Origin of the sequence: Lamprobacter sp. (assembly GCF_034860625.1) — a bacterium.
Classification (GTDB): Bacteria; Pseudomonadota; Gammaproteobacteria; order Chromatiales; family Chromatiaceae; genus Lamprobacter.
This window is the reverse complement of record NZ_JAYESN010000002.1, coordinates 55577-112295: the sequence shown is the minus strand read 5'-3', so window position 1 is coordinate 112295 and position 56719 is coordinate 55577. Positions and strand designations below refer to the sequence as shown.

Genomic DNA, 56719 nt, shown 5'->3' with positions numbered 1-56719 from the left:
TGCCGCTGAGCAGCGGCGCACGCAAATTGGAGGTCTTCGAGCTGATCGATCGACGCGATCGGATGCTCCCGCCAGAACGGCTTGAGGCCATTGCGCGCTATGAGGAGGGTCTCGAGGCCCTGCTGGAGGCCGATTGGGCGCGCGCCGAGGCCATCTTCCAGCCACTGGCCGACCGTGATCCGAGTGATATCGCGGTGGCCCTGATGCTCTCGCGCTGCGGCACGCGCGATGCCTGCTTCTGGCCTGGGCTGGCTGGCCCGCGCGATGATATGTTGGAGGGTCCCTTCGTCGCGAGGCCCGTTGCCTCGCCGGGGCTGAGTCTCGAAACCAACGCAGCGCCGAGCGCGCATGCGCCCAAAGGCTGAGCCATGGAGCTAAGAGACGAGCAAGCGCTGGATCAGGCCATGGTCCGTTTTTCGGGCCTGATGCGTCGTATCGATGCGCGTCAGAGCCAGCTCGAAGCCCGTGTGGCACTCCTGTATCAGCTGCTGTTTGGTGCGGTCATCGTGCTGGTCGCTTCCTTATCCTTTCTGACCATCATCCTCTCCCGCCAGATTCCGGATGCGACCGCTGCGGTGACCGGACTGAATGCGCATTTCGCCCAGGTTGCGGATAATATGGATCGTATTGAGCATTCGATGCGGGTCATCGATACCAGCATGCAGAGCTTGCCGAGGGTGATCAGTCACGTCGATACCATGCATGGCGGGGTCGCCTTCATGTCGCAGGATGTCACGCAGATTGCCCAATCGATCACCACTATCGATGACAGCGTTGGCAGGATGTCGACGAATCTGACCGACATGCGCCAATCCTTCCGGCTCATGGAGGATACCGTTGGGCGGATGGGGCAGGATGTGAGCCATCTCTCGCAGCCGATGCGGATGTTTAACTGGATGAACCCCTTTCAATGATGCGTGCAACATGATGCAGCCTGCAAGCGCTCAACCGAACCAGGCGTCATCCTGATGATCGAGCGTGATCGCATCGAGGCCTTGACCGAGCTCATGTCTGAGCTTGAGCTGGATCTGGATCGCAGTGATAGCCTGACCGGGCGCCGCCGCCGTGGCGTCGGGCTTTGGGTGCGGATCGTGATTGGCTTGGTTGCTGCGCTCGCACTCTCTAACCTCTATTTCGTCAATGATCTGACCGATGAGGTGCGGCTGGTGATCCTGCGCATGCAGGAGATGAATCGCCTCTTTACCCGCGTCTCGGATCGCATGGACCAGATTACCCTTGAGGTCGATGCAATCGAGCGCAACGTCCTGCTGCTGCCTGTGGTTGCCGAGCAGATGCGTGAGATGTCCGGCCATGTGGCAGTGATGGAGCAATCGGTCTCGTTCATGGACCGGGCGGCCGCAAGGCTCGGGGACTCAGTTGCCTTGATGGATGGCAACCTGGGCGATATCGCTGTGCGATTCCATGCCCTGAACCGCAGCGTTGGAGCGATGGGGGCCGACGTCAATCAGATGGCGCGGCCGCTGCCATAGCGCCTACTCGAACAGCGGTATGCTCAGCGCAAAGATTGTGGAAATTGGCGCCAACTGGCTTTCGTGCATGACCATCAGCGTGTTCTCGGTCTTATGTTGAAGCCCGGGCGGGATCAGGATGGCGAACTCGCCTTCCTCTAAGTGGAATTCATGGATCTCCCGCAGACCTTCCTCCGTCATGCAGTGGCTTGAGCGATAGGCCTCATCCTCTCCGTAGACAAGACGGTTATACATCTTGAATAGGGTGTAGAGGCTCAGCCCTTTCGGGAAGCTCGGCCAGCGCGCTGGCGTGATACGCGTCTCTTCGTCAATGCCTTGACCCTTGGCCCTGGCTGCGGCAATTGCCTCATCGAGCGGCTGAGCCAAGAGTGAAGCACCACAGCTTGGCAAGGGTTCTTGTTGATCTCGTGCGCGCTGAAAGGTCTCGATGACCTGCTGGTAGTCGTCGAATCTGTGCAGCGGATAATCGATGTACTGAAGCTCATCGGGTGAGAAGCTGCCGTTTTCCCAGCCGTGAATCACGCGCAGGATCAGGTGGCGGCGTCTCATGGGCCGCACCACGAGCAGATGCAGCATGATGTGAATGTGCAGGAGACGCTCTACCGCTTCATTGGAGAAGGCGTCATAGGGAGCTGCGAAGATTTCATGCAGCCGTCCCTGGACGTGCTCCCTGGCTTCTTGGTAGGTCATGGTGTTTTCCATTGAAGATGACTCGCCGACCTCGTTGTCGTTAGATTGCCTAGCATCGCATGCGATGCAGAGTCTGGCTGGGAGAGACCTGAGTGAGATCAATTGTCTGGCAATTGCTGCTGGAAAACCGGCTTGCTCTCGAGTCGCTTTGACCTCTCTGTGCTACTCATCGCCCTTTTCTCGTCGGTGTCAACCTTGGGCGGGCTCGCGCGCGGCCAGCGTCGGCGCAGGCGTTGAACATGGTTGCCGAGACTGTCGCCAAGCACCAGTAAACAGGGCGTCAAGACCAAGGTTAGCAGAGTCGTGAAGCTGAGTCCGCCGACGATTGCGCTGGCGAGCTGCGTCCACCATTGCGTCGAGGGGGCACCGAAACGGATGCTGCGGCCAACCAGGTCGATATTCATCGACAGCACCATGGGCATCAGACCCAGGACTGTGGTGAAGGCCGTTAGAAAAACTGGTCGTAGCCGCCGGCGACCGGTCTCTAGGGTTGCGGCGATCGCGTCTTGGCCCTCGCTGCGAATCCGGTTGTAGGTATCGATCAAGACGATGTTGTTATTCACCACGATGCCGGCGAGCGCAATGATGCCGAGTCCCACCATCACGATGCCAAAGGGCTGACCGGTGATCAGTAGCCCCATCAACACGCCAGCGGTTGAAAAGACGATGGCCGAGAGGACCAGGAACGCCTGATACAGGCTGTTGAACTGGCTGACGAGGACCAAGGCCATCAGGAAAATGGCGCTGATGAAGGCTTGGGTCAGAAAGACTGTCGCCTCGCGCTGATCTGCGTCCTCGCCCTTGAAGCGGATGCTGACGGCTGGGTTGCCTGGGGTCTGGTCGAGCGCTTCGCGCAGGCGCTGAAGCTGGCTGTCGACCAGCGTGCCTTCGGCGACGTCGGCCTGAATCCGGATGGCACGGCGCCCGTCGACGCGATGCAGCGTGCCGACCTTAGGGGCCGGGATGACTTGGATGAAGTTGCTGATCGGCACCATGCCGGCTGCGGTTGGCACGCTGAGGCGATCGAGCTGACCGAGGTTGCGCTCGCTCTCGGGGAAGCGCACCCGGATATCGACCTCATCATCGCTGTCCTCGGGTCGATACTCAGAGACCTGAATACCTTGGGTGACCAGTTGAACCGCGTGACCGAGCAGAGCGACATTGGCGCCATAACTGGCCGCGCGCTCGCGGTTCACCTCGAGCCGCCATTCGATACCTGGCAATGGGCGATTGTCGTCGACATCGACGAACCCTCCAAGTCGCTCGATGAGCGCGCGCAGGCGTTCGACCTCGGCTGCGATCTGGCGGGTATCGCGTGCGCTGAGCTCAATCTGGATCGGCTTTCCCTCTGAAGGCCCACCTTCGGCCTTGCGCGTCTCAATGCGAATTCCAGGGATCTCAGCGGTGCGCTCGCGGATCTCATTGAGGATCAGCTCCGCCCGGCGGCGTTGATCCCAATCGATCAATTCGAGCTGAATGGTGCCGACCATATCCTCGGATGTACTGGCTTGTCCGGAGGCGCTGTTGTAAGAGCGGGCGTAGACCGCTGCTAGCTCTTGCATGCCAAGGATGCGCGCCTCGACCTGGCGCACGATGCGATCTTTTTCGCGGATCGAGAGATCGCCCCGGGCATGGATGTGCACCAGCGCCATCTCTGGCTCGACCTCAGGGAAAAACTCGACCCCTTTGCCGAATTGGAGATAGGCGGCGTAAGAGCCGATCAGCGCGAGCAAGGCGAAGCCCAGGGTCTTGACTGGGTGCCGCAACAGCGGCGCGAGCAGCTTGAGATAGGCGTTTGTGATTGCGCCATCCTTGGCGTGCTGCTCGATAGGCTGAAGAGGGCGGCGACGGATGCTTGAGCCCAGCACCGGGACGAAGATCAATGCCATTGCCAGCGAGGCAGACAGGGCGATGATGACCGTGATGGGTAGGTACTTCATGAACTCGCCGACCAGCCCGGGCCAGAACAACAGCGGAAAAAAGACCGCGAGCGTGGTGAGGGTAGAGGCGGCAACAGGCCAGGCCATGCGTTTCGCAGCAGCGGCGTAGGCGGCGCTCGGCGCTTGCCCGGTGGCGAGATGCCGATCGGCGAGCTCGGTGACGACGATGGCGCCGTCCACCAGCATGCCGACGACCAGGATGAGGCTGAACAGGACAACGATGTTGATGGTGAAGCCAAGACTGTTCAGCACTAGGATGCTGGTCAAGAAGGAGCCAGGGATAGCGACCCCGACCAAGAACGCGGAGCCTGGACCAAGCGCGGCCAAGATCACGATCATCACCAGCAGGATGGCGGAGAGCACGTTGTTCTGCAGGTCGCCGAGCAGCTCGCGAATCTCGTCCGATTTGTCCTGCATGTAGGCCACCTGCAGGCTGGCAGGCCAGTGTTCGCGCTCATGCTCGACGATCTCGCGCACGGCAGCGATGGTCTCGATGATGTTGGCACCGACACGCTTCTTGATCTCGAGTGTGACAGCCGGTTGCCCGGCGACGCGCGCGAAGCCCTCAGGGTCCTTGAAGCCGCGGCGCAGGCTGGCGACATCGCCGAAGGTGACGACGGTGTCGCCGGCGGTCTTCACCGGCATTGAGAGCATATCGTCGATAGTCTCGATCACGCCTGGCACCTTCAGCACCAGTCGGCCGGCTCCCGTATCCATTGCGCCTGCAGCCACCAGGCGGTTGTTGCTACTGATTAGGTCGAACAGCTCAGCATAATCAACGCTGTAGGTCTGCATGATGGCCGGGTCGACGATCACCTCCATTAAGGCCTCGCGGTCACCGCCGATGTCGACCTCGAGCACGCCGCTCAGGGTTTCGATGCGGTCCTTGAGATCTCGGGCGATGCGGATCAGCCCACGCTCCGGCATCGGGCCTGAGAGGGCGATGGTGAGCACCGGAAAAAGCGCGACGTTGATCTCGTGCACACTGGGCTCGTCGGTGGCGCTGGGCAGCTCGCTTTGCGCGATATCGACTCGCTCGCGCACATCGGCGAGGGCGCGCTTGCTGTCGAATCCGGCCATGAACTCAAGCTGCACAGAGGCGCGTCCTTCGGTGGCGGTGCTGGTCATTTCCTTGACGCCCTCGATGGTCTGTAGCTCCTTCTCCATGGGGCGGACCAAGAGCCGTTCAGCGTCTTCAGGTGAGATGCCATCATGGGTCATCGCGACATAGATGATGGGCACGGTGACATCGGGCTCGGCCTCTTTGGGAATCGACTGATAGGCAGCGAGCCCGGCCGCGAGCAGGAAGGCGAGCGTGAGGAGCACCGTGCGGCTGCGTGAGAACGCCAGATCGATGAGCGCGTTCATGAGCGCTCCGAGGCTGCTGAGTCCGCTATGACCGGCTTGACGCGCTCACCTTCACTGACGAAGCCCTGACCCTGAGTGATGATGCGAGCCTGGAGTGGGAGGCCGGAGACCCAAACGCCGTCCGCTTGCGAGTGAATCAGCGTAACCGGGTAGAACGCGACCCGGTCGCTGGCATCAACCGTGCGGACGCCCATGCGTCCGGCATCGTCGAGCGTGAGCACGGCTGGAGAAATGAGATGACCGCGTTCTTCGCCGATCTTGATATGCAGCTCGGCGCTGACGCCGCTGGCAAGGGCGAGCTCAGGATTGGAGATGTCGGCTTCGATCCGGAAACTCCGTGTCTGCGGATTGGCTACCTGAGCGATATAGCTAAGCTGACCCCTGGCCTGGGTACCGTCTAAGAGTGTGATCGCGACTGACTGGCCGAGCTGCAAGGCGCTCGCGCTTTGCTGAGGAACTTGCCCGACTGCCTTCAGGCGGCGGTTGTCGACAAGCTCCAAGATCTCGTCTCCCCGTTGCACTAGACTGCCAAGCTCGACCTCGCGAGTTTCGACCACGCCGGCGAAAGGCGCGCGAATCTGCAGCCGGTCGATATCAAGCCGGAGCCGGGCCAGCTCGGCCTGAGCGCTTGCCAACGCGGCTTGGGTCTGTTTGATCTGGGTGCGGGCCTGCATGCCCTGGCTGCCGAGTTTCTCGGAAGCGGCGAGCTCGAGCTGGCGCGCGGCAAGTTCAGCTTCGGCTCGAGCCAACTGCGCTGGTCGGTCGTCTTCTGCCAGCTCGACCAGAACGGAACCTGTGTCGACTTGGGCGCCTCGAGCCACCGGCAGTCGTGCAATCTTACCCTCGGTCTCGGCGCGCAGTCTGACCCTGCGCCATGGCTCGAGGTGTCCTAAAATCCGGATCTCGCGATCGATGCTTGAGGCAGCGCTCTCTGAGACCAGTACCCGCATGGGCTGTGCCGCTGCTGCTGACGCAAGGGCGGAGTCGTCCGGTTGCTCAGTCCGCGAGGCGTCCACCAAAGCGCCGCTGAGCATCCAGAGCGTGACGGCAGTTGCAAGTCCGATCGCCAAGATGACTGAGCGCTTCATGCCTAAAGGGGTCTCTGGTAGGAATAAGGGGCCGAGTAATCAGGGACCTAGCAACAAGGGTACCCCGATGCGCCAGGGATGCCGGAGCGGGCTAGGCGATTGGGGCTGATCGCTTCGGTCCGAGCAGACCGAGGAGGGTCGCCGATACGCTGGCGAATAGATTAGAGGGGTATTTGAGCGGCAGGTTCGCGTTGCTGAGGTTGATCGCTCGAGGAAGGCCGTGCTTGTACTAGCCGCTTAGCGGCTAGGCCGCAACACTCTCGACGATCGCGTCGACATCGGAGAATGAAAACGGCTTTTCCAAGACGGCGGCAACATCAAGCAACGCGAGGCGTTCGATCTCTTTTTCGCGTAGCTCCGAGAAGCCGGTGATGACGATGACGCGGCAGCGGTGATGTTTTTGGCGCAGTCGCTCGAGTAGATCAACCCCATCGATCTCGGGCAGCACCATATCCAACACGAGTAGATCATAGCCATCGCGATCACAGAAGATCTCTGCCAGATGGCCGTCGAAAGCGGCAACGGCCTCATGGCCCCGGGCATTGAGATGGTCTGCAAGAATGGTTGCAAGCAATCGATTGTCGTCGACAACGAGGATTCTCATCACGCAGACTCCAATGAGTGTAGGCGTTTGCTACAGTCAGGGCAGATGCCGTGACTGATGCGCGGCATGGTCTCTGCGGCGAAGAGGCGAAGCTGCATCACGGCCTCCTCCACCTCAACCCAGGCGTGCTCGGCAAGCACCGTCTTGCACCAGCTACACATCGACAATACGCGCCGTGAGGCTGGTTGGTGTCGGTGAAACTCGATCAGCGGCATATAGGGTCTTGGCTCAGTTCGCAATAACCGGCTGGCGAATTCGATCTCGTCGCTGTCGGCGAGATAACGCATCTGCATCTGCATCCAACGGCGGCGCTCCGGCGAGTCGCAGCGGTAGCCGAATTGCAGCGCCTCTCGCGAGGCACGCGCGCGCTCGATGAGGAGCTGATAGACATGGCGCGTCTCCTCGTCCGCGATGACCGAGAACAGGGGCCGCCCCAACTCTGCCCCGGCGGTTGTTGCGTAGCCGTTGTCCGAGGCGAACGCAAGCCATGCCTCGCTGACGAAGCTGATGCGTAGCTCAGCATCGACGCGATGAACATAGCTTGGGTGTGCTGGTTCGATTGCCATAAAGCGGTCAGCCATGAGCTTAAAGCCTAGCAGACTCCCTGGAAAACGAACGGTATTTCCCCGCATTTTTTATCGACTCGCCGTCCGCCTTGGTTGCGCCCCTGCGCCGACCTCGCTAGTTTGTGCGGAGGACACAAACAATCCAAACCACCAGAGGGGACATCGACCATGCAGAAGAAATCGTCTACGCTGATGCTTGGCGCCGCGTTGATCCTGGGCGCTGGAGGGCCGGCTAGGCTGTACGCTCAGGGTGCCGAGCCGGCCATGGAGGGGATGATGAGCGCGCAGTTGAGCGGGAAGGTCATGGTGGTCAATGCAGAGACACGCCTGATGACCTTGAAGGACGCCGATGGGGTCTACCATGTGTTGCATGTGCCACCGGAGGTCTCGCGCATCGATCAGATCAAGATCGGCGATGAGGTGAGGATCACGCAGATATCGACCGCATTGATCGAACTGGTTCCGGCCGATGAGGCTGGTCTAGTCGCGAGCGAGCGAAGCACCGACGTCGATCGTCAGGCCGGCAAGAAGCCTAGCGGCAGCATGACCGACACCCTGACCATTTATGGCAAGGTAGTCGCGATGGATAGCGCCAAGGGTACCCTGACCATCGAAGGGCCGAACCAGACGCGTAGGCTCGATGTCGATGATCCGAGCCTACTCGAGGGGGTATCGGTCGGCGATGGCGTGATTGCGCGTTTTCAGAACCTGATCATTGGCGAGGTCAGGTAATCGCTGAGTCATCAAGATCAGTGATTGTAGAATCAAGTCAGTGATTGTAGAGGGAGGCGTCTCCGGCCCCATGCAGACTGGCTGCTGAGGGCTGGAGCGATTTAAGTTGTGAAGCTATCCTCAACCAATGCACTGAGTCTGGTTCCCGGACGCAACTGCTGGCGCGTCGAGCAGGCTCGGCGTGTCGGCATCTGTGTCGATGGCGAGTGCTATTTCGGCATGCTGCGTCAGAGCTTGATCAAGGCGCAGCGGTTCATTGCGATTGCGGCCTGGGACATCCACAGCCAGCTTGAGCTGGTCCGCCCAGCCCCTGGTGATGGCTGGCCAACCAGGCTTGGAGCACTCTTGCTCCGCCTGCTTGAGCTGCGCCCAGAACTCGAGATCTTCATTCTGCTTTGGGATTACGCGCCCATCTATGCGCTCGAGCGTGAGCCGCTATTCTTTGGCGATGCGCCTTGGCAGAGGGATGCGGAACAGCGTCATCCACGGCTGCACTTCATCCTCGATGACGCGCATCCGCTGCTCGCCAGCCAGCATCAAAAGCTGGCGATCATCGACGGTGCCTTGGCCTGGTGTGGCGGTTTCGACATCAGTCAATGGCGTTGGGATACCGAAGCGCATCTCGCCGACGAGCCGCGCCGGTGCGATCCTGACGGTGATCCCTACCCGCCGTTCCACGATCTGCAGATGCTCGTCGATGGTGATGCGGCGATGGCACTTCTGGAGCTCTTTGCCGAGCGCTGGGAGCGGGCAGGGGGCGGCGCTCCACCAGTGCTTCACTCAGTGGCAGGGGCGCCTGCCGAGATGACATCGCAACCAGCTGTTGAACGTCGGACAGGCAGTGAAGGCAGCGATGAAGCCCCCAACAACGAGACGATCGACGCTTGGCCGGCACAGTTGAAGCCGCTGCTGCGAGACCAGCCGATCGGGATTGCACGCACATTGCCGGCGTTTAATGGGCGGCCCGAGGTTCGTGAATCCGAGCAGCTCTACTTAGACATGATCGCGTCCGCCCGCGAGCTGATCTACATCGAGAATCAGTACCTGACCTCACGCTCGGTCGTTGCGGCGTTGCAGCAGCGTCTGCAGCAGCCCGAAGGTCCGCTGATCTTGATCATCCTGCCACGCGAGACCGGCCATTGGCTTGAGCAGCATACGATGGACCTGATTCGGGCTCGGCTGCTCAAGACGCTGCGTGACCAAGATCAGTATGGCCGCTTGCAGGTCTACTATCCGGACTTGCCGGCACTGGGGGATGAGTGTCTCATGGTGCACGCGAAGCTGATGATCGTCGACGACCGCGTGCTAAGGCTCGGCTCCTCCAATCTCAGTAATCGCTCGATGGGGCTGGATAGCGAATGCGACCTCTGTCTGATCGGCGACACCGAGGCAGCACGGGCCGAAATCCAGCGTTTGCGACGGCGCCTGCTGGCGATGTTCCTGTCGACCGATGCAGACAGCCTGGCTGCTATAGAAGCCGATTGGCTATCCCAACACAAGACTGGAAACGATGCCCGAGAAGGTCTGCGGTTGCGACCACTCGCGCCCAGCCTCGATCCTGAGTGGGATCGGCAGATCCCGGATGAACGTCTGATCGATCCGGATCGGCCACTGTCGCCGGACTGGGTCGGTGATGTCGTTGTTGGCGACGAGCATCAGCCCCATGCGCGCTGGCGTGCGCTTCTCGGGGTGGGCCTAGTGTGCTTGTTTCTGGTGTTCGCGGCGCTCTGGCGATGGACGTCGGTGGGCGACTGGATAGAACCGCGGCAGTTGGCTGAGGCCGCTCGGGCGCTGACGCACTCGGTATGGGGGCTGCCGGTGACACTAGCCGTCTTCGTGCTTGCGAGCCTGGCTGCGATTCCCGTGACCTTGCTGATCTTGGTGGCGACCTTGATGTTTGCTCCATTGCCCGGCGCCTTGATTGCGCTTTTAGGGTCCTGTCTGGCGGCTGCCGCCGGCTACCAGATTGGCCACTTTACGGGGGCTGCAGCGGCAGAGAAGTATCTCGGCGGTCGTCTTGGCGACCTGCGTCAACGGCTATCGAAGCGCGGTATCTCGACGATCGTGGTACTGCGCATCGTGCCAGTGGCCCCTTTTGCTATCTTGAATCTGCTCGCTGGGGCGATACAGGTTCGCTTTCGCGACTATCTGATCGGCACCCTGATCGGCATGGCGCCCGCTGTGATGGCGATGGCGTTGTTCTCGCAAGGTCTCGTTGAGCTGCTGGGTCGCGCCGATATGCGCTCGCTCGCGCTCTTGCTTGGCGGAATACTGATTGGGGCTGGCCTGTTCTGGCTCGGTCGGCATCTGTTGCGAAAATAGCGTTCATGGGCCTGCGAGAGACCATCAGGGTAGCCAGTTACAATATCCATCGCGCGGTTGGCGGCGATCGCCGCAAGGACCCGTTGCGCATCGCCGAGACCATCGCTGCCCTCGATGCGGATTTGATTGCTCTGCAGGAGGTGGAGACACCTGTTCGGGAGGCGCCCCTGATCTTTTTACAGCGGCTAGCGGCGCTCGGCTACGAAGCGCGCCTTGGTCATACCATGCAACGCGGGGCCCATCACTACGGCAATCTGCTGCTGAGCCGCTTGCCGGTGCTCAGCCATCACCGATTGGACATCAGTCAGCCAGGACGCGAGCCGCGTGGGCTGATCGATGTCCGCATCACACTGGGGTCACTGAGTCCGCCGGCGGGCGCAGAGGCGTCGGCGACTGCGGCGCCGTTGGTCTTGCGTTGTCTGGCGACTCATCTTGGCCTCAACGCCTCTGAGCGTCGGCGACAGATTGCGGCGATCCTGTCGCACCTGCGCACGACGAGCCCTGGCGGCTGTGCACTCACGGTGCTGATGGGGGATTTCAACGAGTGGCGGCGCAATAGCCCCAGGCTTGCGCCGATTGATCGCTTGCTGCGACCGGCAGCAATGCCGGCCAGCTTTCCGTCAGGATGGCCGTTGTTGGCACTCGACCGGCTTTGGCACGGGCATGGACTCGAGTTGGTCGAGGGCTCGGTGGTGCGCACCTCGGCGACGCGCGCAGCCTCCGACCATCTGCCGCTTTGGGCTGAGCTCCGTTTGCGCAGCGCAGGCGAGGCAGGAGCCCCGGATTGCGCCTGTAGTCGGTTGGTCGCTGATCTCGGTGGCTGATGCCCTGGAGCGCGAGGACATCAGCTTGGTGTTGGGCGGCTTGTCGATTTTGTCGCTCATGCCGCGCGATCTGGTCCAGAGAATGCATGTGCTGTTGTGAATAGGACGACATGCCCTGAGCGTCTGCGCGCAGATAGTCTCGGTTTGCCGGTTTGCCGGTTTGCCGTGCAGCTTGGCTGGGGTGAGTCATGCCATGCTTGGAGGCATTCATCAAAGCATCAAAGAGGTATCCGCAGCTCGTCGCGGAATCCGGCCCCCATTGAAGAGGACGAAGCCCATGATCTCGACGCCTAGTTCAAGCAGCATCGATGGCGAGCTTGGCCGTTGCCGGCTTGACCCGATGCGCGAGCGGTTGAACGCGCTTGAGCGTCGTTCGCTGTTGGCCGAGCAGGCACGGCAGCAGGCGCATCGCTTGCGCTCGCCATTGAGTGTGATTGGGCTGGTCTCCGAGACGCTCCAGATCGATCTCGGCGATGACCGTTCTTACTCGGAGCGGTTGCAGCGGGTGCTGGATGCGGCCTCTACGCTCTCCTCCAGCTTGCGTCGAAGCCTGGAATCGAATCGCTTTGCCGATGGCCCGAAACGTGCGGTAGATGTGGCTCGGGTGGCGGCAGACGTCGTGCGGGCCTTTGGTGGACGCGTCGTCAGTCCAACCGGCGACGACAGCGCAGAGGCTGAGTCCGAGGGGCTTGACCAGGCGGTGGGAGCTGAAGTCTTGATCGATGAGCAGGGCTTAGAAGCTGCGCTCGTCCATCTTTTACGGTTGATCGGCGTCGGCTACGCAGGCAATGCCAGGGTAGTGCCGGAGCCTCTGTTGCGCGTCGAGCAGGATCAGCACGCGGGGCGGGTGCGGTTGCGGCTGACCTTGACCCATGCGCCTCAGCCTCTGGAGCCGGTCCCGACTGAACGTGCTGATTACGGGTTAATGCTTAAAGTGGTGGAGCGGGTGACGCGTGATCAGGGTGGCCTGCTCGTGCTCAGCGATCACCAAGTGAGCTTCGAGCTTCCGACAGTCTCAGCGGTTGCTTAACCCCAGCTTCAGCGCGGTTCGCTGCAGATTAGCCGAACAGTTGGGATGAGGTTGCTCCAGATCGCATGCAGTCGAGGTCTGCGAAGACTTAGCACGACGCACAGCAATCTGTGAACCTCCACTGGCGAGGGATCAGCATCGCCAGTGGATGGGCGGGCAGCATCGAAGAAGCGCTTAGCGAAGTTTGCGCTTCCTCTCCAGGGGTGATGGCGCGCTCTGAGCCTCAGCCCAGCAGGCTATTGCCAAGTAGCGGCGCGATCACCAGACTGACGATGGCCATCACGTTGATGAGGATGTTCATCGAGGGGCCTGAGGTGTCCTTGAAGGGGTCGCCGACGGTGTCGCCGACCACGGTCGCCTTGTGGGTGTCAGAGCCCTTGCCGCCGTGGTTGCCCTTTTCGACGAATTTCTTGGCGTTATCCCAAGCGCCGCCAGCGTTGGCCATGGTCAGCGCAAGGAGCACACAGCCGAGTAAGGCGCCGCCGAGCATGCCGCCTAGGGCGGCTGGACCAAGGATGAAGCCGACCGCCCAGGGTGCGGAGATGGCGACAACGCCGGGCATGACCATCTTCTTCAGTGCCGCGGTGGTGGCAATGTCCACGCAGCGAGCGGTGTCGGGCTCGGCAGTGCCTTCCAGCAGCCCCGTGATCTCGCGGAACTGGCGGCGGATCTCGTTGATCATCGCGAAGGCGGCTTCACCGACCGCGGTCATGGTCATCGCGGCAATCGAGAAGGGTAGGATGCCGCCGATGAACAGACCGATGATGACCATCGGGTCGCTCAGCAAGAGCTCGAAGTCGGGCACGTGCAGCGAGACGCTCTCGATATAGGCCGTGATGATGGCGAGTGCGGCCAAGGCTGCCGCGCCAATCGCGAAGCCCTTGCCGATGGCCGCGGTGGTGTTGCCGAGCTCGTCGAGCGAGTCGGTGATGCGCCGGGTCTCGACCCCCAGGCCAGCCATCTCAGCGATACCGCCGGCATTGTCGGCGACCGGACCATAGGCGTCGATGGCCATGGTGATGCCAACCGTGGCGAGCATGCCAACGGCGGCAATGCCGACGCCGTAGAGACCTGCGAGCTGGTTTGAGACGAAGATGATGACGCTGATGGTGAGGAGCGGCACGATGACCGAGCGCATCCCCACAGCAAAGCCAGTGATGATCACCGTTGCTGGGCCGGTCTCGCCGGCGAGCGCAATGCTCGCGACCGGTTTCGACGAGGTGTAATACTCGGTGACCAGCCCGATCACGATGCCACCCAATGCACCTACCAGTACGGCGCCCCAGACAGAGGCGTTGACGCCAGTGCCGATGATGACCAAGAAGGCCACCAACATGAACAGCAGGCTCGCCCCAATGGTGCCGATGCGTAGTGCGCGCTCCGGGGCTTGGTTGGAGAAGCGCTGCACTAGCCAGATGCCGGCGATAGAACAGAGCAGGCCCGCTGAGGACAAAGCCAACGGCAGGAACATCAACGCCTGACGCTCACCAATGGGGTCGATGATGTCTGCAGCCAGGGTGGATGCGATGGCGATGGTGGCGATCATGGCGCCGCAGTAGGACTCGAAGATATCCGAGCCCATGCCGGCGACATCACCGACATTGTCACCGACATTATCGGCGATAACACCCGGATTACGCGGGTCATCCTCTGGGATGCCAGCCTCGACCTTACCGACCAGGTCGGCGCCCACATCGGCGCTCTTCGTGAAGATGCCGCCGCCAACGCGGGAGAACAGCGCCACACTAGAGGCGCCCATGCCGAAGCCATGAATGGCGTGGGCGGTTTCAGGATCACCGCCGAACAGCAGATATAGGGTGCCAAGGCCGAGCAGTCCAAGCGAGGCGACCGCGAGCCCCATGATCGAGCCGCCGAAAAAGGCCACTGTGAGCGCTTCTGCCGGGCCCTTGGTGTGGGCCGCGACGGTGGTGCGCACGTTGGCCTGGGTGGCGGTGTTCATGCCGATGAAGCCGGCGAGCGCCGAGGTGAGCGCGCCAATCACGAAGGCGAGCGCGGTCTTCCAGCCGAGGAAGAAGAAGAGCACGACCACGAGTACGCTGGCAAAGAGGCCAAGCATCGTGTATTCCCGGCGCATGAAGACCATGGCGCCAAGATGGATGGCGTCGCCGATGGCGGCGACCTTCGATTCGCCCTTCGGATAGGCCTTGACGGTGCGGAAAATGATGTTCGCTGCCACCAGGCCAAGGATCCCAAAAAGAATGGGTATTAGAGCATTGAGGCTCATGGTGTGATTACTCTCCCTCTCGCTCGAATCATTGTCGTTATGATGGGAAACGCCGAGCTGCTAATGCGTGCTCGGCGGGTCGATCTTGCGGTTGGCTGCCGCCCTGAGGTGCTGGCCAGGCCGCGTGCCATGTCGCTACATGGCGCGCCAGAAGCGATAGTTCGTCGCCTCAATCTCGGCCCGAGCGGGCATCGGGAAGAAGCGTGTCGCGTCTTGTGACGCAAACATGAAACCGTGGCGGATGACCTTATACGGGATGGTCTCGAAGGCGCTGTCGAGTCGCAGCCCTTTGCTCTGCTTATCCGGGTCAGCGCGAAGCTCCATGATCGCTGCTCGCAGGTTCGATGGATGCAAGCCAGGGATCGGCGCATGCATGGTGGGCCGATCCTCGAATTCTTCGAGGAAGTGTTCGATGTCCAGCTCGATCTGGGTATAGAACTGTTTCGGGGCCCCCTTGGGGAAGTTTGGATCAGTGATGTATTTGCCGAACGCGGGGAAGTCGAGACGTGACATCACCAGCATGCGCAAGGGTGCGATCTCGGCGTAGATTCGTAGGAAGCCTTCTTCGTGGGTCTTGTCATAGGCTGCGGCGTCGAGTGGAAGGGTATAGCCCTCCGGCGTGCTCAGAAAGACTCGCTTGATCGCATTCAGATCAATATGCTCGAGGACACGGTAGGTAGAGATGAATTTGGTCGCTTTCGGGCGACCATCCGGATGCGGCTTCAAGGAAGCGATCGCATCATCGATCTTGAAATACGGATGGCGGTACTGAAGGTCGATCTCGGCAAAGACCACCTTGCCCGCATAATAGCGGACGGAGCCTGCGGTGTAATGCTTGGCAAAGGCCTCTGGGTCCAATTGTGAGGCGACCAGAGCCGGGTTGGGTGCCAGGATCTGATACAGATGACTGTCGAATTGCATGCTCTATTCCCCTGGTTGGGCGTCGGCGACGAGACCTGTTCGATGGGTCCAATGTGTTAGAACTCGTCGGTCTGTGGGCGCGATTGCAACAAACGCGGTGCGCTTGCGGCCTGACCCTGATCTCTCGACATTGAATCGCTGTTGTCATTACGGACGCCGTCGACCAAGAAGCGCAGGTCGTCGACGATTCTCTTGAGCTGTGCAGCCTGATTGGCGAGCTCCTCACTAGCTGCGGCAGACTCTTCGGCGTTCGAGGCGCTGATCTGAGTGACCTTGTCCATCTGCGAGACCGCGAGGTTGATCTGCTCAACACCGCGTGCCTGTTCATCGCTGGCCGTTGCCACCTCGCTCATCAGCTGGGTGACCTGGGTACTGGCGGTCACGGTCTCTTCGAAGAGCGAGACCATCTCCACGGCGACGGCCTTGCCTAAGTATTTCTCCAGCTCTGAAGATACTTCCTTGATGCGGGATGCATTCTCCTGTGCAGACTTCATCAGCTCATTGGTGTTCTTGACCTCTTCAGCACTGCGTTGAGCAAGCTTGCGGACCTCGTCAGCGACGACGGCGAAGCCTTTGCCTTGTTCGCCGGCGCGCGCGGCCTCAACTGCTGCATTCAGGGCGAGCAGATTGGTCTGGAACGCGATGCCATCGATGGTGTTGACCACCTTGGCGGTGCTGTTGGTACTTTCCTCGATGGCCTTGATGGCGATGTCGAGCTTTTGCAGGCGTTGCTTGACTTCGTCAGCGGTTGCCCGCGCCGCTTTGACGCCCTGATCGGCCTTCTCGTTGGCTGTGCGACTCAGTGCATCGGCCTCGCGTGCATGCTCGGCGTTTTGCCTTGTGCCGGCGGCCATCTCTTCGACGCTGGAGCTGGTCTCCTCAAGGCTGCTGGCTTGCTCGCCGGCGCCTTCGGCCATTTGCTGGCTGCTGATATTAACGTGGCCGCTGACGGTCGCAACCTGTTCGCTGCCTTCTTGCAAGCCTTTCACGACGCGGTTAATCGGGCCGACGATCGAGCGGGTGATCAGCCACGCGAGAACGATGCCAATGATCAGTGCGATGACCTGGCCGATCATGACCACTAGACTGCTGAGGGTCAGGCTCTGCATGGACTCATCGGCAATGCGTTGCGTGGCGCGGAGACCTGCGTCGGCCGTGGCGACTGTCGCGGCGATCAGTTCATTGCCGGCTCGCGTGCGGGCGGTCGACAGTTCGTCGTTAATTTTCCAGTTGGCCACTAGGGCTTCCAGGGCCTTGCGGTAGCCTGCCGCCGCCGTACCCGTCTGTTCGATTTGAGCCACGAGCGCCGTATCGGTCGTTGTCGTGAGGAGTTGATCCAACAGTGCTTGGATCCTCGGTAGATGACTGGTGATGGCTTGGTCGATCAAGGTCAGGTCATCGAGTGCTTGGCCCCTGAATGCGGCGATGCGGCTCTCGTTGCCTAAACCGACAATCTCGTTCGCGAGGGTGATGTCACGATGGCGGGCGAGCATGTCCGTCGTGAGCGCTTCGACCTGGTCATTGAGAAAGGCATCGGACTGATTGATGAATGTGGCTGCAGTCTGGTCCATCGTATTACGCAGGCTTGCCAGCTGCTGCTCGCTGGCCGAGAAGCCTTTATCGGATTCCCTGGCGAATGCTTCAATGGCGCTGAGATAGTCAGCAGCGCTCTTGGCAATGGCGTCAATCTGATCAATATTGATTTGGCTACGCGTCGTTGGCCTAATTGTATCTAGCTCCGGAGCGATCTTTTGAAGACTCTCGATCGCCTCGCGGCGCGCCGCCGTTTGGCCGGTCGCTTGCGCTCTAAAGTTTGCAACACGTGCGTCGGAGCCAAGATCGACCACGCGAGTGACCGCCAAAACCTTTGCTGTACGTTCTTCGAGCGTCTGCTCGAACATGCGATTTTGAAGGTCTAAGAATTGGCTGGAGGCCTGCAAAAAAGCAGCGGCATTGTCATCTAGCTGTCGGCGGTTCGCGGCAAAGGCCTGTTGGGCCTCTTGTGTTTTCTCCATCAGCTCGAAGTAGGTGTTGCGAGCCTGTTCCGCAGCTTGAATCTGTCCGCCAAGCGCGGTCAGGTGCGTTGCCTTCTTCTCCAGTGCCCGCGCGTCCGCGAGCGCTTCATCGAGGAGCGCCGCCTCGGTCTGAGATTCGAGCCAGAAACGTTCGATGCCGGTGAGTCCGTACCCGCGCATGGCGTACATGAGGCGGTTCGCTGCGCCGCGCAGACGTGTGGCGACTTCGACTTCAGGGACATACTCCTCTGCTAACTGGACTGACTGGCTCTTGACCGTCAGCATGTTGAGGGTCGCGATGCCGCCGAGTAGGGCGGTAATCGCGATCATTGCCGCGAATCCCAAGATGATCTTGCTGCTAAGCTTTAGATTTTGAAACATGTTCGTACTAGCATCTTCAGTCTATGGACGTCTGATCTGTTCCAGGCAGAGCAACGACAACTTGTTTATTTGATAAGGGTTTTTGGCTAGCGAGGGGTCACCCGGCCGGTTTCTGGAATCCATTGGCCAGGTCATCAGTGCCTGCTTGTCCCCGTGCAACTATAGCTTAGAACCTGCATGGTCATCAGGGTGGCGACTCGTTGGCCTCGGGTTTTCCATGCGACAGCGCATGATTGTGTGCTCTGGCGCAATGTCGAAGATTGACTTGGCATGCCGCAAGAACCCTGGGTTTGGAGTCTAAGCCTTTGAGGAGACTGCCTTGACACCCTTCTATCTTCTGCTGCTGATTGCGGTGGTGATTATCATTGCCATGCTGCAAGCCCTCGTGCATGGACGCGGTCTGCGTCTGCAGGGGGAGCCGTTCGAGCGACGAGCCTTGCTGTCGGCGGATGAGCAACGTGGTTACCAGATGATCTCAGCAGCGGTGGGCGATAGCTATCGGGTCTGTCCGCGGGTGGCGGCCTTGGCCTTATTGCGGCCGCTGCCGCGTATCGGCCGGCAACAGCGGCGTCTGGCGCACGGACTCTTAGCCGAGGGCTGGGCGGACCTGCTGATCTGCACGAGGAACGAGCTTTACCCCTTGGTGGCGGTTCGGCTAAAGCTGGCTCAGACCGGGCGTGCTCAACGCCGGATTGACTCGCGCCTGCAAGCGGCCTTTGCCGCAGCCGGACTGCCCGTCATCGAGCTTATGGCGGGCGATCTGCCATCCGCAGAGCGCCTGTGCGAGCTGGTTGCAGAGGCAATTGCGTTGGCTGACGTCCCAGTGGTTGCCCGAGCCGAGCCGATCAGCAACGACGATGACGAGGATGCGCTCTTGTCCGAACTTGCAGCGGCTATGCGCGAGCCTGATGATCAAAGCGAACGTTGATGCCCGACCTGGGCATCAGGCCTGGTTTGGTTGCTGAGTCATCTAAGGCTGACCATCTAAGGTCGATTGGTCGCCGCGCTCGGGTCGAGCCAGAGACGCCCATCGGCGAGCTCGAGTCGATAGGTGCGGATGGGCTCATCGGCTGGCTCGTCCTCGGGTGCGCCGGTCTCGAGGCTGAAGCGGCTGCCGTGCAACGAACATTTGATCCGAGCGCCATCCAGGCAGCCATAGGAGAGTGGGTAGTCTTCGTGGCTGCAGTTGTCTTCGACCGCATAGAAGCGGTCGCCAACTCGAGCGATGATGTAGGACTTTTGCCCTACCTCAACCTGAATGAATTTGCCGGGCTGGATCTCCTCGGCCTTGGCAACGTCGACGAAAGGCGATTGCATGATCAAGGCTCCCCTCTCAACGCAAGCGGCGCGCGACGGCACCTGAGTCGAGCGCGGCGCGGACACGATCAGCACCAGCGGCAATGGTCTGCTCGCGTCCCAGATGCCAGAGGATAAGCGCACCGGAGAAGACCAGGCTGTCGTAGGTAGGACCAGGCTGGCCTTCTAACGCCGCCATGCCGGCTTGCGCGGCGGCCTTGGCCGTGGCAGGAACATCGACCGCGACGGCGATGTCGTCAGTTGGACGGTTGCTGGTCGGCAGATTGTCCGGCAAGGGCACGGCGCGCACATTTTGCTCGATGCCGAGCGCCGCCGGGTCGATATCGAATGACTGCTCCTCGCCGAAGTGCTGGTAGTTGAAACAGACGCCCGTCTGGCGCAGTGAAGGCACGATGCCACCCTCGACACCGCGCACCAGTAGTGCTGATTCGAATCCCGCATGGCGCGCGAGCAGGGCATAGATACGCGGATAGGGTTTATGCACATAGCCGGTGACCAAGTGGGTCTTATGGCGACCATGGATCGGCCGCGCCAAGACCTCAACCGTCGTGATGGCCTGACGTTTGACGATGGTGCTGCGCAGTGGCACCAACTCATGCAGCTTAGGCGCAAAGGCGCGTTGGTCGATGTAGGTCCAGCCGATCTCCGGGTCCGAGACGCGCGCGGCGGACTCGGTCGGACTGAGGTCGACCGGGAATCCTGCCGCCTCCAGCACATGGCGGTGGGTGACGCCGAACTTGGGCCCGACCGCATCGACACCATGCGATACCGCCGGCACGCCGCATTCCGCCAAGATGGGCGCTAGAAATGGTGAAGCCGGTAGGCAGCGGTTGTAGCCATCATAGGGATCAGCGAGGTCAACCACCTCGTCGACCTCGGCGACCACATGGTTAGTGGCATCGCGCACCGCATCCAGGATGCCACGCTGCTCATCATCGGTCTCGCGCTTCATCCGCAGCGCGATCAAGAAGATGCCAGCTTGCACCGGATCGACAGCGGCATCCAGGATGGCGTTCATGCCGAGTCGAGCCTCGTCGAGCGAGATGTCCTTCGACAACTCCGGGCCGGTGGCAATGCGTTGCAGGATGGAGCGCATCGAGCGTTGGGTTTCGTTCATGGGTAGGGACATCTCGTGGAGGCTGGGGCAATAAGACTAGGAGCAATAGGACTGGGATCAAATAAGCATGGCGCAGGCGGATACCCAGCGTGGCAACTCCGCAAAGCTCGGGGTTGCCGGAGCCGGGTTCAAGGTGCTGCGTCTTGGGCCGTCTTCTCAATCGCGCCAGCGTTTCTGCAAGTCACCATAAGCATCGATGCGCCGATCGCGCAGAAAGGGCCAGATGCGACGCACCTGTTCGCAGCGGGCCAGGTCGATCTCGGCGATCAACAGGCTCTCCTTGTCAGCCGGAGCGCGCGCTAGGATCTCACCTTGCGAACCGCAAATGAAGGAGTTTCCCCAGAACTGGATGCCGTGCTGAGTCGTCGGTGCTGACATTGAGGTTTTTGCTCCTGCTCCTGCTCCTGCTCCTGCTCCTGCTCCTGCTCTAGCGGCAGGACTAGGCTCGAACCCAACGCGATTGCAGGCGAGTAAGGGTAGGCCATTCGCGATGGCGTGACCGCGCTGCACCGTCATCCAAGCATCGAGCTGGCGCGCCTGTTCATCCGCACTATCTAGCGGGTCCCAACCGATCGCAGTCGGATACAGCAGCAACTCCGCGCCAGCCAGCGCCATCAGGCGTGCTGCCTCCGGAAACCATTGGTCCCAGCATACGAGTACGCCTAACCTGCCAACCGCGGTGTCGACTGGCGCAAAGCCGAGATCGCCCGGGGTGAAATAGAACTTCTCATAGAAGCCCGGATCATCCGGGATGTGCATCTTCCGATACACCCCCGCTAGACGACCATCGGCGTCCAAGACAACGGCGGTATTGTGATAGACCCCCGGCCCGCGGCGTTCGAAGACCGAGCCGACGATCACCATGCGGTGCTCGGCTGCCAAGGCTCCAAGCCACTCCGTGGTCGGGCCGGGGACAGGCTCGGCGTGATCGAATGCAGCCGTGTCCTCAGTTTGGCAGAAGTAAGGGCCATTGTGCAGTTCCGGAAGCAAGGTGAGCTGGCAACCGCTCGCGACGGCGCGCTCCAGCTGATCCTGGTATCCATCTTGGGTGTTCAGAACGGTGAGCTGGGCGGTTGCTTGGATTAGTGCAGTTTGTAGCATGGATGATGACAGTCGAGCATTCGCGGAGGCCAAAGTTTGGGGGCACCAATGATGACGCGGCTAACGCCGAACATGATTCCCGGGGCCTGCGCAGAAAAAATTTGCGAGCACAGGGGCTTAGGGGCCATGAAAGGCTCGTAATAATGATTGGTCAAGTAAGCTAAGCTAGGGATAGTCATCAAAAGCCGGCTAACCCGCGACAGTAGGCAGCGCGACAAAATAATCGCTAAAAACGAGACATTGTAAACAAAAAATGACCTGCAATCATTACATAATTCATAAAGTAACCTGTTGCCTAACACCGAGACTTATGCTCAAGGTGGCTGGAAGGTCGCCACACAAGGCGATGCTAGGAGTGACACTGGTGGAGGTGATCGTTGCGGTAGCCGTACTTAGTATCATTTTGTCCGTGGCCGCTCCGTCCTTCAGTGACATGATGAACAGAAATCGTCTGAAGGTAGCAGCTGAAGCTATTTACGCTCATCTGCAATTCGTACGCTCTGAGGCGATTAAACAGGGCCGCGATTTATTTGTCAGAATAAAGCTAGGAGATGATTCGGTAAGCGAAAACTGGTGTGTAGGTATTTCAAATAGCAGTGGCTGCGATTGTGATACTTCAGGTTCCTGTCGATATGGACCTGCCGCAAGCCTCATTGAGAACAATTTATCGTCTGCAAATCATGATGCAATCAAGCTACAATCGAATCGGACAGGTATTAAATTCGATAGCCGTCGGGGAACAAGTAATGTTGTGGGTACGGTTTCTGTAATCAATGCTAATTTAGATTCTATATCAATCATTATTTCCTCCAGAGGCCGGGTGCGCTTGTGTTCTAATGACATAGCAGGCTACTCAGGATGCAATTGATAAAAGCACGCTGTAGAGAAAATGATGCTGGCTCATCACTAGTAGAGTTGATGATCGGCATAACAATCGGCATGATGATTATAGCATCGACGCTGACGATCTACGCGACGACGGGATATGGAGCTTCAGCGACCTTGGGCTCAGCGAAACTCAATGTAGAACTTCGTGGAGCAATGGATGTGATGGTCGAAGATATTAGGAGAGCTGGGTTTGGCCGAGATGGCGCAACGCTAACATTTATGTCGTCTAACAGTGATATAGCTGTTTACGATAGCGATGCAGATAATGTTAACGATTGCGTAGTTTATTCGTATCAGCCACCATCTGGCGTTGTTACGACATTCGGGTTTCGTATCGTTGAAAATGTGGTTAGGATGCGGAATAGCAGTGCCAACTTGACGGGTACTGTTGCAGACTGTACTACCGCCAATGCATGGGAAGCCTTGACTGATGCAAATACAGTAATCATTGATGCTATAGAAAGTGGTGCTAATTATTTTGATATCTCATATCAGTGTCTTCTAGCTAATAGGCCAACTGGCGCGACGATTGCCACGACAAGCCCAGCAAGTCAAAGCTGCACTGCTGGCTCATCACTATATGATGAAGCTGCAGTCCAGGCAACTGCGACTAGCACCCCCATTGCGCTAGTTGAGATCAGGTACGTCTCAATTCGACTCGAGGGTCACTTAACGCAAGATGATTCAATGCGAATGGCGCTTGCTCAGTCGGTTATGGTTCGTAATCACCGTATAGAAATGTTGAATCCTTAATATGCTAAGGTTATCCGATTTTGGAATCAGCAAAGCTAATACCAAAAAAATGTCAAATCGGCGCCGCGACGCTGATGATCTCGGTTCTAATCCTCTTGCTGGCGACAGTTATCGTTATTGGTGTATCGAGAACAACTCTGATGGAACAGCGTATGTCGGCGAACGAGAAGCGGGCACGTGAAACCTTTGAAGCTGCCCAGGCTGGATTGGAACATGGGCTTGAATACCTAACAACGCCTCCAGCAAACGAAGATAATGCGTTTGTATGTCGAGGGATTGATCGAAACTGTGATAATACAGCCGATACTCTTAATCCGGTCGCTCAGGCTACAGGTGCCTCCTATCGCGTAAGTTTTTGTGATCCGACAAGTTCAGCGGCAGTATCGTGCCCCGACGCTATTGGCGCGCCTAACTGTGATCTGCTGGATGGTGAATTCAATGATGATGGAGATGGTAATACTTCGAATGATATCAATGAAGCTGTTTTCCTTAATATCCCTTTAATCGTTTCCTGTGCCTGGAGTGATGATCAAATCGGCCGGCAACTGATTCGTCAAGAGACATCAACAGTACCAACATTAGGCGCTAAGCCAACTGCACCATTAATTTCGAAAGGTGCAATTAATGTTCAGGGAAGCGCCACAGTGACAAACTATTATACTAACCTCACGATTTGGTCAGGAGGTGCGCTGATAAATATTGGAAACTCCGGCAAGACTTTTGTCCGTTATCCAACACTGCCACCGCCAGAAATTGTGCCGACACCACCAGGCTCAGCTACTCAGAGTACATGCGGAAGTGGGGGCAGTGAACAATGCTATGTCGAGGTGACGAATAAGGATATAATTGGTCCTGACATCATTATGAGTGACCCAACCCTAGCGAATCTCAGCGATGCAAGGATGTTTGAAAACTATCTTGGTGTCGAAAATGTAGATGCTTATCGATCAACTGTGGCTAGCAAAGTATTAGCGCCTGATGCTACTGCGGGTTTATCAGGAATTAGGGGTCAGGCAGTACTGATTGATGCGAATGGTGGCAACGTGAGCTTGCCTAATGGAAATATTAATACTGTAAGTTCATATCTAGGAACGCGAGATCGGCCCGTTGTGATCGTGATTGATGGAAATTGGACTGAGGGTAATTCAATTGTTTTTGGTGTGGTCTATGTTACCGGCAATATTGATCTCTCAGGTAGTCCTGAAGTCTACGGTGCGGTAATTGTTGAGGGTAGTGTCCAGGGAACAGGTGGCTTGAATGTGTTATATGACCCCTACGCCGTAAGTAATGCAAACAGCTTCTCTGGTAAACCGGGTTTAAGATCTGGAACTTGGCGTGATTGGTAGCCAGTCAAATGAGGCTATGACGATGAATCCAATCTATATCAGGCATAAAAAAGGATTCATGCTAATAGAATCTATGATCGCAATTATCGTCGTCGGTATTGGAGTGCTCGGGTTAACGAAGCTTAATGCAGTTCTGTTGCAAGGGACGGGGACATCTAAGACGCGAGCGGCGGCGACACAAATTGCGCAAGATCGTGCAGAGCAAGCCCGCAGAGAAGCTGCTGCAAGTGCATGTGGTGGATTTATCGATGTTACAGGAGAAAGTGTTGCTGGGGTCAACGCGTCTTATGATATCGCGACTAATTTTACGGCCGCGGATGAAGATGGTGATGGTACCAATGATCGTGTTTCTATTTCTGTAACGGTAAGCTGGACAAATAGTGATGGTAGTTCAGAGAGTACAGTTTTGAGTAGCATTATTAGCTGTCTTCCGGTGAGCACTCAGGCTTTGGTCGATACAAATAGATCGCTTGGTGGCTTTGTAAAAAATCCAACTGGTCGTGGGGTAATAGGAGGAGACAATGACTATGAGGGGGAAGCTATTCCTGGTGTGACTAATACCATTGGAGATACTGATTTGGCCGATGGCACAAAGACTAATATTACAGAATCCGGAATCGTTGAAATAATTGATGATGCTACTGGTAAAGTCTTGCTGAGTTTCAAAAAAAACGGTTGTGAACAACTTTCACAAGATGACACTGGATTCAGCACAGTGTCTGGACGTTTATTCATTGAGACGAAGAACGGGAACCCAATTGTTGGCAAGACCGATTTATTTGTTCTTTCATCAGATACATCCTATTGCACAGTCCTTGATTATACAAATCAGCAGAGTTGGGCTTTATCTGGGATCATAGAGTCTAAAGCCGTCAGTTTTGTTTATACCTATTACCAATGTTATATCGGCCCAGAATGGTGGGGTAATATCGGAGCAGTAAGAGTTGATTCAGCAAATACTAATGATCGTATCTGTGTTGGGAATCCGGGTATAGATAATGCAGCAAATGCTTTGTTTTCAACCATGCCGGTAAAAAGCAGCACTCGCGGTTACCGCGGATATGTTGAGGTTGGGAATGGTCTTTATGAATCAAAAGGCATTGGAATGCTGGAGCAGTCAGACTGTGGTTATGTTGCACAGCATTATAAAGATCATCATCTTGTTTTGACTAATATTACGGGTAGTGAGAGTTGTTTGAGCAAGGAAGAGAGTTTGAACGCAATTGCAGATGGTGTTCTTAATGCCAATGTGTCAGAAAGTTATCCAGGCAATCCTGGTAAATTTTTCTGCATGACTAATTATGATATAAATCCAGTTTGTCCAAATTTGTCTGACCCTTATGTTGCGGCATCTACTTTGGTGCATGGTACGATTAAGATTAGATCTAAGTAATGCAATTATTACTGATATAGATGGTGAGGCTAAAGCCTGTACATCTCGTTTTCTGGAGCTTGCCAAGGATGGTTTAACCTATTCTTATCGTTGTGATATTGGTTTTAATGTGAGACCCTAATGATGCGTTCTTCTTATTTGGCTTTAAACGGATTTACTCTTGTCGAATTGATGATAGTGGTGGCTATCGTCGCCATTTTGGCTGCGATTGCTTATCCGTCATATCAAGACTCGGTACGCAAGGGTCGTCGTGCTGACGCGATCTCTGCTTTGGTTAGAGCGCAGTTGGCTCAGGAAAAATGGCGGGCGAACAATGTGAATTACGGCACGCTGACGAATATCGGTACGGGGGCAAATTCTCCGGCGGGCTTTTATGTGATCAGTGTGCAGCGAACGATCACAAACCCTAAAGAAAATTGTGTGCTAGACAATCATGCGCCTTCTGGCACAGCCTATGCCATCAAGGCGACTGGTCAGAATGGCCAAGAGTATGATCGGGCATGCTCTGCAATTTGCATAGATGAGACCGGTACATTCTATCCGCAAGTCTGTGTCAGCCGGTAGATGTGATTCTCTTAACGCGGGTTATCGAAGAGGTAAGTGGTGACATCATCGGTCTACGACAACGACACTCTACTCTGGGTGGAACAGCAGGCGACGCTTTTGCGCGCAGGGCAATTTGATGAGCTTGATTATGAGCATATTCTGGAGGAGTTGGAGGATATGGGAAGGGAGCAGAAGGTCGCCTTGCAGTCCTTGTTTCGGCAAATCCTGATCCACCTACTCAAGCTCGACTATTCACCGGCGATTGCCCCTCGGGGGAAGTGGGTTGACGAACTCGTGGAGTTTCGGGCGCAGGCGCAGACGCGTCTGGAGCAGACACCGAGCTTGAAGCACTATGCGAATGACCTGTTCGAAAAGGCTTGGCAGCAGGCCTCTCGTGGCGCGTACAAATCGTTTGAGGCTTATGGGGAGGTCGTAGAGATTCCGAGAGTCTGTCCTTATCAACTGGCAGAGTGCCTGGATGTTGACTTCGTTCCTCGCGGTCGCTCTTGATATTGGGCTGACCTTGAGCAGACAAAAAAGCCGCACCCGAGGGTGCGGCTTGCATTGCTTGTGGCAGCCAGCCCTTTTAAGGTGCATAAAAGCAACATTTAAAATCAGCGACTTACGATTCCATGTGAATCTGCCGGTCACCGAACCACGCGATCCGTCGCAAGCACCTTGACGAAGAATCAGGGGCTTGCAGTCAGGTGAATTTCGTCACCTTAAAAGGGCTGCTTGTGGCAGCCTAATGAGACCGCCACGTCCTCGAACTTCTAATTGACGGTAATTAATTGACCGCGATCCTCTGCTCGTATTCAGCGACCATGACCGGGTCTGTCAACTCGGTTGGCAGGTGGCTGAACCTCTTCACCAGGCCTGGCCAGAGTAGGTTGTAGAACACCTCGCCGCGCACCAAGGCAACGCCCTCGGCGGGGATTTCGTAGACCAGTTCGCGCTCTTCATGGGGCCGGAGGCGGGTGTCATCGCCGACCTTGGTGGCCATGGGGGGCGGGGCTGGCATGCCTTCGTCGTCGGTGATGGCATAAGACAGGTAGGCCTGTGGGTCAGACTCGGCGGGATGACCTTCGGCGTTTTGCCAGACAACCTCGCCTTGATCATTGTAAGCCGTGAGCGTGATATAGAGGTTGCGGAAGGGCGCACCGGTGGGCATCGCGTGCGGTAACTGGTTCTTCAGATAGACGGTGGTTTTGAGGTTGTCGCCATTCGGCTCGGCGTTGACATCGAAGATCAGGGCGCGTCTGACCATGGCTGGATCATGACCTCCGCCCATGCTGTGATTAGCGATACCGTTGGCGATCGGCATATGACAGGACAGACAGTTTACATTCGAGAGGCTGTCCCTGTATTCATTGCCGGTTTGGCAGAGCGGCACGCCGTGCGGGTTGTCGCGCTGATCATGGCAGCCCATGCAGACATCGGAACTCTTGACCAGGCGCGGATTCGCTTCCATTGGCAAGGCCGGGATGATCTGGCCATCGAAGACGATGGGCTCGCCGAGATGCGGATTGGGCTTCTGGGAACTGCTTCCGCCGAGTCCGGCGCCGCCGAATGGATCATCACTCGCGGCCGCGAGTTGATTCACGCCGTTGTTGATGCCAATCGGGGCTTGTAGCTTATCCGAGAGCTCATACGCCTGGATGCCAAGTTGCATCTTGCCATCCTCGCCCTTGATGCCTTTGTAATGCTTGAGGGTATGACAGGCGATGCAGTTCACTCCCTCGTTATAGGCGACCTTTGCATCCAATTTTGTGCTCTTGTCAAGCGCGGCGTTAGGGGCGTGACACTGCAGGCAGATGGGGTACTTGCCCGAGGCCTTGTGCAGAACGCCTTCCTCGGTCGGGGAGCCGGCGACCATCTCGTAGAAGGTGCCGTGGATCGGGTCCTTGAGCGCGGTGCTGTTTGCATGCATCGAGCCCTTCCACTGCCGATAGATCTCTTGGTGGCAATTTGAACAGACCTCAGAGGAGATATGGTGGATGGGATCGGCCTCGTCGGCGAGGGTGGGTGCGGTTGCCAGCAACAGGGCACTGGCGGCGATCGCATGGGTGAACAGGGAGCGCAACATCAGGGACATCCTCCTTCGGAAGTCAGCTTTTGGTTTTGCAGTTGACGATGAACATCATCGGCCATTGTCGGATGGCATCATCGGTGGCGAATATGCCCGAGGTCAATACCTTGGATTGCCGCTGCTTTGGGATGCTGTTGTAATCAGGCCGCGATCAATGGTGATGGAGTGGTCTATTTCAGTGATTCAGCAAATAAGTATTCGCTTATTGTATGAATTGACACCCTTGATTCGCTTTGTTTTTGCCTGTCTTGCAGCGTCATGAGGCTTGTTTTGATGATGTGGTCAGTATCATTTCCGCGTTCCTTACCCCTTATTTTTTGGGGTTTATGTCTACTGTTCGTGGCGAGTGCCGCGCAGGCTGCCAAGGTCGAGCTCTCCTCCGAGCATTGGGGGAATCCGGCCGGCGAGCGTTGCGTGAGCTGCCATGAGAAATCATCGGCGGGCCTCACGCGCCAGTGGCATGAGAGCGCACATCGAAAAGCCGGGATCAATTGCCTGGATTGCCATCAAGCCGAGGCCGCGGATGCCGACGCGATGGAACATGAGGGCGAGATCATCGCGACCATCGTCTCGCCCAAGGACTGCGGACGCTGCCATACCAAAGAATACGAGGAGCAGGCTGGCTCGGTACACGCCGAGGCCTACGCAAAGATCAAAACCCGCATCCCGGCGCTGGCGCATCAGTTGACGGGTGGCGCGATGCAGGCGGCGGGCTGCGATCAGTGTCACGGCTCGGAGGTCAAGGTGCTCGGTGATGGCACCCTTGACCCGGCGACCTGGCCCAACTCGGGTATCGGCCGGGTCAACCCGGATGGTTCCAAGGGGTCCTGTTCGTCTTGCCATGGCCGTCATGCCTTCTCGAAGGCTCAGGCGCGCGAGCCGAGCGCCTGTGTGCGCTGCCATTCCGGCCCCGACTCGCCGGATAAAGAGGTGTTCGAGGCGTCCAAACACGGCATGCTCTTTGCCGCGCAACGCGATCAGATGAACCTGGATGGCGAGACCTGGATCGCTGGCAAGGATTACACCGCGGCCCCTACCTGCACGACTTGCCACATGGGCGCGGCGGGCAAGATTCCGGCAACGCATGATGTCGGCTTGCGTAATGCCTGGAACCTCAACCAGCCGGTGTCGCACCGGCAGTATCTGATTCTGTTCGAGGATGGCAGTAAACTCGAACAGTCGGATGCCCAGGCACCACCGCGCCGCGGCAGTGAGCTTGAGAAGCCGGACGGCAGCATCGCCAAGGTGCGGGCGGTGATCGCGCCAGAGCGCCGTCGTGGGGTGATGAGCCTGGTGTGCCTGGAGTGCCATGGCAAGGCCTTCACTGAAAGCTTCATGACCCAATTCGACAAGGTCGTCGAGTTGTACAACAGCAAGTTTGGCGAGCCCGCCGAGGCCATCATGACGGCGCTCTACGAGCGCGGCCTGCTGACACCGCTCCCCTTTGATGAGCCGCTCGAGTTCACCTATTGGGAGCTCTGGCACGACGAAGGCGCGCGGGCCCGCCATGGTGCCTCGATGATGAGCGCCAATCATGCTTGGTGGGAGGGGATGTACCTGGTTGGGCGCAATTTCTACAGTCGCTTCCTTCCGCAAGCGCGAGCGGTAGCTGGTGAGCAGGCTGCGGAGATCATCGATCCGGTGCTCGCGAGCACCGGCCAGCATGAGTGGCTGGGGCAGCCGCAGCAGGCCAATCCGATCCTCGGTTGGATGCCGCCTCCGGCGCCAGAAGTCACGCCAGAAGGACCGCCCGTCGCTCCGCCAGAAGTCCCGGCAGCAGCGATACAGGTGGCTCCGGCAGCGGTTGCCGCTGAGAACGAGGAGGCGGCCCAATGATCAAGCTCCAGGCGCCTCACTTCATCACCCGGCATGTGCTCTTTGCACTGGTGGCTGGCGGCATTGGTGGTGTGGTGTTTATGTTCTTTCTCATCGAGTTCGATCACTACACGAGCTCGAACGAGTTCTGCACCACCTGCCACTCGATGACCTATGCCGATGTCAGCTATCAGTCGACACCGCACTACAACTCGCCGTCTGGTGTGCGTGCAAGCTGTGGCGACTGCCATGTCTCGGAAGGCATCATCATGGCCACCTACGATCATGCGATCGGCACCAAGGATCTGATCAAGCAGCTGTTCGGGCCCGATTACGACGACCCGGTGGTGAACCTGCTGCATCTGCCAGAGGCCGCCTTTGCGGCCCGAGACTGGTTTCGCAAGCGGGATTCGGCGACCTGCAAACGCTGCCATACCCTAGAGGCGATCCAGGGTGTACGGGCCAATACGGCGGCGATCCATCAAGAGGAGACCGAGGGCAAGAGCTGCATCGACTGCCACTACAACCTCGTCCATCGTCATGTGCCGAGTGAGAACACCTTTAAGCGTGAGGCCTGGAATGCGATGGTGGAGGAGGAGTTTGGGCTTGAGCCGGGTACCGCAGCCCGGCTGCTGAGCGGCGAGGGATAGTCGCCTTGCTCATCGAGCTTAGGCGGGTTGGCGTGCGCTGGCGTTGACTGGCGAGGCGATCAGGCGGTGACTCGCCGCGGCAGATCATCTTCGAGGATGTCGACTTCCCCTTCGGACTTGGCGATGATCACGGCGCCGGCCGAATCGCCGGCGACATTGACCGCGGTGCGCGTCATATCGAGGACGCGATCAACCGCCAGAATCAGACCGATGCCCTCGAGCGGCAGACCGACGGCGGAGAGGATGATGGCGATCGCGACCAGGCTGGCAGCGGGGATGCCGGCAACGCCGATCGAGGTCATCAGAGCGAGCAGTACAATGGTGAATTGGGTGGCCAGACCGAGCTCGATGCCGTAGGCCTGGGCGATGAACAGAACGGCGACACACTCATAGAGCGCGGTGCCATCCATGTTGACGGTCGCGCCGAGGGGGAGGACGAAGCTGGTGATCTTGTTCGAGACGCCGGCGTTCTTCTCCACGCACTCCATGGTCAGCGGCAGGGTGGCCGAGGAGGAGGCGGTTGAGAAGGCGGTTAACAGGGCCGGGCTGACGGCGCGATAGTGGCGCAGCGGGCTCACGCCGCCGAGGAAGCGCAGCAAGAGTGGCAGGGTGACGGCGATATGGATCGTGAGGGCCAAAACGACAGTGAAAAAGAACTGCGCGAGGGGCACGAAGGCCTCAAGGCCGGTGCTGGCGACCGTCTTGGCAACCAGGGCAAAGACGCCGATCGGCGCAAAGACCATGACCAGATCGGTGATCTTCATCATGATCTGGAGCATGCCGTTGAAGAAGTTGTATTGGGCCTCGGCGTACTGGTTGGCGATGCGGGTCATGAAGAACCCATAGAGGATGCTGAAAAAGATCAGTCCGAGCATCTGTCCCGAGCTTGCGGCGGCGATCACATTCGTCGGCACCATCCGTAAGAAGATGGCGACAATGTCGTCAGCACCCTTGTCGGCGAATTGCGCTTCAAGCTCGTCGGCATTGGCACTGAGGCCAAACACCTCCTCAGCCGTGCCCTCGACAACGCCAGGCTGGATCAGATTGACGACCGCCAAGCCGACGAGGATCGCCAAGAAGCTGGTGAGCGCATAGTAGCCAATGGTCTTGCCACCCAAGCGACCAAGGTTGTCTGATTCGCCGATGCTGGCGACGCCGACGATGATCGAAGAGACGATCAGTGGCACGATCAGCATTTTCAATGCGTTGAGGAAGAGCTGGCCGATGAAGTCGAAGATGGCGTAAAAGGTGACGCCAAACAGATGGCCGTCCTCGCCAACGATCGAGCCAAGGATGACCGCGAGGGCCAGGGCGATCAGGATCTGCCAGTGCAGCTTGAGTTTCAGGAAGGCCATATCGGTGCTCGGGAATTCTCGATATTCAGCAATCGCGAACTGATGATACTATCAACGGCTTGGGTGTCGATCCATTACTCGCGTCAGACTTGAACGCGGTGACCCTGGATGCGTGCAGCTGCCCCGCATTCCTTGGGCTGTGCGTCGGATATCCCGTCGCGCGTTCCCGATGAAGCCGGCGATCGGCGTCGAGAGAAAACACCAACATGCATTTTCGCGTCTATTATCTGATTAACCGTTCTGGCGAGCGCGTCTCGTCGAAAAGCGCGGTCGAAATGACCCCTAAGGCCATCTGCGAGCAGATGCTCGACCGGCTGCAATCCGAGGATGATTACCTCGGCATCCTGGATGCCGACGACAATGCCTTGCAGGTCCTCCCTGAGCCAGACCAGCACCGCTATTACGTGGAAGTCCCATTAGATGCGGCTAAGGCGTCCTATGGGCGCTATGTGAATCGTGAAGAGCTCGAGACCCTGATCCAAGCGCTACCAAGCCGAATCGATGAGCGCAGCATCCCTGGCCTCAGCTACCGACCCTGGTAGGCCGCGCTGCTCAGCCTCGGCCTTGATGGCCGGACGTGATGCGCGGCATCCGAAATGGCAGCAGCATCTGCACCCAGGGGGAGGCGAAGCGTGTCAATGAGAGGCTCTCGTGAAAGGCTGTAACGCGCTCACCGAGTAGGCTGGTGCGCAGCATCGAGCGGGCGTAGAACGGGGTATCTTCAAGTGTCTCGAGGATCTCAGCGCCTTGCTTGGGGTCGGCCTGGGTTGCGCGCGGAATGCGCCACCATGGGGTTGTCTTGAGTGGCGTTCGCGGCGGTGGCTCGAACGGCGCTGCCGCACCGCGGTCATCGAAGCGCAATGCCAGCGCGCGTTGCGTCCCATCGAGGAAGGTCATGTCGTAGAGCACCGCTGAGCCCTGCCTGAGCTTAGTGCGCGACCAGTCCCATTGGCGGAAGCCATGCTCGAGTGGCTCGTCACCGTCATTGCTATCCAGGTAACCGTTTCCCGACCAGCGCAGCCCTGGATGGCTCAACGCGACCTCGACTCGGGATTCCGGGGCAATCGGCCACCAGCGGTGGCGCCCTTCTGGATCGAGCGGGGTGCGCTGCTTGGTCAGGGCGCGCGGATGCACCCGCACCTGGCCACGGATGCGCTTCGGCAGCGGGGCGCCGCGCTCATCGATATGAACGGTGAGAGTGTTGCCGTCCCAGAGGACGCTGCTCGGGCCGATCATCAGGGTGTCAGCGCTGCGATAGAGCTGTTGGCGCCCGCGCTCGGTCATCGCCCAAGCGCGCCGATCTTTGCCATAGAGGGCGACGTTGATCGCGCAGAAGTGCTCGGGATCAGCAAGTGCGCTGCGTCGCGCCCAGGCGTAATAAGGCGAGAAGACGCTCCCGATCATCGCGATGATGGTGATGCCGTACTCAGCGTCGTCGCTCAGTGCATCGACATACCACCAGTGATAGGCATTGTTGGTTAACGCCTGATCGAAACGCGGTCCGCCGTCAAGCTCGCCGCCGCTAGTCGTCCGGACAGCGCTGCCATCGGCACCCCCGGCCCTGGATGCGTGCTGCCGCCCGCTAGGTAGAGCCCCGGCACCTTGGTGCGCGCTCCCGGTCGAGAGAACGAGGCCATCCAGCCATGGGAAGCGCGGCCATAGAGTGCTCCGCCGGTGGCGGGGAAGAGTCGCTCGAACATGGCGGGCGTCGTCACCTGGGTCTGCGCTGGGTCCAGCTGAATCTTCAGGCCACAGCGTTCCAATAGGGCAAAGGTGCTCTGCGCGCATTGATCAATCTCTGAACGGTGGAAGGGGTGGGTATCGCCGATCGCCGGCGCGTTGACCAAGCAGAGCAGACGCTCGGCGTCATTGGGTGCCGGTCCGTCGTGCGCATCGCGGTCTTGGGCACAGATGTAGACGGTGGGCGCGCGCGGCAGGCGCTTGCGGTTCAAGATATCGTCAAATTCAGCCTGATAATCGTCTGAAAAGAAGACTGTATGCCGACTCAGCGGAAAACCATCGGTCTTGGCGACGAGGTTCCAGGTGATGGCCGAGAGCGAGCGTTCGGCTGCCGGCGTCGGCGGCACCGCGCGCCGAATGCGATGGCCGAATAGACCAGCCGCCACGGCGTTGGTATCGCCGTTGATGATGACTGCGTCAGCGGGGATGCGCTCGTCGTTGGCGAGCCTGACCCCGTTGACACGGCCGCGCTCGAGCTCGATCTCATCGACCTGCGCATGGTAACGGAAGCGCGCGCCGAGCCGCCCTGCAAGACGGGCGAAGGCTTGCGCAAGCTGATGCATGCCGTCTTTGACGAGCCAAACCCCGTCTTGCTCGACATGGGCCACCAGCATCAGGGTGGCAGGCGCGGCATAAGGCGAGGAGCCACAGTAGGTTGCGTAGCGTCCAAATAGTTGGCGCAGGCGTGGGTCGTGGAAGTGCTGGCTGAGCGCAGACCACAGGGTTGCGAAGGGCTTAATGTTGATGAGTCCGCCAAGTCCGCCAGGACCAACCCGCCGCACCAGCCCAACCGGGCTCGGTCGTGTGGCGCTGATAAAGGGCTCCTTGAGCGTGCGATAGATGGCCTTGGCATCTTCACTGAAGGCGAGAAAGCGCTCCCGCTCCGCCGGACCCGCGAAGGCGGCAACAGCATCGGCAGAACGCTCGAGGTCGGCGAACAGATCCAGGCGTTGATCTGCACTCCAAGCGTGCCGCGCCAAGACATCGGCCTTTTCGAGCGCGACCTCGGCCTCGAGCGAGGTGCCCGCTGCCTCGCAGATGGCCTCAAAGACCCAGCGCATGGTGAAGACCGTTGGGCCGGCGTCGATACGCCGATCGCCGACAGCGATCTCTCGCAACTTGCCACCGGGCCCACCGGCGCGCTCGAGTACCGTGACATCGAGTCCGCGCGCAGCCAACTCGATGGCCGCCGTCAACCCGCCGATGCCGGCGCCAACAATTACAACTCGATCCGTTCGCACACTCAACCTCGCGCCATTTTGGCCCGCTGAGCTCGCTTTCGACGCGAGAGTTGATCCCGGTCGTTTGACGCTCTTGGGGCAGCTGTCTATCTTACACGCCTCAACCGGGTGGATAGGCCGCTAAAGTCCAGGCTTTAGTGCCCTGGAGCCAGCGCCCTAAACACCAACCGAATGCGATGGGGACATACTCTGATGGATGTCTTGCAGCGGATTGAGCAGGCCCTTGAGGCTGCCGTCACCAAGGGCATGGGTGACGACTCGCCGCCCATGTTGCAGCGAGCCGTGCGTCATGCGGTGCTGACGCCGGCCTCGCGCGTCCGTCCGCGCCTCTGTCTGGCCGTTGCCATGGCCTGCGGCGATGATGAGCCTGCGGTCAGTGATGCGGCTGCGGTGTCGTTGGAACTGCTGCACTGTGCCTCGTTGGTACACGACGATCTGCCCTGCTTTGATGATGCCGATACGCGCCGCGGTCAACCCACGGTGCACCGCGCCTTTGGTGAACGGCTTGCGGTGCTCGCTGGGGATGGGCTGATCGTCCTGGCCTTTGAGAATCTCGCTTGGCACACGTTGCGCCATCCAGAACGTCTTGCTCCGCTCCTGATGATTGTGGGTCGCGCAGTCGGTCTCAAGGATGGGATTGTCGCTGGCCAGGCCTGGGAGTGCGAAGAGCAGGTCGATCTGAGTGAATACCATCGGCAGAAAACGGCGGCCTTGTTTGCGGCAGCCACTGAGGCCGGCGCCGCAGCGGCTGGGCGAAATCCCGCGCCATGGCGGACCCTTGGGGCCATGCTCGGAGAGGCTTATCAGGTAGCGGATGATTTACGGGACGTTGCCGGTGATGCGGAGGCGTTGGGCAAACCGGTGGGTCAAGATGCGGCCCATGGTCGCCCGAGTGCGGTCGCTGAACTTGGGGTGGACGGGGCGCTAGGGCGCTTGGTTACGCTAGTGGTCGAGGCGGTGGAATCGATTCCATCCTGCCCAGGCGACGAGAAGCTCCAAGCGTTGGTGATTGGCGAGATGCAGCGCCTGCTGCCGCCGCCTATGGCTGACGACTTCATGCGCCAGCTCAGCGCTGCACGCGGTTAGGGCCAGTCCATGGGGCTCGGGCTCGACTGGCGAGATTGGCGCAATCGGCTCATTGCGCGCCCTGGCTTTCAGCGGTGGGCAGCCGATTTTCCGCTCACGCGTCCCATCGCGCAGCGCCGCGCGCAAGCGCTGTTCGATATCACCGCGGGGTTTGTCTACTCCCAGATCCTCTATGCTTGTGTCGAGCTTGACCTCTTCGATCAGCTGGAAGCGGGTCCACAGGCGTTGAGCGCGCTGGCAGCCAAAATGGACATGACCGAGCAACAGGCCGATCGCCTGTTGCGCGCAGCGGTGGCGCTGGATCTCATCGAACGCCGCGGTGTCGATGCCGCTGGCTCGCCGCGTTTCGGTCTCGGTCGTCACGGTGCAGCGATGCTTGGCAATCCCGGTATTGCGGCGATGGTCAAGCATCATCGGATGCTCTATCGCGATCTCGATGACCCGCTCGCACTGCTCCGTGGCGAGAAGGCCGTGACCGAGCTTGGTCGCTATTGGGCCTATGCGAGTTCCGTCGATCCGGCCCAGGAGGGCGATGCCTCGGTTTCGGAGTACAGCGAGCTGATGAGCATCTCCAATGCCTTCGTCGCTGGTGATCTGCTTGATGCCTACTCGCTGAAGACTCACCGCTGCCTGATGGATGTCGGCGGTGGCCAGGGGAATTTCTTGTTGGCGGCGGCGGAGCGATGGCCGCATCTGCGGATTCGTTTATTTGATCTTCCCGCGGTTGCCGCGCGTGCTGAGCAGCGCTTTGACAGGCTTGGTTTTGGCGATCGCGCTGCGACCTTTGGCGGCGATCTCATGAGTACGCCGCTGCCCAAAGGGGCGGATATCTGTTCTCTGGTGCGGGTGGTGCATGATCACGATGATGATCAGGCAATGCAGATCCTGCGCGCGGTGCGCTCGGCATTGGAGCCGGGTGGTACGCTGTTATTGGCCGAGCCAATGGCTGAGACCCCGGGCGCCGAGCCGATTGGTGATGCCTACTTTGGGCTCTATCTATTGGCCATGGGCACTGGCCGGCCAAGGCCGCCCTCTGAGCTGAAGGCGATGCTGCAAGAGGCTGGCTTTGGCCGGGTTCAGTTGCGGCGAACCCGGCGCCCAATGCAGACTCGGTTGCTGGTCGCGAATGCGGCCTAATCCTGCGGTAAGTCAAACGCAAGGGTTGCCGCTAGGCCCTTGATGCCCTCAAAGTGTAAATGTTACTTGACATCAAATCGAGTCAAGCTAGACTGACACTTGCTTTCTGAATGGCCTAAGCACTTGAATTGCGTCATCCATTGACAGAATCTCATCCAACCTGCACTGATTGCAACGCATCTCGTGAACGCTACTGCTGACATGTCCGCCTTCGCCGTCGTCCTCGATCAGCCGCGCCAGCTTGTGGTGAAGCGCTTAGAGCTGACAGCGGCAGGCGATGCCGACTGCGTCGTCGATATCGCTTTCAGTGGTATCAGCACGGGCACCGAGCGGCTCTTGTGGACCGGACGCATGCCGCCGTTCCCGGGTATGGGGTATCCCTTAGTGCCGGGCTATGAGTCGGTTGGACGGGTGACAAAGGCCGGCGTCGACAGCGGTCGCAGCGAGGGCGAACTTGTGTTCGTGCCCGGCGCGCGCTGCTATGGCGACGTCAACGGCCTGTTCGGCGGCGCCGCGTCGCGGGTTGTGGTACCCGGCGCGCGGCTGCTACCGATCCCTGGCGACCTAGGCGAGCAGGGCGTGCTCATGGCACTGGCAGCGACCGCCCATCATGCGATTGCCGGTGATGGCAAGGCCTGCCCGGAGCTCATCGTCGGCCACGGCGTGCTCGGGCGCCTGCTGGCGCGCATTGCCATTGCGCTTGGTGCGTCACCGCCGATGGTGTGGGAGACGAATCCCCAACGGGCCGCTGGCGCGTTCGGCTATGATGTGGTTGATCCCCAGAAGGATAGCCGCGTCGATTATGCCGTCATCTGCGACGTGAGCGGCGATAGCGCGCTACTCAACCCGCTCATTGCGCGTCTGGCACGCGGGGGCGAGATTGTCCTGGCTGGTTTCTACGAGGCGCCGCTCTCGTTTGACTTCCCCCCCGCCTTCATGCGAGAGCTCCGTCTGCGTGTCGCGGCTGAGTTCCGCGAGCCGGATCTGATCGCTGTGCGCGGTTTGATCGAGGCCGGAGCCCTCTCATTAGAGGGACTGATCACGCATCGCTATGCTGCCACCGAGGCGGCGACCGCCTACGAGACGGCCTTCGATGATCCGACCTGTCTGAAGATGGTTCTCGATTGGAGAGGAATGAATGGCTAACGCCTCCGCCATGTCCGCTGCTGTGAACATTGGTTTGCCTGAGCAATCAACCGCCTTGTCGACGGCATCACCGACGATCAAGCAGACCCAGATCATCGCGATCTACGGTAAGGGTGGTATCGGTAAGAGCTTTACGCTAGCCAACCTCTCTTACATGCTCGCGCAACAGGGCAAGAAGGTATTACTGATCGGCTGTGATCCAAAGAGCGACACGACTACGTTGTTGTTTGGTGGCAAGGCCTGCCCGACGATCATCGAGACCTCGTCCAGGAAGAAGGCCGCTGGCGAGCAGGTCGCCATCGGCGATGTCTGCTTCAAGCGCGATGGCGTGTTCGCGATGGAGCTCGGTGGACCGGAGGTCGGTCGTGGCTGTGGTGGCCGCGGGATCATCCATGGCTTCGAGATCCTCGAGGGCCTGGGCTTTCACGAGTGGGATTTCGACTATGTCCTGCTCGACTTCTTGGGCGATGTGGTCTGTGGCGGCTTTGGCCTGCCGATCGCCCGTGATATGTGCCAGAAGGTGATCGTCGTCGGCTCCAATGACCTGCAGTCGCTCTATGTGGCCAACAACGTCTGCTCCGCGGTCGAATACTTTCGTGGGCTAGGCGGTAACGTCGGCGTGGCTGGCATCGTCATCAACAAGGATGATGGCACCGGTGAGGCGCAGGCTTGGGCGAAGAAGGTCGGCATTCCGGTGCTGGCATCGATTCCAGCGGATGACGACATCCGGCGCAAGAGCGCGGCCTATCAAATCGTCGGCATGCCCGGCGGCACCTGGGCTCCCCTGTTCGAAGAGTTGGGGGCGAATGCGGCCGAGGCGCCACCCCTGCGAACCCAACCGCTGAATCAGGACGAACTGCTCAATCTCTTCTCCAGCGATGCGGTCGGGCGTGACGTGGTGCTCCAGCCGGCAACGATCGAGGATATGTGTGCTGCAGGGAGTCTCGATAAGCCGTCACTGGAAGTTGTCTACGACGAGGCTTGACCCAGCCTGCTGTCGGCAGCTTTTGAGTCCTAGCTTTGAGCCCAAGCCTTGAGCCCACCAGCCTTGAGTCCAAGAGAATCGCGTGCAAACAGAGTCTTCGGATCATCCTATGAGCGATGACGCACCGCTCGGTCATGAGGGAAACGGCTGCCATGCAGGCGCCGATGAATTGCGTCGAGCCGCGGAAGCGGCGGGTAAGAGCGATGTGCTACGGCGCTTGGCGACCGACTATCCCACCGGACCACATGATCAGCCCCAAACGATGTGTCCGGCCTTTGGGTCTCTGCGTGTCGGTCTGCGGATGCGCCGCACCGCCTCCGTCCTCTGCGGCTCGGCCTGCTGTGTTTACGGGCTGAGCTTCACCTCGCACTTCTATGGTGCGCGGCGCAGTGTTGGCTATGTCCCTTTCGATTCTGAGACCCTGGTCACGGGCAAGCTGTTCGAGGACGTGCGCGAGGCCGTCCAGCAGCTCTCAGACCCGAGCAAGTACGACGCGGTGGTGGTGATGAACCTCTGCGTGCCGACCGCTTCGGGCGTGCCGCTGCAGTTGCTGCCGAAGTCTCAAAACGGTGTGCGCATCATCGGTATCGACGTGCCAGGCTTCGGGGTGCCGACCCATGCCGAGGCCAAGGATGTACTGGCTAGTGCCATGCTGCGCTATGCGCGTGGAGAGGCCGAGCAAGGGCCGGTGCAAGCACCGCGCGGCGGGCGCAGCGAACAACCCACGGTGACACTGCTCGGCGAGATGTTCCCGGCTGATCCTGTCGGCATCGGTGCCATGCTCGCCCCCTTGGGGCTGGCCACCGGGCCGGTGGTGCCAACGCGTGAGTGGCGCGAGCTCTATGCTGCACTCGATTGCGCCGCGGTCGCGGCGATCCATCCGTATTACACCGCCTCGATCCGTGAGTTTCAGAAGGCGGGGCGGGCTGTGGTCGGCTCCGCACCGGTCGGCTATGATGGCACTGCGGCCTGGCTCGAGGCCATTGGCGCGGCTTGCAATGTTGCGGCGGACAAGATTAGCGCGGCCAAGAACGCCTTCTTGCCGGCGATCAAAGGGGCCATGTCCAAGGCGCCGATTGACGGCACCATGACGGTCTCCGGTTACGAGGGCTCGGAGCTGTTGGTTGCGCGCCTGCTGATCGAGAGTGGGGCGCGGGTTCCCTATGTCGGCACTGCGACGCCGCGCACGCCTTGGTCTGACCCTGATCGGGAATGGCTCGAGTCGAAGGGTGTGGTGATTCAGTTTCGTGCGGCCTTGGAGCAAGACAAGGCGGCGGTCGATGCGGTGAAGCCCGATCTGGCAATCGGTACCACGCCGGTTGTCCAGCATGCGAAGGAGCAGTCGATCCCATCGCTTTATTTTACCAACCTGATCTCAGCGCGACCGCTGATGGGGCCGGCTGGGGCCGGCTCTTTGGCGCAGGTGGTGAATGCCGCGCTCGCGAGTCAGGCCAGGTTTGATCGGATGACCGCGTTCTTCGCCGGCGTTGGCGAAGGGGATACTGCCGGGGTCTGGGATCGACAGCCAAGCCCGCGTCCAGGCTCGGGTAAGCCGCTGCGCAAGGCAGCGCGTTCGGGAGGGCAGGGCTGATGTTGATCCAAGATCTCGACCGCGCAGGCGGCTACTGGGGCTCGGTCTACGTGTTCACGGCGGTCAAGGGGCTGTCGGTGATCATCGATGGCCCGGTTGGCTGCGAGAACCTTCCCGTCACTGCGGTGCTGCACTACACCGATGCCCTGCCACCGCATGAGCTTCCCGTGGTGGTGACGGGTCTCGGCGAGCAAGAGCTTGGTCAGGATGGGACTGAAAACGCAATGCGTCGGGCCTTCTCGACCCTCGATCCCGAACAGCCCGCGGTGGTGGTCACCGGCAGTATCGCGGAGATGATTGGCGGCGGAGTGACGCCCTCCGGGACCCCGATCCAACGTTTCTTGCCGCGCACCATCGACGAGGATCAATGGCAGAGTGCCGACCGCGCCATTGTTTGGCTCTGGAGCCAATACGGCGCGGCGGCTGCTAAGAAGCGGGCGAAGGCCGCTGAGGCACAGCATCGCAAGCAGCCTAGCCAGCAGAATCAGCAGAGCAGTGAGCAGAGTGGCAGACCGCGAGTCAACATCATCGGGCCGATCTACGGGATGTTTAACACCTGGTCGGATCTGGCCGAGGTGCGGCGACTGATCGAGGGGATCGGCGCCGAGGTCAATATGACCTTTCCGCTTGGTACCCATCTCGATGAGATCCCGCGTCTGGCCGATGCCGAGGTCAATGTCTGCCTCTACCGCGAGTTTGGTCGAAAGCTTTGCGAGGCGCTGGAGAAGCCCTATCTGCAGGCGCCGATTGGGCTGCACAGCACCACTCAGTTCTTGCGTGCCCTTGGCCAGCTGCTGGGGCTGGACCCAGAGCCGTTCATCGAACGCGAGAAACACACCACGATTAAGCCGATCTGGGATCTCTGGCGCTCGGTGACCCAAGATTTCTTCGGTACGGCAAGCTTTGGCATCGTGGCGACCGAGACCTATACCCGTGGGGTGCGTCATTTCCTTGAAGAGGAGATGGGGCTGCCCTGCAACTTCGCTGTGCCGCGCCGCCCCGGTAAGAAGCCCGACAACGATGCGGTGCGCGAGGCGGTTCACGGGCGAACCCCGCTGATCCTCTTCGGTGGCTATAACGAAAGGATGTATCTGGCTGAGATTGGCGGACGTGCCGCCTTCATTCCGGCCTCGCTGCCAGGGACCATCATTCGGCGCCACACTGGGACGCCGTTCATGGGTTATTCCGGCGCGACCTATCTGATCCAGGAGGTTTGCAACGCACTCTTTGATGCGTTGTTCAACATCTTGCCGCTCGGTACTGATCTCGATCGGGTCGAGGCGACACCCTCACGCCTGCATCGCGAGCTACCCTGGGATACTGACGCTCAGCGTCTGCTCGACGAGATCCTCGAGGCGACGCCGGTGTTGACCCGAATCTCGGCCGCGAAGCGTCTGCGGGATGCGGCCGAGCGCGCGGCCCGTATCGCCGGAGAAGAGCGGGTCACTGCAGCGACGCTGCGTGAGACCAAAGACCAGCTCGCACGCGGAACGGCGGCCTGATGATCGTCTTCTAGGCCTTCAGAGTCTTCCAGCCCAGGGCCAGAAAACCTGGGTAGCGGCTACCTAGGCGCCTCAGAGGCTACTTCGACGTTGTTTAGATGGCCCCATTGATGAGCTTGCAGGCGATGTCGGCCTCCAAAAGAGGCCTTCTGGGCTCATCCTGCTCTCTGCTCTCTGCTCTCTGCTCTCTGCTCTCTGCTCTCTGCTCCTGCGCCTGTTGCGCCTGCTTTGGTCTCTTATCCGGCGCCTAGCCCTCGGTCTATACGCCTGCGTTTGCTTGTCGTCTTCCAACTTCCAACTCAAGCCTCGCCATATTCCGCCCCTGTCGGGCGATCTCTGTCCCCGTCTCCTGCGATACATCAATCGGAATGCTCACTGCCAACCTGTCCTGACACTCAATGTGTAAATTAGGCTTGACATAAGGCGTGGTCAGGCTAGACTGACACATAACTTCTTGGGCGCCTTCAGCTCCTAATCGCTAGGGCACCTGATCACAACCCAACCGAGTGAGCAGCCATCAGAACGCATATCCTGAGCGCATCGTCTGACATGTCTGCTTTCGTTGTCGAATGCACGCAGTCGTGGCGGCCTCTCTTTGGCTTGGCGCTGAGCTTGGCGGGCAGTGTGGGTGGAAGGGGTCTTGAGCAGGGTGGGGTGATGCAGTTCATGGCCACAATCCTGTTTGATCCAAGAAGTCAGCTTTTGCGTGGGCGGGGTCTCTGATGTGCCGTCCACGACCATTTATTAGGCTTGATCGTCAGTGGGCTATGGCCCCCGAGCGTGAGAGCCAAATGGGTATTCGCATCCTGCGGATGCCTGCAAGCGCTGGGGCGAAAGCAGCCGCGGCGTTTCCTGGTGACGCATACGTCATGCGCCAACGGCCGAATGGCCTAGTCAGCTGAACCGGAGGGTAACCCCATGGCAGATAACAAAAGTTTGACCGGATTGACGGAAGAAGAGGCTCAAGAGTTTCACGGCATCTTTGTGTCGAGCATGACCGCCTTCTTTGGCGTCGTTATTTTCGCGCATGTACTGGCCTGGCTGTGGCGCCCCTGGCTGTAGGCCACTCCCGCCACGCTAATGACTCAATCAGGGCATCGAGTGCGCAATCGCCTCTGATCCCTGCTCCCTAGCTGCTTACTGGAGATTCAAGTAATGAACGAGAAGCTTTACAAAATTTGGCTGTTGGTTCAGCCGACTACCGCATTGACCGCTCTAGGCGTGTTCCTGATCGTGCTTGGTTTGGCGATCCACATGATTCTGCTCAGCACCAATGATTTTAACTGGCTAGAAGACGGTATCCCGGCCGTATCCGCTCAGGCGTCCGCAGTGCAGGTCGTCCCGCAGCAGAGCTAACAGGGCCTATCGGATGACGGCAGCGCGGGTGCCAGCATGGCACCGCCTGCCGCCGATTTTGCTACGAGGAGGGCGCTTCTGCGCGTGCCTCCCCAGCAGAGGAAATCTTCAATGGCCATGCTGAGTTTCGAGAAAAAATACCGCGTTCGTGGCGGTACCTTGCTCGGGGGGGATCTGTTCGACTTTTGGGTGGGGCCGTTTTATGTCGGCTTCTTCGGAGTCTCAACAATCTTCTTCGCGACGCTTGGTACCCTGCTGATCATCTGGGGCGCGGCCATGGGGCCGACCTGGAATCCTTGGGAAATCTCTATTGCTCCGCCAGATCTAAGCTACGGGCTTGGAATGGCACCGCTCACGGAAGGTGGTCTGTGGCAATTTATTACCATCTGCGCGATCGGCGCCTTTGTCTCATGGGCGCTGCGTCAAGCTGAAATTGCTCGCAAGCTAGGTATGGGGCTACACGTTCCAGTGGCCTTTAGCTTCGCGATCCTTGCCTATGTCACGCTAGTTGTGATTCGTCCGGTGCTGCTGGGTGCATGGGGGCATGGCTTCCCATACGGCATCTTCAGTCACCTCGACTGGGTATCAAATGTGGGCTACCAATACCTGCATTTCCACTACAACCCGGCCCACATGCTGGCGATTACGTTCTTCTTCACCAATGCACTGGCGCTAGCCCTGCACGGCTCGTTGATCCTGTCGATGACGAACCCGCAGAAAGGCGAGCCTGTGAAGACCGGTGAGCATGAGAACACCTTCTTCCGTGACTTCGTCGGTTACTCCATCGGTGCGCTCGGTATCCATCGTCTCGGTCTGTTCCTCGCGATCAACGCGGCCTTCTGGAGCGCGGTCTGTATCGTGCTGAGTGGCCCGTTCTGGACGCGTGGCTGGCCAGAGTGGTGGAACTGGTGGCTCGAATTACCGTTCTGGTCATAAGAGGACACCAATATGGCTGAGTATCAAAACATCTTTACGCGGGTTCAGGTCCGCGAGCCCGGCTACCCAGGTGTCGAGCTTCCAGAAGGCAGTCTGCCGCGCCTCGGGAAACCGGTCTATCCCTGGTTCTCGTACTGGCTTGGTAAGATCGGCGACGCCCAAATTGGGCCGATCTATCTAGGATTTGCCGGTGTTGCGTCGTTGTTCTTTGGCTTCATCGCCATCGAAATTATCGGCTTCAACATGCTGGCTTCAGTTGACTGGAGCCCGATGCAGTTCCTGAAGAACTTCTTCTGGTTGGCGCTTGAACCGCCACCCCCGGCTTATGGGTTGAGTATCCCGCCGCTGGGTGATGGTGGCTGGTGGTTGATGGCTGGGTTCTTCCTAACGGCATCGATCATCCTCTGGTGGGTTCGGACCTACCAGCGCGCAATTGCACTGGGTACCGGTACCCACGTTGCTTGGGCCTTTGCTGCAGCGATCTTCTTCTATCTGACATTGGGCTTCATTCGCCCAGTGCTGATGGGTAGCTGGGGTGAGGCAGTGCCATTCGGGATCTTCCCGCATCTGGACTGGACAGCAGCCATTTCCATTCGCTATGGCAATTTCTACTACAACCCGTTCCATGCGCTATCGATCGCCTTCTTGTACGGCTCAGCAGTCCTGTTCGCGATGCATGGCGGCACGATCCTCGGCGTCTCCCGCTACGGTGGCGACCGCGAGATCGATCAGATCACCAGTCGTGGTACGGCGGCCGAGCGTGCAATGTTGTTCTGGCGCTGGACCATGGGCTTCAACGCGACGATGGAATCAATCCATCGCTGGGCTTGGTGGTTCGCGGTTCTCACGGTCATTACCGCCGGTATCGGGATTCTGCTGACTGGCACCGTGGTTGAGAACTGGTATCTATGGGGAATTAAGCACGGCATCGTGGCCCCTTATCCGTCGGAGATCACCGTCCAGGATCCGACCCTGCTGCAGGGGGTGTCGCAATGAAGGTCCTAAACCATAAGGCGGTCATTCTCGCAGTGTTGGGCGCTTCGGCGATCCTGACTGGCTGTGAGATGCCACCACCGGAAACGGTCCAGAACGGCTACCGTGGTCTGCAGATGCAGACCAACTATAACCCGCGTCTGTTGCAAGCTTCGCTCGAGGCCAACGTGCCGCCGGATCCAATCCCGGCAGCAGCCGAGGGTGGCCCGATGGCGAAGGACGTCTATAAGAACGTCCAGGTGCTTGGTGATCTGACGGTCAATGAGTTCAACCGGTTGATGGTTGCGTTGACCAACTGGGTTGCTCCAGAGCAAGGTTGCTACTACTGCCATGTCAGCGACGGCGGGTTCGAGGAAGATGGGATCTACACCAAGATCACCTCGCGCAAGATGCTGCAGATGACGCAGGACACCAATGCGCATTGGAAGGACCACGTGGCGGATACGGGTGTCACCTGCTACACCTGTCATCGGGGCAACCCAGTACCGGAATATGTCTGGGTTACCGATCCAGGTCCGGGTCAGCCGTCGGCATTGGCGCCAACGGGGCAGAATATTGCGGCGGCATCTGTTGCCTATGCGTCGCTGCCCTATGACCCATTCACGCCGTTCTTACTGCAAGATAACGACATTCGTGTCATTGGCGATACCGCCCTTCCACAGGGGAATCGCAGTTCGATCAAGCAGGCAGAATGGACCTATGGCTTGATGATGCACATGTCGGATGCACTCGGCGTCAACTGCACCTACTGCCATAATTCACGCTCGTTCTATTCTTGGGATCAGAGCACACCACAGCGGACTACTGCTTGGTACGCGATCCGTCATGTGCGCGAGTTGAATAACGAATGGGTTGTGCCCTTGACCGATATCTTGCCGGATTCGCGCAAGGGTCCACTAGGTGACGTCTACAAGGTGTATTGCGCTACCTGTCACCAAGGCGCTTATAAGCCGCTCTACGGTGCGCCAATGTTGAAGGACTATCCTGCGTTGCAGGGGCCAATCCCTGAGGGTGGCCTGGCCGCGGCAAAGGCTGTTGAGGAAGCGGCGGCACCTGCTGAAGAGACCCCGGCGGCTGAGGCTGAGGATGGCGCTCCAGTTGACGGAGCGGCACCCGCGGAAGAGGCGGCTATAGAGATGCCGGCTGAGGAAGCAGCGCCAGCGGAAGACGCAGCGACAGAGACGCCGGCTGAGGAAGCTGCACCAGCAGAAGCAGCCGCACCTGCGGAAGACGCAGCGACAGAGACGCCGGCTGAGGAAGCTGCACCAGAAGAAGCCGCCGCACCAGCGGAAGACGCAGCTGCAGAGGCGCCGGCTGAGGAAGCTGCACCAGCCGCCGAGGATGCAGCAGCGGTAGCTACGCCAGCCGAAGAAGCTCCGGCGCAGGAGCAGTCCCAGCAGAATCCGCCGCGGTTGCAATATCCGCCGCCGTCGATGATGCGCTATCCGCCGGCACCGCTGCAGTACCCGCCGGCTCCGCAGTCTCGGTAGGAATATTGAGGGTGATGGATCACCCCGCCCAACTGGGCGGCACAGATGGCCGCAAGGTCAAAACTGAAACACAATAGAGGTGATTCCCATGGCTGATAACAAGAGCCTGACTGGCCTAACCGAAGAAGAGGCCCAAGAGTTCCACGGTATTTTTACGTCAAGCATGACCGCCTTCTTCGGTGTCGTCATTTTCGCGCACGTGTTGGCTTGGCTGTGGCGTCCCTGGCTGTAAGCCGAAAGCGCGCCTAATCAGTTGTGATTTGGTGTGGTGTTTGCGCTAAAGCGCTATTCCACACCGTACTAGGAGACATTTCATGCATCGTATTTGGCAGCTATTCGATCCACGCCGCACCCTGATGGCATTGTTCAGCTTCTTGTTTGTGCTGGCTTTGCTGATTCATTTCATCCTGTTGGCGTCCCCGGACTTCAACTGGTTGGGAGGAAACTCGGTTCAGGCGCCTTCAACGAACATGTCGGCCATGCCGCCGGCACGGACGATGAATTAAGATCATGTGAGTGGTGATCATCGCCTAGCGATTGTCACCAGTGCACCCATTGTTGGTGCATGCTGTTACCGAGTGTTTATCTTGGTATAGCAAGCCCTAGAGGGCAACCCCGCCGCGGGGGTGTACGCGGACGATGGCCGAGAGGCCCTTTATGAAAACCGGAGGTTAAATCCATGGCTGATCCTAAGAGCCTGACCGGACTGACCGAAGAAGAGGCCCAGGAGTTCCACGGCATCTTCACGTCCAGCATGACCGCTTTTTTTGGTGTGGTCATTTTTGCTCACGTGCTGGCTTGGCTCTGGCGCCCCTGGCTGTAAAGAGCTGACGCGCTTGCGAACCTGGCATCGCGAGCACTATTCATGCAAATGGTGCTCGTCGACGTAGCGATTAACGCAGAGGAATTTCACTATGCATAAGCTCTGGCAAATCTTCGATCCGCGCCGCACCCTGGTGGCGATCGCTATTTTCCTGTTCATCCTTGGCTTGCTGATCCACTTCATCCTGCTAAGCACTGCGGATTTCAACTGGCTCGGCGACGGCATTCCTGCAGTCAGCCAAGTTGTTTCTCAGCAGCTCGGCCTCGTCTAGCGCATCGAGCTCGCTCGTTTCGCAGGGCATTCGCTGGGGTACGCGATAATGTGTGCCCCAGCGTAGCCAAGAAAAGGCAGCCGTATGGCTGCTTTTTTTATGGGCACTGTTTTTGCTCATCAGTGATCATCCTTCCCTTGGGATCGCGTTTTGGCCAGCGTCCCGCTAGGTCTAGGAGATGAGCGAGTAGCGCAAGACCGAGCGGGAGAGCAATCAAGACCCAATGCGCATTGGCGAGTGCTGCGCGCAGACTCAGGAGCAGCAAGAACCCTGCCGCTAGATTGGGTAATAGGTCGGTCAAATTGGGCGTTTGCTTGCCAAGCCGCTGCGCGAGTCCAAACACAAGTGCCTCGACCAGAACCAAAATCAAGATCAGGTCGATGATCCGACCGCTGGCAAAGAGTTCAACCATGCGTAACCCCTTAGAGTAAGACCAGCCAGAAGATGAACAGTCCGAGCAGCAGGCGATAGACCACGAAGGGAACCATGCTGATCCGCTCAATGAAACGCAGAAAGAAATGGATCGTCAGATAGGCAACGATAAAAGAAAGACCGGCGCCAAGCAGGAGCGGCCCCCAAGCGACGGGCTCAGGCGATGCGATCAATGCTTTGGTCTCTAAGAGTCCAGCGATCAGGATGGTCGGTATCGAGAGGAGGAAGGAAAAGCGCGAGGCTGCCTTACGGGTCAGTCCCAGGAACAGACCCGCGGTGATGGTGATGCCCGAGCGTGAGGTGCCAGGGATGATCGCGATAGCCTGAAAGAGGCCAATCAGCAAGGCACTGCGCCAGCCGAGTCTGTATTCGTCGCGCCTGCGCTTGCCGATACCATCGGCCAGCCAGAGCATTAGGCCGAAACCAATGGTCGTTCCCGCGATCACCAACTCGACCAGACGATCCTCCTCCCGAATGAACTCGAGGAGTGATTTGAGAGGGAGACCCAGTGCGAGGATAGGAAGGGTTGCGATCAGGATCATCCCTGCTAAACGGGCATCTTGATCGGCGAGCGAGCGCTGACGGATCGAACCGATGACGGCCAGCGTCATGGTTGCGAGCTCGTGGCGGAAGTACAGCATGACCGCAGCCAACGTGCCGACGTGAACGGCAACATCGAAGGAGAGGCTCTGGAGTGCGTAGCCAAAGACAAGTGGCGTGAGAATGAGGTGTGCAGAGCTTGAGATCGGCAGGAACTCAGTAAAGCCCTGCACCGTGGCGAGCAGAAGGATCTGGACAGCGTCCATTCGGCAAGTTCCTCAACAGCGGTTCGTGGTGAGCGGTTAGTGGCGAGCAAGGCGTGGCGAGCAAGGCGTCGGAGTGGGCGCCGGAGTAGAGCGTGGGGAGCGGGGCGAGAGTATAACGCGCTGCCGATTGCCGCAGTCACCCCGCTGTTGGCTATCGTTGGCTACAGCGGCTGATGACCGATCGCCTTGATCAGGCATCGAAGCGACACAGCGGCACCATCAGCTCGGCTGAGCTGAGGCCACCGTGGACGCCGATCTGTCGGAAGGGTTTGTCGCCGATCAACTGTTGATGGAGCACGGCCTGGTCGCGTGCGATCAGGCAATAATCGCCGATGCGTTCGTGCAAGCGCGGGTGAGCGGGTCCAAGCCCAAAGCATCCACGCGCGATCAGCGCTTCACTGGGGAAGAGCCAGAAATGCGACTCCAAGTGTTCGGAATAGAGCTGCTCGAACCGCGCGCGTTGATCTGGAACGAGGTAGCAATAGGCCGCCCGTGGCTCGCCGCAGAGGGGTATGCGCAGACAGTCAACCAGCTCGGGCTTGAGGCTGAGTTCAGTCAGCTGTGAGGGTTTGGTGTCGATTTGGCCATGATCAGCGCAGACCAGGAGCAGGGTGTCGCTGCCAGCGAGCCGTTGCATCAGCTGATGGATGCCTTGCTCGATGCTGCTGAGGTGAGCGATTGCCTGTGGACTCTCGATGCCATGGTTGTGACCTATGCGATCGAGATCAGGCCAATAGGCGTAAAGGATGGTTGGCTCGCGCGCCCGCTTCAGGGTCTTGGCGATTACTCGGAACATCTGCGGGAGCCCCTTGTAGGGGTGCAGCTGAGCCGGTCCGAGGTGGGCGAGGTTGTATGCTGAGCGGGCGATCGCGCGGGGTGAGACTACTGCGGATGCCCCGTTCAAGCAGGCGAAGAGCGAGCGATGGCGATAGAGCTGTTGGACATCGATGCCGGCCTGTCGATAGCCGCTGCCGCCATACCTGGGGGTGCCTGGCAACACGGCGAGCACGGCCCCAAGCTCGCTGAGCCACATATGCCAGCCGGTCATGGCATGCTGTTGCGGCGCATCACCCGTGAGATAGCTGGTGATTGCAGAGGCAGTGGTGGAGGGGAAGACCGATGTCAGGGCGCCGAGCCGATGCCGCACCAAGGGCCCATCAGGTGAGCGGCGCTGCAGCCAGTCGTCGCCGAGTCCGTCGATCACCAGCAGCACGAGATGACGTGCTTCGAGGAGCTCGGTCGCGGGCAACAACCGGGCCTCGGGATAGGGTTCTACATCGCCAGATCGATGCCCGCGTGCGCCGATTAGCGACTGCATCAAATTGACGATGCTGCCGCCTTGATAGTCTGGAAGGTGCATTCCAGCAGGATACGGGAGCGGCTGCGGCAGCACCAGTCTCGGGTTGCTGGCACCTCGGTATAATTGGCGCTCGGCCTTTTATCGCCCTCCATGACCTCAAGCGCGCCCTATGTCGTCCTTCGATCATCGCACCGCCCTGACTCAGATTCCAACCGATCCGGGTGTCTACCGCATGCTCGATGAGGCCGGCAGCCTGCTCTATGTCGGTAAGGCGAAAAACCTGAAGCGCCGCGTCAGCAGTTATTTCGGCCGCGCACTGAACCGGCGCCTGCAGGTGATGGTTGCGCAGATCGCCGACATTCAAGTCACAGTGACCCGTACCGAGGGTGAGGCGTTGCTGCTCGAGAGCGACCTCATCAAGACCTATCGTCCGCGTTTCAACGTGCTCCTGCGCGATGACAAGAGCTACCCGTTCATCTATCTGAGCACCCAGGATGCGTTTCCGCGGCTGTCCTTCTATCGTGGTCCGCGCAAGGGACCGGGTCGCTACTTTGGCCCCTATCCCAGTGCCTGGGCGGTGCGTGAGACACTGCAGCTGCTGCAGAAATTGTTCCCGGTGCGCCAATGCCGTGATAGCTTCTATCGCAGCCGGACACGCGCTTGTCTGCAGCACCAGATCAAGCGCTGCACGGGTCCCTGCGTAGGGCTTGTCCGCGCTGAAGACTATGCGATCGACGTCGAGGACAGCATCAAGTTTTTGGAGGGTCGCACCGACGAGGTGATCGCCGAGCTTGGCCAGCGCATGGAGCAGGCCGCATCCGCGCTCGAGTTCGAGCGTGCTGCGACGCTGCGCGATCAGATCGCGACCTTGCAGCGTATTCAGCAACGCCAATACGTCACGGCAGAGGGCGGCGACGTTGACATCGTTGCGGCGGTGGAGGAGGCCGGGACGGTCTGTGTTCAGGTCTTTTTCATTCGTGCCGGGCGCAACCTTGGCAACAAGGCCTTCTTTCCGCAGGTTCCCGACGATGCGGATCAGGCGGCGGTGCTCTCGGCCTTCTTGACCCAGTTCTACGTCGATAAGGAGATCCCGCCTGAGGTTCTGCTGAATGCTGAGCCGGACGAGGCCGAGTTCCTGACCGCAGCGCTCAGTGAACGCGCCGGGCGGCGCGTGTCGCTGAAGCATCGGTTACGCGCTGAGCGTGCGCGCTGGGTTGAGATGGCCGTCAACAATGCCGTGCTGGCATTGAAGACGCGGCTCAGCAGTCGTGCCGGCTATGCACGCCGACTCGAGGCATTGCGCGATCTGCTCGGTCTCGATGATCTTCCGCGGCGCATGGAATGCTTCGACATCAGCCACACCCGTGGCGAGTTGACGGTCGCCTCCTGCGTCGTCTTTGACGACCAAGGGGCGCGCAAGTCCGACTATCGACGCTTCAACATTGAGGGCATCACCCCAGGCGATGACTATGCGGCCATGGAGCAGGCGCTCCAGCGTCGTTACCGTCGGGTGCTGGCCGGAGAGGTGCCGTTGCCTGACCTGCTGTTAATCGATGGCGGAAAAGGCCAGCTCGGCGCGGTCGCGGCTGTGCTCGACGACCTCGGGATCGACGGGCTCAGACTGGTTGGCGTCTCCAAGGGGCCGGATCGCAAGGCCGGCGCTGAACAACTGTGGCTGGCCGAGGGCGGAACACCGATCATCGCCGGTGCTGATTCCCCAGCGCTGCATCTGGTGCAGCAGATCCGTGATGAGGCACATCGGTTTGCCATCACCGGTCACCGCCAGCGGCGTGATAAGGCACGCAAGACCTCGACGCTTGAGGAGATTCCGGGGGTCGGCCCGAAGCGCCGGCAGAATCTGCTCCGCGCCTTTGGCGGGCTGCGTGGGCTGGCGCGCGCAGCACCAGATGACATCGCTCGGGTTGATGGCATCAGTCAGGCCTTGGCACGCCAGATTCATGATGCCTTGCATGCGGAGCGCGAGCGGGCATGATCCTGGTCCGCTGTGAGTGCTATGATGAAGGGCTTTTATCGATTGCGATAGAGCGTCCTGTCACTGTTGTGCCTGGCTTGTGCTCGCCCGGTCGTCGGTTGATTTGAGCGCCGCTTGTTTTCTAGCGCTTTTCCCCGGTTGCTGGCAGTGTCCGATGGCTGCCTGCCAGGCGCCTACACCCCGTTTTAGGAAGTCTATAAAGAGCGATGGCCGATTTCGCAAAAGAAGTCTTGCCGGTCAATCTCGAAGACGAGATGCGCCAGTCTTACCTCGACTACGCGATGAGCGTGATCGTCGGGCGGGCGCTGCCGGACGTGCGCGACGGACTCAAGCCGGTGCATCGGCGTGTGTTGTTCGCGATGAACGTGCTCGGCAACGACTGGAACAAGCCCTATAAAAAGTCTGCGCGCGTGGTTGGTGACGTCATCGGTAAGTACCATCCGCATGGCGATACTGCGGTCTACGACACCATCGTGCGCATGGCGCAGCCGTTCTCGATGCGCTATATGCTGGTCGACGGCCAGGGCAACTTCGGCTCGGTTGATGGCGACTCGCCAGCAGCCATGCGCTACACCGAGGTGCGCATGGCGCGCATCGCCCACGCGCTGCTCGATGATCTCGATAAAGAGACGGTCGATTTTATCCCCAACTATGACGAGTCCGAGCAGGAGCCGACGGTTCTGCCGGCGCGTTTCCCGAATCTCTTGGTCAATGGCGCCGCTGGCATCGCGGTGGGCATGGCCACCAACATCCCACCGCACAACCTCGGCGAGATCATCGACGCCTGTTTGGCGGTCATCGAGAACCCGCTGGTTGAGATCGAGCGCTTGATGGAGATCGTGCCCGGGCCGGACTTTCCGACCGCGGCGATCATCAACGGCATTCGTGGCATCCGCGAGGCCTATCGCACCGGTCGCGGCCGGATTCGGCTGCGCGCGCGCACCCATCAGGAGACCGAGTCGCGCAGCAAGCGTGAGGCGATTGTCATCACCGAGCTGCCCTATCAGGTCAACAAGGCGCGCATGCTCGAGAAGATGGCCGCACTGGTGCGCGAGAAGAAGCTCGAGGGGATCGCTGAGCTGCGCGACGAGTCGGATAAAGACGGCATGCGGGTCGTGATCGAGATCAAGCGTGATCATTACCCGGATGTGGTGCTGAATAACCTCTTTCAGCACACCCAGATGCAGACCGTGTTCGGCATCAACATGGTCGCCCTGGTCGACGGTCAGCCGCGCACGCTGAATCTCAAGCAGATGCTTGAGTACTTCTTGCGCCATCGCCGCGATGTCGTCACCCGCCGCACCATCTACGAGCTACGCAAGGCGCGCGACCGCGCCCATCTGTTGGAGGGCTATACGGTCGCATTGGCCAATATCGACGAGGTCATCGCGCTGATCAAGGCCTCGGCCAGCCCTGCGGATGCGCGCGAAGGACTGATGGCGCGCGATTGGGCCGCTGGCGAGGTGGCCGGGATGCTCCAGCGTGCTGGCGCGGATGAGACCCGGCCAGACGACTTGGAGGCCGGCTTCGGGCTGCGCGACGACGGGCAGTATCGGCTGAGCGAACGTCAGGCGCGGGCGATCCTCGACCTGCAGTTGCAGCGCTTGACCGGGCTCGAGCAAGACAAGATCATCAAGGAATTCGAGGCCATCCTCGAGACCATCGCCGAACTGCTATCGATTCTGCGTGATCCAGATCGGCTGATGCAGGTGATTCGCGATGAGCTGACCGCGATCCGCGATCAATATGCCGATCAACGTCGGACTGAGATCATTGAGGATCAGGCCGATATCTCACTGCTGGACTTGATAGCACCGGAAGACGTGGTGGTGACGCTCTCGCATGCCGGCTATGTTAAGGCCCAGCCGATCGCCGAGTATCAGGCACAGCGCCGGGGCGGCAAGGGCCGCAGTGCGTCGAACTTGAAGGACGAGGATTTCATCGACCGCCTCTTCGTTGCCAACTCGCATGACACCGTGCTCTGCTTCTCGAGCCACGGCAAGGTCTATTGGCTCAAGGTCTACGAGCTGCCACAGGCGAGCTATGGTGGCCGCGGTCGGCCGATCGTTAACCTGCTGCCGCTGGAGAAGGGCGAGCGCATCAACGCCACGCTGCCGGTGCCGGAGTACGAGGAGGGCAGCTTCGTCTTCATGGCTACCAGCAAAGGGACGGTCAAGAAGACGCCCTTGTCGGACTTCTCGCGCCCTTTGTCGCGCGGCTTGATCGCGATTGATCTGCACGAGGACGAGTATCTGATTGGCGTTGCGGTGACCGACGGTCGACAGGATATGATGCTCTTCAGCTCCGCGGGTAAGGCGGTGCGCTTCAACGAGTCCGAGGTGCGCTCGATGGGCCGCACGGCGCACGGCGTTCGTGGCATCACGCTTGGCGAAGGCCAGCGCGTGATCTCGCTGTTGGTCGCCGAGCCTGGTACCGTGCTCACGGTTGGCGCCAATGGCCAGGGCAAGCGCACCCCGATTGAGGAGTTCCCGACCAAGGGCCGTGGGACCAAAGGCGTGATCTCGATGCGCATCGGCGAGCGCAATGCCGAGCAGGTTGGCGCGGTGCTGGTGCGACCGGGCGATGAGATCATGCTGATCACCGAGGCCGGTACCCTGGTGCGCACGGGGGTTGATGCTATCTCCATCCTGAGCCGTAACACTTGGGGTGTGAAACTGATCAATCTCGGCGACAATCAGCGTCTGGCTGGCATCGAGCGCATCATTGCCCTGAACGGTGACGATGATGGGCGCGATCCCAACGATGGTGATGTGCTTGGCGAGGATTCGCCCGGAGATGGTCCGGCTGGAACTGGTGCCGGCGATGATGGTGATCTCGACTGATGCGCACCCCTATCCAACCGCCCGTATCCCACTGATTGAATCCAGAAGAAGGTACCGCTGATGTCTCGACCCTACAACTTCAGCGCCGGCCCGGCGATGCTGCCAGAGCCCGTGCTCAGCCAAGCCCAGGAAGAGATGCTGGACTGGAATGGCAGCGGCATGTGCGTGGCCGAGATGAGCCACCGGGGCAAAGAGTTCATGAGCATTGCCGAGCAGGCCGAGCAGGATCTGCGTGACCTGCTCGCGATACCAGAAGGCTATCGGGTGCTGTTCCTACAGGGAGGTGCTTCAAGCCAGTTCGCCATGGTGCCGATGAATCTGTCCGCGCGCGCGGGTCAGGCGGATTACCTCAACACCGGCAGCTGGTCGAAAAAGGCCATTGCAGAGGCGCATCGGTATTGTGCCGTCCATATCGCGGCCAGCACTCAGCCCGAGCGTTTCGTGCGTGCTCCTGCACAGTCG

At 59.4% G+C, this 56719-nt stretch carries 54 protein-coding genes (2 of these 54 cut by a window edge); 36 read left to right on the top strand and 18 right to left on the bottom strand.

The window, feature by feature from the left end; translation table 11 throughout:
* The 3 genes in view from VBE63_RS01100 to VBE63_RS01090 are tightly spaced (at most 54 nt apart) and all read left to right on the top strand, a layout consistent with a single transcriptional unit that may run on beyond the window.
* Positions 1–365 carry the 3' portion of a cache domain-containing protein gene (locus tag VBE63_RS01100; RefSeq protein WP_323681137.1) on the top strand. The gene continues 1870 nt to the left of window position 1, outside the view, so 365 of the gene's 2235 nt are visible here — the last part of the coding sequence; the start codon falls outside the window, past its left edge; it ends in the stop codon at positions 363–365.
* A gap of 3 nt (positions 366–368) precedes the next feature.
* On the top strand, positions 369–914 hold the full coding sequence (locus VBE63_RS01095; RefSeq protein WP_323681136.1) for a hypothetical protein: 546 nt from the start codon (positions 369–371) through the stop codon (positions 912–914).
* Positions 915–968: 54 nt separating this feature from the next.
* Positions 969–1490, top strand: a complete 522-nt coding sequence (locus VBE63_RS01090) for a hypothetical protein (RefSeq protein WP_323681135.1) — start codon at positions 969–971, stop codon at positions 1488–1490.
* A gap of 3 nt (positions 1491–1493) precedes the next feature.
* Here the strand turns inward: VBE63_RS01090 and VBE63_RS01085 are convergent, their stop codons facing one another.
* The 5 genes from VBE63_RS01085 to VBE63_RS01065 all read right to left on the bottom strand — a co-directional run bounded on the left by VBE63_RS01085 (position 1494) and on the right by VBE63_RS01065 (position 7746).
* Positions 1494–2180, bottom strand: a complete 687-nt coding sequence (locus VBE63_RS01085) for a hypothetical protein (RefSeq protein WP_323681134.1) — start codon at positions 2178–2180, stop codon at positions 1494–1496.
* Positions 2181–2278: 98 nt separating this feature from the next.
* Positions 2279–5488 carry an efflux RND transporter permease subunit gene (locus VBE63_RS01080; protein ID WP_323681133.1) on the bottom strand — a complete coding sequence of 1070 codons (3210 nt, stop codon included), beginning with the start codon at positions 5486–5488 and terminating at the stop codon, positions 2279–2281.
* A complete protein-coding gene (locus VBE63_RS01075; protein ID WP_323681132.1) occupies positions 5485–6576 on the bottom strand; it encodes an efflux RND transporter periplasmic adaptor subunit in 1092 nt (363 codons plus the stop codon). Before VBE63_RS01075 ends, VBE63_RS01080 begins: the two co-directional genes overlap by 4 nt.
* Positions 6577–6820: 244 nt before the next feature.
* Positions 6821–7180 (bottom strand): response regulator, encoded by a 360-nt coding sequence (locus VBE63_RS01070; protein ID WP_323681131.1) that lies wholly within the window; start codon positions 7178–7180, stop codon positions 6821–6823.
* Positions 7180–7746: a hypothetical protein gene (locus tag VBE63_RS01065; protein ID WP_323681130.1), complete on the bottom strand. Its 567-nt coding sequence runs from the start codon at positions 7744–7746 to the stop codon at positions 7180–7182. The genes VBE63_RS01070 and VBE63_RS01065 overlap by 1 nt, the downstream gene beginning before the upstream one ends.
* Before the next feature lie 168 nt (positions 7747–7914).
* On the opposite strand from VBE63_RS01065, the gene VBE63_RS01060 reads away from it, so the two are divergent.
* From VBE63_RS01060 to VBE63_RS01045, 4 genes are all read left to right on the top strand, one after another.
* On the top strand, positions 7915–8478 hold the full coding sequence (locus VBE63_RS01060) for a hypothetical protein (protein WP_323681129.1): 564 nt from the start codon (positions 7915–7917) through the stop codon (positions 8476–8478).
* Between the two features lie 108 nt (positions 8479–8586).
* Positions 8587–10800, top strand: coding sequence for a VTT domain-containing protein (locus VBE63_RS01055; protein WP_323681128.1), 2214 nt, complete (start codon positions 8587–8589; stop codon positions 10798–10800).
* A 5-nt stretch (positions 10801–10805) separates the two neighbouring features.
* Positions 10806–11624: an endonuclease/exonuclease/phosphatase family protein gene (locus VBE63_RS01050; RefSeq protein ID WP_323681127.1), complete on the top strand. Its 819-nt coding sequence runs from the start codon at positions 10806–10808 to the stop codon at positions 11622–11624.
* 277 nt (positions 11625–11901) lie between these two features.
* Positions 11902–12654, top strand: coding sequence for a hypothetical protein (locus VBE63_RS01045; RefSeq protein ID WP_323681126.1), 753 nt, complete (start codon positions 11902–11904; stop codon positions 12652–12654).
* A 223-nt stretch (positions 12655–12877) separates the two neighbouring features.
* Here the strand turns inward: VBE63_RS01045 and VBE63_RS01040 are convergent, their stop codons facing one another.
* The 3 genes from VBE63_RS01040 to VBE63_RS01030 form a co-directional block, all read right to left on the bottom strand.
* Positions 12878–14899, bottom strand: a complete 2022-nt coding sequence (locus VBE63_RS01040) for a sodium-translocating pyrophosphatase (protein WP_323681125.1) — start codon at positions 14897–14899, stop codon at positions 12878–12880.
* 135 nt (positions 14900–15034) lie between these two features.
* Positions 15035–15820: a hypothetical protein gene (locus VBE63_RS01035; protein WP_323681124.1), complete on the bottom strand. Its 786-nt coding sequence runs from the start codon at positions 15818–15820 to the stop codon at positions 15035–15037.
* A 56-nt stretch (positions 15821–15876) separates the two neighbouring features.
* The gene (locus tag VBE63_RS01030; RefSeq protein ID WP_323681123.1) at positions 15877–18165 is read right to left on the bottom strand and encodes a methyl-accepting chemotaxis protein; all 2289 of its coding nucleotides are present in this window, start codon (positions 18163–18165) and stop codon (positions 15877–15879) included.
* 370 nt (positions 18166–18535) lie between these two features.
* On the opposite strand from VBE63_RS01030, the gene VBE63_RS01025 reads away from it, so the two are divergent.
* A complete protein-coding gene (locus tag VBE63_RS01025) occupies positions 18536–19144 on the top strand; it encodes a DUF2726 domain-containing protein (RefSeq protein WP_323681122.1) in 609 nt (202 codons plus the stop codon).
* Positions 19145–19200: 56 nt separating this feature from the next.
* Here the strand turns inward: VBE63_RS01025 and VBE63_RS01020 are convergent, their stop codons facing one another.
* From VBE63_RS01020 to VBE63_RS01010, 3 genes are all read right to left on the bottom strand, one after another.
* On the bottom strand, positions 19201–19533 hold the full coding sequence (locus VBE63_RS01020) for a non-heme iron oxygenase ferredoxin subunit (protein WP_323681121.1): 333 nt from the start codon (positions 19531–19533) through the stop codon (positions 19201–19203).
* Positions 19534–19549: 16 nt separating this feature from the next.
* Entirely contained in the window at positions 19550–20650 is a 1101-nt protein-coding gene (locus VBE63_RS01015) for an anthranilate phosphoribosyltransferase (RefSeq protein WP_323681120.1), read from the bottom strand.
* A gap of 156 nt (positions 20651–20806) precedes the next feature.
* Positions 20807–21751, bottom strand: a complete 945-nt coding sequence (locus VBE63_RS01010; RefSeq protein ID WP_323681119.1) for a carbon-nitrogen hydrolase — start codon at positions 21749–21751, stop codon at positions 20807–20809.
* Between the two features lie 364 nt (positions 21752–22115).
* Between VBE63_RS01010 and VBE63_RS01005 the strand changes: the two genes are divergently transcribed.
* The 6 genes from VBE63_RS01005 to VBE63_RS00980 all read left to right on the top strand — a co-directional run bounded on the left by VBE63_RS01005 (position 22116) and on the right by VBE63_RS00980 (position 27187).
* A complete protein-coding gene (locus VBE63_RS01005) occupies positions 22116–22619 on the top strand; it encodes a GspH/FimT family pseudopilin (RefSeq protein ID WP_323681118.1) in 504 nt (167 codons plus the stop codon).
* A complete protein-coding gene (locus VBE63_RS01000) occupies positions 22610–23392 on the top strand; it encodes a hypothetical protein (RefSeq protein ID WP_323681117.1) in 783 nt (260 codons plus the stop codon). The genes VBE63_RS01005 and VBE63_RS01000 overlap by 10 nt, the downstream gene beginning before the upstream one ends.
* A 20-nt stretch (positions 23393–23412) precedes the next feature.
* Positions 23413–24738 (top strand): pilus assembly PilX N-terminal domain-containing protein, encoded by a 1326-nt coding sequence (locus VBE63_RS00995; RefSeq protein WP_323681116.1) that lies wholly within the window; start codon positions 23413–23415, stop codon positions 24736–24738.
* Positions 24739–24760: 22 nt separating this feature from the next.
* Positions 24761–26131, top strand: a complete 1371-nt coding sequence (locus VBE63_RS00990; RefSeq protein ID WP_323681115.1) for a hypothetical protein — start codon at positions 24761–24763, stop codon at positions 26129–26131.
* A 120-nt stretch (positions 26132–26251) separates the two neighbouring features.
* Positions 26252–26695, top strand: a complete 444-nt coding sequence (locus VBE63_RS00985) for a type IV pilin protein (protein ID WP_416274488.1) — start codon at positions 26252–26254, stop codon at positions 26693–26695.
* Between the two features lie 39 nt (positions 26696–26734).
* Entirely contained in the window at positions 26735–27187 is a 453-nt protein-coding gene (locus VBE63_RS00980) for a DUF29 domain-containing protein (RefSeq protein ID WP_323681114.1), read from the top strand.
* Positions 27188–27464: 277 nt separating this feature from the next.
* On the opposite strand, the gene VBE63_RS00975 is transcribed toward VBE63_RS00980, so the two are convergent.
* Positions 27465–28763: a cytochrome c family protein gene (locus VBE63_RS00975; protein ID WP_323681113.1), complete on the bottom strand. Its 1299-nt coding sequence runs from the start codon at positions 28761–28763 to the stop codon at positions 27465–27467.
* On the opposite strand from VBE63_RS00975, the gene VBE63_RS00970 reads away from it, so the two are divergent.
* The 3 genes from VBE63_RS00970 (at position 28744) to VBE63_RS00960 (ending at position 31231) form a co-directional block, all read left to right on the top strand.
* Positions 28744–29028, top strand: coding sequence for a hypothetical protein (locus VBE63_RS00970; protein ID WP_323681112.1), 285 nt, complete (start codon positions 28744–28746; stop codon positions 29026–29028). The two genes, VBE63_RS00975 and VBE63_RS00970, sit on opposite strands and share 20 nt — an antisense overlap.
* 77 nt (positions 29029–29105) lie before the next feature.
* Complete coding sequence (locus tag VBE63_RS00965) at positions 29106–30602, top strand: multiheme c-type cytochrome (protein WP_323681111.1); 1497 nt, start codon at positions 29106–29108, stop codon at positions 30600–30602.
* Entirely contained in the window at positions 30599–31231 is a 633-nt protein-coding gene (locus VBE63_RS00960; RefSeq protein ID WP_323681110.1) for a cytochrome c3 family protein, read from the top strand. The genes VBE63_RS00965 and VBE63_RS00960 overlap by 4 nt, the downstream gene beginning before the upstream one ends.
* A gap of 59 nt (positions 31232–31290) precedes the next feature.
* Here the strand turns inward: VBE63_RS00960 and VBE63_RS00955 are convergent, their stop codons facing one another.
* Entirely contained in the window at positions 31291–32586 is a 1296-nt protein-coding gene (locus VBE63_RS00955) for a dicarboxylate/amino acid:cation symporter (RefSeq protein ID WP_323681109.1), read from the bottom strand.
* Positions 32587–32792: 206 nt separating this feature from the next.
* Between VBE63_RS00955 and VBE63_RS00950 the strand changes: the two genes are divergently transcribed.
* Positions 32793–33128, top strand: coding sequence for a hypothetical protein (locus tag VBE63_RS00950; RefSeq protein WP_323681108.1), 336 nt, complete (start codon positions 32793–32795; stop codon positions 33126–33128).
* Positions 33129–33138: 10 nt separating this feature from the next.
* Here the strand turns inward: VBE63_RS00950 and VBE63_RS00945 are convergent, their stop codons facing one another.
* Together VBE63_RS00945 and crtD are read right to left on the bottom strand one after the other, a co-directional pair.
* Positions 33139–33990, bottom strand: a complete 852-nt coding sequence (locus tag VBE63_RS00945) for a carotenoid 1,2-hydratase (protein WP_323681107.1) — start codon at positions 33988–33990, stop codon at positions 33139–33141.
* Between the two features lie 74 nt (positions 33991–34064).
* Positions 34065–35567 (bottom strand): 1-hydroxycarotenoid 3,4-desaturase CrtD, encoded by a 1503-nt coding sequence (gene crtD / locus VBE63_RS00940; protein WP_323681153.1) that lies wholly within the window; start codon positions 35565–35567, stop codon positions 34065–34067.
* Positions 35568–35759: 192 nt separating this feature from the next.
* On the opposite strand from crtD, the gene VBE63_RS00935 reads away from it, so the two are divergent.
* The 15 genes from VBE63_RS00935 (at position 35760) to pufA (VBE63_RS00865) (ending at position 48883) form a co-directional block, all read left to right on the top strand.
* On the top strand, positions 35760–36653 hold the full coding sequence (locus tag VBE63_RS00935) for a polyprenyl synthetase family protein (protein WP_323681106.1): 894 nt from the start codon (positions 35760–35762) through the stop codon (positions 36651–36653).
* A 9-nt stretch (positions 36654–36662) separates the two neighbouring features.
* Entirely contained in the window at positions 36663–37790 is a 1128-nt protein-coding gene (locus VBE63_RS00930; RefSeq protein ID WP_323681105.1) for a methyltransferase, read from the top strand.
* A gap of 201 nt (positions 37791–37991) precedes the next feature.
* Positions 37992–38936 (top strand): chlorophyll synthesis pathway protein BchC, encoded by a 945-nt coding sequence (gene bchC / locus VBE63_RS00925; RefSeq protein WP_323681104.1) that lies wholly within the window; start codon positions 37992–37994, stop codon positions 38934–38936.
* Between the two features lie 10 nt (positions 38937–38946).
* The gene (locus VBE63_RS00920; RefSeq protein WP_323681152.1) at positions 38947–39921 is read left to right on the top strand and encodes a chlorophyllide a reductase iron protein subunit X; all 975 of its coding nucleotides are present in this window, start codon (positions 38947–38949) and stop codon (positions 39919–39921) included.
* Between the two features lie 109 nt (positions 39922–40030).
* The gene (gene bchY / locus VBE63_RS00915; protein ID WP_323681103.1) at positions 40031–41512 is read left to right on the top strand and encodes a chlorophyllide a reductase subunit Y; all 1482 of its coding nucleotides are present in this window, start codon (positions 40031–40033) and stop codon (positions 41510–41512) included.
* Positions 41512–43014 carry a chlorophyllide a reductase subunit Z gene (bchZ, locus tag VBE63_RS00910; protein WP_323681102.1) on the top strand — a complete coding sequence of 501 codons (1503 nt, stop codon included), beginning with the start codon at positions 41512–41514 and terminating at the stop codon, positions 43012–43014. Before bchY ends, bchZ begins: the two co-directional genes overlap by 1 nt.
* Before the next feature lie 918 nt (positions 43015–43932).
* Positions 43933–44076 (top strand): light-harvesting antenna LH1, beta subunit, encoded by a 144-nt coding sequence (pufB, locus tag VBE63_RS00905; protein ID WP_323681101.1) that lies wholly within the window; start codon positions 43933–43935, stop codon positions 44074–44076.
* A 93-nt stretch (positions 44077–44169) separates the two neighbouring features.
* Positions 44170–44370, top strand: a complete 201-nt coding sequence (pufA, locus tag VBE63_RS00900) for a light-harvesting antenna LH1, alpha subunit (protein ID WP_323681100.1) — start codon at positions 44170–44172, stop codon at positions 44368–44370.
* A gap of 111 nt (positions 44371–44481) precedes the next feature.
* On the top strand, positions 44482–45306 hold the full coding sequence (gene pufL, locus VBE63_RS00895; RefSeq protein ID WP_323681099.1) for a photosynthetic reaction center subunit L: 825 nt from the start codon (positions 44482–44484) through the stop codon (positions 45304–45306).
* Positions 45307–45318: 12 nt separating this feature from the next.
* Positions 45319–46302 (top strand): photosynthetic reaction center subunit M, encoded by a 984-nt coding sequence (gene pufM / locus VBE63_RS00890; protein WP_323681098.1) that lies wholly within the window; start codon positions 45319–45321, stop codon positions 46300–46302.
* The gene (gene pufC / locus VBE63_RS00885; RefSeq protein WP_323681097.1) at positions 46299–47789 is read left to right on the top strand and encodes a photosynthetic reaction center cytochrome PufC; all 1491 of its coding nucleotides are present in this window, start codon (positions 46299–46301) and stop codon (positions 47787–47789) included. The genes pufM and pufC overlap by 4 nt, the downstream gene beginning before the upstream one ends.
* An 88-nt stretch (positions 47790–47877) precedes the next feature.
* Entirely contained in the window at positions 47878–48021 is a 144-nt protein-coding gene (gene pufB, locus VBE63_RS00880; RefSeq protein ID WP_200344979.1) for a light-harvesting antenna LH1, beta subunit, read from the top strand.
* Between the two features lie 82 nt (positions 48022–48103).
* Positions 48104–48295, top strand: coding sequence for a light-harvesting antenna LH1, alpha subunit (gene pufA, locus VBE63_RS00875; protein ID WP_323681096.1), 192 nt, complete (start codon positions 48104–48106; stop codon positions 48293–48295).
* A gap of 173 nt (positions 48296–48468) precedes the next feature.
* Positions 48469–48612 carry a light-harvesting antenna LH1, beta subunit gene (gene pufB / locus VBE63_RS00870; protein ID WP_200344977.1) on the top strand — a complete coding sequence of 48 codons (144 nt, stop codon included), beginning with the start codon at positions 48469–48471 and terminating at the stop codon, positions 48610–48612.
* A gap of 91 nt (positions 48613–48703) precedes the next feature.
* The gene (gene pufA, locus VBE63_RS00865) at positions 48704–48883 is read left to right on the top strand and encodes a light-harvesting antenna LH1, alpha subunit (protein WP_323681095.1); all 180 of its coding nucleotides are present in this window, start codon (positions 48704–48706) and stop codon (positions 48881–48883) included.
* A 97-nt stretch (positions 48884–48980) separates the two neighbouring features.
* Here pufA (VBE63_RS00865) and VBE63_RS00860 read toward each other — a convergent pair whose 3' ends face one another.
* The 3 genes from VBE63_RS00860 to VBE63_RS00850 form a co-directional block, all read right to left on the bottom strand.
* Positions 48981–49295: a hypothetical protein gene (locus tag VBE63_RS00860; RefSeq protein ID WP_323681094.1), complete on the bottom strand. Its 315-nt coding sequence runs from the start codon at positions 49293–49295 to the stop codon at positions 48981–48983.
* Positions 49296–49305: 10 nt separating this feature from the next.
* Positions 49306–50121: an undecaprenyl-diphosphate phosphatase gene (locus VBE63_RS00855; RefSeq protein WP_323681093.1), complete on the bottom strand. Its 816-nt coding sequence runs from the start codon at positions 50119–50121 to the stop codon at positions 49306–49308.
* Between the two features lie 190 nt (positions 50122–50311).
* Positions 50312–51481: an alkaline phosphatase family protein gene (locus tag VBE63_RS00850; RefSeq protein WP_323681092.1), complete on the bottom strand. Its 1170-nt coding sequence runs from the start codon at positions 51479–51481 to the stop codon at positions 50312–50314.
* A gap of 109 nt (positions 51482–51590) precedes the next feature.
* Between VBE63_RS00850 and uvrC the strand changes: the two genes are divergently transcribed.
* From uvrC to serC, 3 genes are all read left to right on the top strand, one after another.
* The gene (uvrC, locus tag VBE63_RS00845; RefSeq protein ID WP_323681091.1) at positions 51591–53414 is read left to right on the top strand and encodes an excinuclease ABC subunit UvrC; all 1824 of its coding nucleotides are present in this window, start codon (positions 51591–51593) and stop codon (positions 53412–53414) included.
* Positions 53415–53620: 206 nt separating this feature from the next.
* On the top strand, positions 53621–56257 hold the full coding sequence (gene gyrA, locus VBE63_RS00840; protein WP_323681090.1) for a DNA gyrase subunit A: 2637 nt from the start codon (positions 53621–53623) through the stop codon (positions 56255–56257).
* 60 nt (positions 56258–56317) lie between these two features.
* Positions 56318–56719, top strand: partial view of a 3-phosphoserine/phosphohydroxythreonine transaminase gene (gene serC / locus VBE63_RS00835; protein ID WP_323681089.1) — the 5' end (the start) only. The gene runs 678 nt beyond the window's last position; the window shows 402 of its 1080 coding nt (coding positions 1–402); it begins with the start codon at positions 56318–56320; its stop codon lies off the right edge, out of view.

What these genes read in the sequence shown, in the direction of transcription:
- VBE63_RS01095 (WP_323681136.1), top strand. Translation starts at nt 369, where the DNA reads ATGGAGCTAAGAGACGAGCAAGCGCTGGATCAGGCCATGGTCCGTTTT.
- VBE63_RS01090 (WP_323681135.1), top strand. Translation starts at nt 969, where the DNA reads ATGATCGAGCGTGATCGCATCGAGGCCTTGACCGAGCTCATGTCTGAG.
- VBE63_RS01085 (WP_323681134.1), bottom strand. Translation starts at nt 2,180, where the DNA reads ATGACCTACCAAGAAGCCAGGGAGCACGTCCAGGGACGGCTGCATGAA.
- VBE63_RS01080 (WP_323681133.1), bottom strand. Translation starts at nt 5,488, where the DNA reads ATGAACGCGCTCATCGATCTGGCGTTCTCACGCAGCCGCACGGTGCTC.
- VBE63_RS01075 (WP_323681132.1), bottom strand. Translation starts at nt 6,576, where the DNA reads ATGAAGCGCTCAGTCATCTTGGCGATCGGACTTGCAACTGCCGTCACG.
- VBE63_RS01070 (WP_323681131.1), bottom strand. Translation starts at nt 7,180, where the DNA reads ATGAGAATCCTCGTTGTCGACGACAATCGATTGCTTGCAACCATTCTT.
- VBE63_RS01065 (WP_323681130.1), bottom strand. Translation starts at nt 7,746, where the DNA reads ATGGCAATCGAACCAGCACACCCAAGCTATGTTCATCGCGTCGATGCT.
- VBE63_RS01060 (WP_323681129.1), top strand. Translation starts at nt 7,915, where the DNA reads ATGCAGAAGAAATCGTCTACGCTGATGCTTGGCGCCGCGTTGATCCTG.
- VBE63_RS01050 (WP_323681127.1), top strand. Translation starts at nt 10,806, where the DNA reads ATGGGCCTGCGAGAGACCATCAGGGTAGCCAGTTACAATATCCATCGC.
- VBE63_RS01045 (WP_323681126.1), top strand. Translation starts at nt 11,902, where the DNA reads ATGATCTCGACGCCTAGTTCAAGCAGCATCGATGGCGAGCTTGGCCGT.
- VBE63_RS01040 (WP_323681125.1), bottom strand. Translation starts at nt 14,899, where the DNA reads ATGAGCCTCAATGCTCTAATACCCATTCTTTTTGGGATCCTTGGCCTG.
- VBE63_RS01035 (WP_323681124.1), bottom strand. Translation starts at nt 15,820, where the DNA reads ATGCAATTCGACAGTCATCTGTATCAGATCCTGGCACCCAACCCGGCT.
- VBE63_RS01030 (WP_323681123.1), bottom strand. Translation starts at nt 18,165, where the DNA reads ATGATCGCGATTACCGCCCTACTCGGCGGCATCGCGACCCTCAACATG.
- VBE63_RS01020 (WP_323681121.1), bottom strand. Translation starts at nt 19,533, where the DNA reads ATGCAATCGCCTTTCGTCGACGTTGCCAAGGCCGAGGAGATCCAGCCC.
- VBE63_RS01015 (WP_323681120.1), bottom strand. Translation starts at nt 20,650, where the DNA reads ATGAACGAAACCCAACGCTCGATGCGCTCCATCCTGCAACGCATTGCC.
- VBE63_RS01010 (WP_323681119.1), bottom strand. Translation starts at nt 21,751, where the DNA reads ATGCTACAAACTGCACTAATCCAAGCAACCGCCCAGCTCACCGTTCTG.
- VBE63_RS01000 (WP_323681117.1), top strand. Translation starts at nt 22,610, where the DNA reads ATGCAATTGATAAAAGCACGCTGTAGAGAAAATGATGCTGGCTCATCA.
- VBE63_RS00990 (WP_323681115.1), top strand. Translation starts at nt 24,761, where the DNA reads ATGAATCCAATCTATATCAGGCATAAAAAAGGATTCATGCTAATAGAA.
- VBE63_RS00985 (WP_416274488.1), top strand. Translation starts at nt 26,252, where the DNA reads ATGATGCGTTCTTCTTATTTGGCTTTAAACGGATTTACTCTTGTCGAA.
- VBE63_RS00975 (WP_323681113.1), bottom strand. Translation starts at nt 28,763, where the DNA reads ATGTTGCGCTCCCTGTTCACCCATGCGATCGCCGCCAGTGCCCTGTTG.
- VBE63_RS00960 (WP_323681110.1), top strand. Translation starts at nt 30,599, where the DNA reads ATGATCAAGCTCCAGGCGCCTCACTTCATCACCCGGCATGTGCTCTTT.
- VBE63_RS00955 (WP_323681109.1), bottom strand. Translation starts at nt 32,586, where the DNA reads ATGGCCTTCCTGAAACTCAAGCTGCACTGGCAGATCCTGATCGCCCTG.
- VBE63_RS00950 (WP_323681108.1), top strand. Translation starts at nt 32,793, where the DNA reads ATGCATTTTCGCGTCTATTATCTGATTAACCGTTCTGGCGAGCGCGTC.
- VBE63_RS00945 (WP_323681107.1), bottom strand. Translation starts at nt 33,990, where the DNA reads ATGATCGGGAGCGTCTTCTCGCCTTATTACGCCTGGGCGCGACGCAGC.
- VBE63_RS00935 (WP_323681106.1), top strand. Translation starts at nt 35,760, where the DNA reads ATGGATGTCTTGCAGCGGATTGAGCAGGCCCTTGAGGCTGCCGTCACC.
- VBE63_RS00930 (WP_323681105.1), top strand. Translation starts at nt 36,663, where the DNA reads ATGGGGCTCGGGCTCGACTGGCGAGATTGGCGCAATCGGCTCATTGCG.
- bchC (WP_323681104.1), top strand. Translation starts at nt 37,992, where the DNA reads ATGTCCGCCTTCGCCGTCGTCCTCGATCAGCCGCGCCAGCTTGTGGTG.
- VBE63_RS00920 (WP_323681152.1), top strand. Translation starts at nt 38,947, where the DNA reads ATGTCCGCTGCTGTGAACATTGGTTTGCCTGAGCAATCAACCGCCTTG.
- bchY (WP_323681103.1), top strand. Translation starts at nt 40,031, where the DNA reads ATGAGCGATGACGCACCGCTCGGTCATGAGGGAAACGGCTGCCATGCA.
- bchZ (WP_323681102.1), top strand. Translation starts at nt 41,512, where the DNA reads ATGTTGATCCAAGATCTCGACCGCGCAGGCGGCTACTGGGGCTCGGTC.
- pufB (WP_323681101.1), top strand. Translation starts at nt 43,933, where the DNA reads ATGGCAGATAACAAAAGTTTGACCGGATTGACGGAAGAAGAGGCTCAA.
- pufA (WP_323681100.1), top strand. Translation starts at nt 44,170, where the DNA reads ATGAACGAGAAGCTTTACAAAATTTGGCTGTTGGTTCAGCCGACTACC.
- pufL (WP_323681099.1), top strand. Translation starts at nt 44,482, where the DNA reads ATGGCCATGCTGAGTTTCGAGAAAAAATACCGCGTTCGTGGCGGTACC.
- pufM (WP_323681098.1), top strand. Translation starts at nt 45,319, where the DNA reads ATGGCTGAGTATCAAAACATCTTTACGCGGGTTCAGGTCCGCGAGCCC.
- pufC (WP_323681097.1), top strand. Translation starts at nt 46,299, where the DNA reads ATGAAGGTCCTAAACCATAAGGCGGTCATTCTCGCAGTGTTGGGCGCT.
- pufB (WP_200344979.1), top strand. Translation starts at nt 47,878, where the DNA reads ATGGCTGATAACAAGAGCCTGACTGGCCTAACCGAAGAAGAGGCCCAA.
- pufA (WP_323681096.1), top strand. Translation starts at nt 48,104, where the DNA reads ATGCATCGTATTTGGCAGCTATTCGATCCACGCCGCACCCTGATGGCA.
- pufB (WP_200344977.1), top strand. Translation starts at nt 48,469, where the DNA reads ATGGCTGATCCTAAGAGCCTGACCGGACTGACCGAAGAAGAGGCCCAG.
- pufA (WP_323681095.1), top strand. Translation starts at nt 48,704, where the DNA reads ATGCATAAGCTCTGGCAAATCTTCGATCCGCGCCGCACCCTGGTGGCG.
- VBE63_RS00860 (WP_323681094.1), bottom strand. Translation starts at nt 49,295, where the DNA reads ATGGTTGAACTCTTTGCCAGCGGTCGGATCATCGACCTGATCTTGATT.
- VBE63_RS00855 (WP_323681093.1), bottom strand. Translation starts at nt 50,121, where the DNA reads ATGGACGCTGTCCAGATCCTTCTGCTCGCCACGGTGCAGGGCTTTACT.
- VBE63_RS00850 (WP_323681092.1), bottom strand. Translation starts at nt 51,481, where the DNA reads ATGCACCTTCCAGACTATCAAGGCGGCAGCATCGTCAATTTGATGCAG.
- uvrC (WP_323681091.1), top strand. Translation starts at nt 51,591, where the DNA reads ATGTCGTCCTTCGATCATCGCACCGCCCTGACTCAGATTCCAACCGAT.
- gyrA (WP_323681090.1), top strand. Translation starts at nt 53,621, where the DNA reads ATGGCCGATTTCGCAAAAGAAGTCTTGCCGGTCAATCTCGAAGACGAG.